This window comes from Nonomuraea sp. NPDC052116, from assembly GCF_040680035.1.
In the GTDB taxonomy this organism is placed as follows: domain Bacteria; phylum Actinomycetota; class Actinomycetes; order Streptosporangiales; family Streptosporangiaceae; genus Nonomuraea; species Nonomuraea angiospora_A.
Genome location: NZ_JBFAWA010000019.1, coordinates 163815 through 215472, shown reverse-complemented (window position 1 = coordinate 215472; position 51658 = coordinate 163815). Strand labels below are relative to the sequence as shown.

81 protein-coding genes and 1 pseudogene (2 of these 82 only partly in view) are annotated in these 51658 nt (G+C 66.4%); 42 read left to right on the top strand and 40 right to left on the bottom strand.

Annotated features, from left to right (window positions below; all coding sequences use genetic code 11):
• Positions 1-197, top strand: the 3' portion of a protein-coding gene (locus AB0L65_RS33465) for a hydroxyacid dehydrogenase (RefSeq protein ID WP_364253491.1). It extends 802 nt beyond the left edge of the window; only the last 197 of its 999 coding nucleotides appear in the window; its start codon lies beyond the left edge, outside the window; the stop codon is at positions 195-197.
• A 221-nt stretch (positions 198-418) separates the two neighbouring features.
• Here the strand turns inward: AB0L65_RS33465 and AB0L65_RS33460 are convergent, their stop codons facing one another.
• Both AB0L65_RS33460 and AB0L65_RS33455 read right to left on the bottom strand, forming a co-directional pair.
• Positions 419-709 (bottom strand): hypothetical protein, encoded by a 291-nt coding sequence (locus tag AB0L65_RS33460; RefSeq protein WP_364253488.1) that lies wholly within the window; start codon positions 707-709, stop codon positions 419-421.
• A 349-nt stretch (positions 710-1058) separates the two neighbouring features.
• Positions 1059-1439 (bottom strand): DUF5997 family protein, encoded by a 381-nt coding sequence (locus tag AB0L65_RS33455; RefSeq protein WP_364253485.1) that lies wholly within the window; start codon positions 1437-1439, stop codon positions 1059-1061.
• A gap of 55 nt (positions 1440-1494) precedes the next feature.
• Here AB0L65_RS33455 and AB0L65_RS33450 point away from each other — a divergent pair, with 55 nt between their 5' ends.
• The 3 genes from AB0L65_RS33450 (at position 1495) to AB0L65_RS33440 (ending at position 4076) form a co-directional block, all read left to right on the top strand.
• Positions 1495-2220, top strand: a complete 726-nt coding sequence (locus AB0L65_RS33450) for a LysR family substrate-binding domain-containing protein (RefSeq protein WP_364253478.1) — start codon at positions 1495-1497, stop codon at positions 2218-2220.
• 352 nt (positions 2221-2572) lie between these two features.
• Positions 2573-2890, top strand: a complete 318-nt coding sequence (locus AB0L65_RS33445; RefSeq protein ID WP_364253475.1) for a hypothetical protein — start codon at positions 2573-2575, stop codon at positions 2888-2890.
• A 631-nt stretch (positions 2891-3521) separates the two neighbouring features.
• Positions 3522-4076 (top strand): hypothetical protein, encoded by a 555-nt coding sequence (locus tag AB0L65_RS33440; protein ID WP_364253472.1) that lies wholly within the window; start codon positions 3522-3524, stop codon positions 4074-4076.
• A 1427-nt stretch (positions 4077-5503) separates the two neighbouring features.
• Here the strand turns inward: AB0L65_RS33440 and AB0L65_RS33435 are convergent.
• Positions 5504-6187: an NmrA family transcriptional regulator gene (locus AB0L65_RS33435; protein WP_364253469.1), complete on the bottom strand. Its 684-nt coding sequence runs from the start codon at positions 6185-6187 to the stop codon at positions 5504-5506.
• A gap of 206 nt (positions 6188-6393) precedes the next feature.
• Between AB0L65_RS33435 and AB0L65_RS33430 the strand changes: the two genes are divergently transcribed.
• Entirely contained in the window at positions 6394-7479 is a 1086-nt protein-coding gene (locus AB0L65_RS33430; protein WP_364253467.1) for an AraC family transcriptional regulator, read from the top strand.
• A gap of 354 nt (positions 7480-7833) precedes the next feature.
• Here AB0L65_RS33430 and AB0L65_RS33425 read toward each other — a convergent pair.
• A pseudogene (locus tag AB0L65_RS33425) lies at positions 7834-8278 on the bottom strand (transposase); the annotation flags it as partial.
• 156 nt (positions 8279-8434) lie between these two features.
• The gene (locus tag AB0L65_RS33420) at positions 8435-8860 is read right to left on the bottom strand and encodes a hypothetical protein (RefSeq protein ID WP_364253464.1); all 426 of its coding nucleotides are present in this window, start codon (positions 8858-8860) and stop codon (positions 8435-8437) included.
• A gap of 26 nt (positions 8861-8886) precedes the next feature.
• On the opposite strand from AB0L65_RS33420, the gene AB0L65_RS33415 reads away from it, so the two are divergent.
• On the top strand, positions 8887-9324 hold the full coding sequence (locus AB0L65_RS33415) for a MarR family transcriptional regulator (protein ID WP_364253572.1): 438 nt from the start codon (positions 8887-8889) through the stop codon (positions 9322-9324).
• Positions 9314-9502, top strand: a complete 189-nt coding sequence (locus tag AB0L65_RS33410; RefSeq protein WP_364253461.1) for a hypothetical protein — start codon at positions 9314-9316, stop codon at positions 9500-9502. Before AB0L65_RS33415 ends, AB0L65_RS33410 begins: the two co-directional genes overlap by 11 nt.
• A 292-nt stretch (positions 9503-9794) precedes the next feature.
• On the opposite strand, the gene AB0L65_RS33405 is transcribed toward AB0L65_RS33410, so the two are convergent.
• The gene (locus AB0L65_RS33405; protein ID WP_364253458.1) at positions 9795-10481 is read right to left on the bottom strand and encodes an SMI1/KNR4 family protein; all 687 of its coding nucleotides are present in this window, start codon (positions 10479-10481) and stop codon (positions 9795-9797) included.
• Positions 10482-11628: 1147 nt separating this feature from the next.
• Between AB0L65_RS33405 and AB0L65_RS33400 the strand changes: the two genes are divergently transcribed.
• A complete protein-coding gene (locus tag AB0L65_RS33400) occupies positions 11629-13071 on the top strand; it encodes an ATP-binding protein (protein WP_364253455.1) in 1443 nt (480 codons plus the stop codon).
• Between the two features lie 322 nt (positions 13072-13393).
• Here AB0L65_RS33400 and AB0L65_RS33395 read toward each other — a convergent pair whose 3' ends face one another.
• The 3 genes from AB0L65_RS33395 to AB0L65_RS33385 form a co-directional block, all read right to left on the bottom strand.
• Positions 13394-14170: a hypothetical protein gene (locus tag AB0L65_RS33395; protein WP_364253452.1), complete on the bottom strand. Its 777-nt coding sequence runs from the start codon at positions 14168-14170 to the stop codon at positions 13394-13396.
• Positions 14171-15554: 1384 nt separating this feature from the next.
• Positions 15555-15779 carry a hypothetical protein gene (locus AB0L65_RS33390; protein ID WP_364253449.1) on the bottom strand — a complete coding sequence of 75 codons (225 nt, stop codon included), beginning with the start codon at positions 15777-15779 and terminating at the stop codon, positions 15555-15557.
• 190 nt (positions 15780-15969) lie between these two features.
• Positions 15970-16218: a UTRA domain-containing protein gene (locus AB0L65_RS33385; RefSeq protein ID WP_364253446.1), complete on the bottom strand. Its 249-nt coding sequence runs from the start codon at positions 16216-16218 to the stop codon at positions 15970-15972.
• 399 nt (positions 16219-16617) lie between these two features.
• Between AB0L65_RS33385 and AB0L65_RS33380 the strand changes: the two genes are divergently transcribed.
• Positions 16618-17319: a replication initiator gene (locus tag AB0L65_RS33380; RefSeq protein ID WP_364253569.1), complete on the top strand. Its 702-nt coding sequence runs from the start codon at positions 16618-16620 to the stop codon at positions 17317-17319.
• A 367-nt stretch (positions 17320-17686) separates the two neighbouring features.
• On the opposite strand, the gene AB0L65_RS33375 is transcribed toward AB0L65_RS33380, so the two are convergent.
• Together AB0L65_RS33375 and AB0L65_RS33370 are read right to left on the bottom strand one after the other, a co-directional pair.
• Positions 17687-17956, bottom strand: a complete 270-nt coding sequence (locus AB0L65_RS33375; protein WP_364253443.1) for a GntR family transcriptional regulator — start codon at positions 17954-17956, stop codon at positions 17687-17689.
• 114 nt (positions 17957-18070) lie between these two features.
• Positions 18071-18331 carry a winged helix-turn-helix domain-containing protein gene (locus AB0L65_RS33370; protein ID WP_364253441.1) on the bottom strand — a complete coding sequence of 87 codons (261 nt, stop codon included), beginning with the start codon at positions 18329-18331 and terminating at the stop codon, positions 18071-18073.
• Positions 18332-18506: 175 nt separating this feature from the next.
• On the opposite strand from AB0L65_RS33370, the gene AB0L65_RS33365 reads away from it, so the two are divergent.
• The 3 genes from AB0L65_RS33365 (at position 18507) to AB0L65_RS33355 (ending at position 19434) form a co-directional block, all read left to right on the top strand.
• Positions 18507-18770, top strand: a complete 264-nt coding sequence (locus tag AB0L65_RS33365) for a hypothetical protein (RefSeq protein WP_364253438.1) — start codon at positions 18507-18509, stop codon at positions 18768-18770.
• The gene (locus tag AB0L65_RS33360) at positions 18767-19033 is read left to right on the top strand and encodes a hypothetical protein (protein WP_364253435.1); all 267 of its coding nucleotides are present in this window, start codon (positions 18767-18769) and stop codon (positions 19031-19033) included. The genes AB0L65_RS33365 and AB0L65_RS33360 overlap by 4 nt, the downstream gene beginning before the upstream one ends.
• Positions 19034-19182: 149 nt before the next feature.
• Positions 19183-19434: a hypothetical protein gene (locus AB0L65_RS33355; protein WP_364253432.1), complete on the top strand. Its 252-nt coding sequence runs from the start codon at positions 19183-19185 to the stop codon at positions 19432-19434.
• Between the two features lie 9 nt (positions 19435-19443).
• Here AB0L65_RS33355 and AB0L65_RS33350 read toward each other — a convergent pair whose 3' ends face one another.
• Entirely contained in the window at positions 19444-20226 is a 783-nt protein-coding gene (locus AB0L65_RS33350; RefSeq protein ID WP_364253429.1) for a GntR family transcriptional regulator, read from the bottom strand.
• A 214-nt stretch (positions 20227-20440) separates the two neighbouring features.
• On the opposite strand from AB0L65_RS33350, the gene AB0L65_RS33345 reads away from it, so the two are divergent.
• The 28 genes from AB0L65_RS33345 to AB0L65_RS33210 all read left to right on the top strand — a co-directional run bounded on the left by AB0L65_RS33345 (position 20441) and on the right by AB0L65_RS33210 (position 32927).
• Complete coding sequence (locus AB0L65_RS33345) at positions 20441-20620, top strand: helix-turn-helix domain-containing protein (protein ID WP_364253426.1); 180 nt, start codon at positions 20441-20443, stop codon at positions 20618-20620.
• Positions 20621-20727: 107 nt separating this feature from the next.
• Positions 20728-20937 (top strand): hypothetical protein, encoded by a 210-nt coding sequence (locus tag AB0L65_RS33340; protein ID WP_364253423.1) that lies wholly within the window; start codon positions 20728-20730, stop codon positions 20935-20937.
• Positions 20934-21260 (top strand): hypothetical protein, encoded by a 327-nt coding sequence (locus tag AB0L65_RS33335; RefSeq protein WP_364253420.1) that lies wholly within the window; start codon positions 20934-20936, stop codon positions 21258-21260. Before AB0L65_RS33340 ends, AB0L65_RS33335 begins: the two co-directional genes overlap by 4 nt.
• Positions 21257-21442: a hypothetical protein gene (locus AB0L65_RS33330; protein ID WP_364253417.1), complete on the top strand. Its 186-nt coding sequence runs from the start codon at positions 21257-21259 to the stop codon at positions 21440-21442. Before AB0L65_RS33335 ends, AB0L65_RS33330 begins: the two co-directional genes overlap by 4 nt.
• Positions 21439-21630, top strand: coding sequence for a hypothetical protein (locus tag AB0L65_RS33325; protein WP_364253414.1), 192 nt, complete (start codon positions 21439-21441; stop codon positions 21628-21630). Before AB0L65_RS33330 ends, AB0L65_RS33325 begins: the two co-directional genes overlap by 4 nt.
• On the top strand, positions 21627-21872 hold the full coding sequence (locus AB0L65_RS33320; protein ID WP_364253411.1) for a hypothetical protein: 246 nt from the start codon (positions 21627-21629) through the stop codon (positions 21870-21872). The genes AB0L65_RS33325 and AB0L65_RS33320 overlap by 4 nt, the downstream gene beginning before the upstream one ends.
• Positions 21869-22300, top strand: coding sequence for a hypothetical protein (locus tag AB0L65_RS33315; RefSeq protein ID WP_364253408.1), 432 nt, complete (start codon positions 21869-21871; stop codon positions 22298-22300). The genes AB0L65_RS33320 and AB0L65_RS33315 overlap by 4 nt, the downstream gene beginning before the upstream one ends.
• A gap of 114 nt (positions 22301-22414) precedes the next feature.
• Positions 22415-22603 carry a hypothetical protein gene (locus tag AB0L65_RS33310; RefSeq protein ID WP_364253405.1) on the top strand — a complete coding sequence of 63 codons (189 nt, stop codon included), beginning with the start codon at positions 22415-22417 and terminating at the stop codon, positions 22601-22603.
• 101 nt (positions 22604-22704) lie between these two features.
• A complete protein-coding gene (locus AB0L65_RS33305) occupies positions 22705-22962 on the top strand; it encodes a hypothetical protein (RefSeq protein WP_364253402.1) in 258 nt (85 codons plus the stop codon).
• Entirely contained in the window at positions 22959-24302 is a 1344-nt protein-coding gene (locus AB0L65_RS33300; protein ID WP_364253400.1) for a hypothetical protein, read from the top strand. Before AB0L65_RS33305 ends, AB0L65_RS33300 begins: the two co-directional genes overlap by 4 nt.
• A gap of 15 nt (positions 24303-24317) precedes the next feature.
• Positions 24318-24467 (top strand): hypothetical protein, encoded by a 150-nt coding sequence (locus AB0L65_RS33295; protein WP_364253397.1) that lies wholly within the window; start codon positions 24318-24320, stop codon positions 24465-24467.
• Positions 24464-24784: a hypothetical protein gene (locus tag AB0L65_RS33290; protein WP_364253394.1), complete on the top strand. Its 321-nt coding sequence runs from the start codon at positions 24464-24466 to the stop codon at positions 24782-24784. The genes AB0L65_RS33295 and AB0L65_RS33290 overlap by 4 nt, the downstream gene beginning before the upstream one ends.
• The gene (locus tag AB0L65_RS33285) at positions 24781-26925 is read left to right on the top strand and encodes a hypothetical protein (protein ID WP_364253391.1); all 2145 of its coding nucleotides are present in this window, start codon (positions 24781-24783) and stop codon (positions 26923-26925) included. The genes AB0L65_RS33290 and AB0L65_RS33285 overlap by 4 nt, the downstream gene beginning before the upstream one ends.
• A 226-nt stretch (positions 26926-27151) precedes the next feature.
• Positions 27152-27307, top strand: coding sequence for a hypothetical protein (locus tag AB0L65_RS33280; protein WP_364253389.1), 156 nt, complete (start codon positions 27152-27154; stop codon positions 27305-27307).
• Between the two features lie 18 nt (positions 27308-27325).
• The gene (locus AB0L65_RS33275; RefSeq protein ID WP_364253386.1) at positions 27326-27685 is read left to right on the top strand and encodes a hypothetical protein; all 360 of its coding nucleotides are present in this window, start codon (positions 27326-27328) and stop codon (positions 27683-27685) included.
• Entirely contained in the window at positions 27682-27882 is a 201-nt protein-coding gene (locus tag AB0L65_RS33270; protein ID WP_364253383.1) for a hypothetical protein, read from the top strand. The genes AB0L65_RS33275 and AB0L65_RS33270 overlap by 4 nt, the downstream gene beginning before the upstream one ends.
• A 19-nt stretch (positions 27883-27901) precedes the next feature.
• A complete protein-coding gene (locus tag AB0L65_RS33265) occupies positions 27902-28225 on the top strand; it encodes a hypothetical protein (protein WP_364253380.1) in 324 nt (107 codons plus the stop codon).
• A gap of 90 nt (positions 28226-28315) precedes the next feature.
• A complete protein-coding gene (locus AB0L65_RS33260) occupies positions 28316-28495 on the top strand; it encodes a hypothetical protein (RefSeq protein WP_364253377.1) in 180 nt (59 codons plus the stop codon).
• 294 nt (positions 28496-28789) lie between these two features.
• Positions 28790-29017, top strand: coding sequence for a hypothetical protein (locus tag AB0L65_RS33255; RefSeq protein WP_364253374.1), 228 nt, complete (start codon positions 28790-28792; stop codon positions 29015-29017).
• Positions 29018-29077: 60 nt separating this feature from the next.
• Positions 29078-29239, top strand: coding sequence for a hypothetical protein (locus tag AB0L65_RS33250; RefSeq protein WP_364253371.1), 162 nt, complete (start codon positions 29078-29080; stop codon positions 29237-29239).
• A 63-nt stretch (positions 29240-29302) separates the two neighbouring features.
• Positions 29303-29515, top strand: coding sequence for a hypothetical protein (locus tag AB0L65_RS33245; protein WP_364253368.1), 213 nt, complete (start codon positions 29303-29305; stop codon positions 29513-29515).
• 7 nt (positions 29516-29522) lie between these two features.
• Entirely contained in the window at positions 29523-29672 is a 150-nt protein-coding gene (locus AB0L65_RS33240) for a hypothetical protein (protein ID WP_364253365.1), read from the top strand.
• 1 nt (position 29673) lies between these two features.
• Positions 29674-29817 carry a hypothetical protein gene (locus AB0L65_RS33235; protein WP_364253362.1) on the top strand — a complete coding sequence of 48 codons (144 nt, stop codon included), beginning with the start codon at positions 29674-29676 and terminating at the stop codon, positions 29815-29817.
• A complete protein-coding gene (locus AB0L65_RS33230) occupies positions 29814-30053 on the top strand; it encodes a hypothetical protein (RefSeq protein WP_364253359.1) in 240 nt (79 codons plus the stop codon). Before AB0L65_RS33235 ends, AB0L65_RS33230 begins: the two co-directional genes overlap by 4 nt.
• Before the next feature lie 120 nt (positions 30054-30173).
• Positions 30174-31304 (top strand): adenosylhomocysteinase, encoded by a 1131-nt coding sequence (locus AB0L65_RS33225; RefSeq protein ID WP_364253356.1) that lies wholly within the window; start codon positions 30174-30176, stop codon positions 31302-31304.
• Positions 31301-31846 carry an NUDIX hydrolase gene (locus AB0L65_RS33220; RefSeq protein WP_364253353.1) on the top strand — a complete coding sequence of 182 codons (546 nt, stop codon included), beginning with the start codon at positions 31301-31303 and terminating at the stop codon, positions 31844-31846. Before AB0L65_RS33225 ends, AB0L65_RS33220 begins: the two co-directional genes overlap by 4 nt.
• A gap of 312 nt (positions 31847-32158) precedes the next feature.
• Positions 32159-32527, top strand: a complete 369-nt coding sequence (locus AB0L65_RS33215) for an NUDIX domain-containing protein (protein WP_364253350.1) — start codon at positions 32159-32161, stop codon at positions 32525-32527.
• Positions 32528-32723: 196 nt separating this feature from the next.
• Positions 32724-32927: a hypothetical protein gene (locus tag AB0L65_RS33210; RefSeq protein ID WP_364253347.1), complete on the top strand. Its 204-nt coding sequence runs from the start codon at positions 32724-32726 to the stop codon at positions 32925-32927.
• On the opposite strand, the gene AB0L65_RS33205 is transcribed toward AB0L65_RS33210, so the two are convergent.
• The gene (locus tag AB0L65_RS33205; RefSeq protein ID WP_364253344.1) at positions 32912-33214 is read right to left on the bottom strand and encodes a hypothetical protein; all 303 of its coding nucleotides are present in this window, start codon (positions 33212-33214) and stop codon (positions 32912-32914) included. The genes AB0L65_RS33210 and AB0L65_RS33205 overlap by 16 nt on opposite strands.
• A gap of 171 nt (positions 33215-33385) precedes the next feature.
• Between AB0L65_RS33205 and AB0L65_RS33200 the strand changes: the two genes are divergently transcribed.
• Positions 33386-33658, top strand: a complete 273-nt coding sequence (locus AB0L65_RS33200; protein WP_364253341.1) for a hypothetical protein — start codon at positions 33386-33388, stop codon at positions 33656-33658.
• A 73-nt stretch (positions 33659-33731) separates the two neighbouring features.
• On the opposite strand, the gene AB0L65_RS33195 is transcribed toward AB0L65_RS33200, so the two are convergent.
• The 14 genes from AB0L65_RS33195 to AB0L65_RS33130 form a co-directional block, all read right to left on the bottom strand.
• A complete protein-coding gene (locus tag AB0L65_RS33195) occupies positions 33732-33926 on the bottom strand; it encodes a hypothetical protein (RefSeq protein ID WP_364253338.1) in 195 nt (64 codons plus the stop codon).
• Between the two features lie 11 nt (positions 33927-33937).
• Positions 33938-34309 carry a hypothetical protein gene (locus AB0L65_RS33190; RefSeq protein WP_364253335.1) on the bottom strand — a complete coding sequence of 124 codons (372 nt, stop codon included), beginning with the start codon at positions 34307-34309 and terminating at the stop codon, positions 33938-33940.
• 107 nt (positions 34310-34416) lie between these two features.
• Entirely contained in the window at positions 34417-35154 is a 738-nt protein-coding gene (locus tag AB0L65_RS33185) for a CHAP domain-containing protein (RefSeq protein ID WP_364253332.1), read from the bottom strand.
• A complete protein-coding gene (locus tag AB0L65_RS33180; RefSeq protein WP_364253329.1) occupies positions 35138-35275 on the bottom strand; it encodes a hypothetical protein in 138 nt (45 codons plus the stop codon). The genes AB0L65_RS33185 and AB0L65_RS33180 overlap by 17 nt, the downstream gene beginning before the upstream one ends.
• 604 nt (positions 35276-35879) lie before the next feature.
• Positions 35880-36203, bottom strand: coding sequence for a hypothetical protein (locus AB0L65_RS33175; RefSeq protein ID WP_364253326.1), 324 nt, complete (start codon positions 36201-36203; stop codon positions 35880-35882).
• A 120-nt stretch (positions 36204-36323) separates the two neighbouring features.
• Positions 36324-36692 (bottom strand): hypothetical protein, encoded by a 369-nt coding sequence (locus tag AB0L65_RS33170; RefSeq protein ID WP_364253323.1) that lies wholly within the window; start codon positions 36690-36692, stop codon positions 36324-36326.
• Entirely contained in the window at positions 36685-38427 is a 1743-nt protein-coding gene (locus tag AB0L65_RS33165) for a hypothetical protein (RefSeq protein WP_364253320.1), read from the bottom strand. Before AB0L65_RS33165 ends, AB0L65_RS33170 begins: the two co-directional genes overlap by 8 nt.
• Positions 38428-38538: 111 nt before the next feature.
• Positions 38539-39618: a hypothetical protein gene (locus AB0L65_RS33160; RefSeq protein ID WP_364253317.1), complete on the bottom strand. Its 1080-nt coding sequence runs from the start codon at positions 39616-39618 to the stop codon at positions 38539-38541.
• A 12-nt stretch (positions 39619-39630) separates the two neighbouring features.
• Positions 39631-40329, bottom strand: a complete 699-nt coding sequence (locus AB0L65_RS33155) for a hypothetical protein (protein ID WP_364253314.1) — start codon at positions 40327-40329, stop codon at positions 39631-39633.
• Positions 40330-40824 carry a hypothetical protein gene (locus AB0L65_RS33150; RefSeq protein ID WP_364253312.1) on the bottom strand — a complete coding sequence of 165 codons (495 nt, stop codon included), beginning with the start codon at positions 40822-40824 and terminating at the stop codon, positions 40330-40332.
• 112 nt (positions 40825-40936) lie between these two features.
• A complete protein-coding gene (locus AB0L65_RS33145) occupies positions 40937-41122 on the bottom strand; it encodes an HNH endonuclease (protein WP_364253309.1) in 186 nt (61 codons plus the stop codon).
• Positions 41123-41145: 23 nt separating this feature from the next.
• Entirely contained in the window at positions 41146-41613 is a 468-nt protein-coding gene (locus AB0L65_RS33140) for a hypothetical protein (protein WP_364253307.1), read from the bottom strand.
• A 9-nt stretch (positions 41614-41622) separates the two neighbouring features.
• Positions 41623-41853: a hypothetical protein gene (locus AB0L65_RS33135; protein WP_364253304.1), complete on the bottom strand. Its 231-nt coding sequence runs from the start codon at positions 41851-41853 to the stop codon at positions 41623-41625.
• A 43-nt stretch (positions 41854-41896) separates the two neighbouring features.
• Complete coding sequence (locus tag AB0L65_RS33130) at positions 41897-45844, bottom strand: hypothetical protein (RefSeq protein ID WP_364253301.1); 3948 nt, start codon at positions 45842-45844, stop codon at positions 41897-41899.
• 56 nt (positions 45845-45900) lie between these two features.
• On the opposite strand from AB0L65_RS33130, the gene AB0L65_RS33125 reads away from it, so the two are divergent.
• A complete protein-coding gene (locus AB0L65_RS33125) occupies positions 45901-46128 on the top strand; it encodes a hypothetical protein (protein ID WP_364253298.1) in 228 nt (75 codons plus the stop codon).
• On the opposite strand, the gene AB0L65_RS33120 is transcribed toward AB0L65_RS33125, so the two are convergent.
• From AB0L65_RS33120 to AB0L65_RS33060, 13 genes are all read right to left on the bottom strand, one after another.
• Complete coding sequence (locus tag AB0L65_RS33120) at positions 46125-46478, bottom strand: hypothetical protein (RefSeq protein ID WP_364253295.1); 354 nt, start codon at positions 46476-46478, stop codon at positions 46125-46127. The two genes, AB0L65_RS33125 and AB0L65_RS33120, sit on opposite strands and share 4 nt — an antisense overlap.
• Positions 46479-46492: 14 nt before the next feature.
• The gene (locus AB0L65_RS33115; protein ID WP_364253293.1) at positions 46493-47038 is read right to left on the bottom strand and encodes a hypothetical protein; all 546 of its coding nucleotides are present in this window, start codon (positions 47036-47038) and stop codon (positions 46493-46495) included.
• The gene (locus AB0L65_RS33110) at positions 47038-47526 is read right to left on the bottom strand and encodes a hypothetical protein (protein WP_364253290.1); all 489 of its coding nucleotides are present in this window, start codon (positions 47524-47526) and stop codon (positions 47038-47040) included. Before AB0L65_RS33110 ends, AB0L65_RS33115 begins: the two co-directional genes overlap by 1 nt.
• Before the next feature lie 3 nt (positions 47527-47529).
• Complete coding sequence (locus AB0L65_RS33105) at positions 47530-47739, bottom strand: hypothetical protein (protein ID WP_364253287.1); 210 nt, start codon at positions 47737-47739, stop codon at positions 47530-47532.
• Positions 47736-48062, bottom strand: a complete 327-nt coding sequence (locus AB0L65_RS33100) for a hypothetical protein (RefSeq protein WP_364253284.1) — start codon at positions 48060-48062, stop codon at positions 47736-47738. Before AB0L65_RS33100 ends, AB0L65_RS33105 begins: the two co-directional genes overlap by 4 nt.
• Positions 48063-48129: 67 nt before the next feature.
• A complete protein-coding gene (locus AB0L65_RS33095) occupies positions 48130-48564 on the bottom strand; it encodes a hypothetical protein (RefSeq protein WP_364253281.1) in 435 nt (144 codons plus the stop codon).
• Positions 48561-48914, bottom strand: a complete 354-nt coding sequence (locus tag AB0L65_RS33090; RefSeq protein WP_364253278.1) for an HK97-gp10 family putative phage morphogenesis protein — start codon at positions 48912-48914, stop codon at positions 48561-48563. The genes AB0L65_RS33095 and AB0L65_RS33090 overlap by 4 nt, the downstream gene beginning before the upstream one ends.
• Entirely contained in the window at positions 48914-49348 is a 435-nt protein-coding gene (locus tag AB0L65_RS33085) for a DUF6093 family protein (protein ID WP_364253275.1), read from the bottom strand. Before AB0L65_RS33085 ends, AB0L65_RS33090 begins: the two co-directional genes overlap by 1 nt.
• An 11-nt stretch (positions 49349-49359) precedes the next feature.
• Complete coding sequence (locus tag AB0L65_RS33080) at positions 49360-49716, bottom strand: hypothetical protein (protein WP_364253272.1); 357 nt, start codon at positions 49714-49716, stop codon at positions 49360-49362.
• A 9-nt stretch (positions 49717-49725) separates the two neighbouring features.
• The gene (locus AB0L65_RS33075; protein WP_364253270.1) at positions 49726-49983 is read right to left on the bottom strand and encodes a hypothetical protein; all 258 of its coding nucleotides are present in this window, start codon (positions 49981-49983) and stop codon (positions 49726-49728) included.
• 2 nt (positions 49984-49985) lie between these two features.
• Positions 49986-51212, bottom strand: coding sequence for a Mu-like prophage major head subunit gpT family protein (locus AB0L65_RS33070; RefSeq protein ID WP_364253267.1), 1227 nt, complete (start codon positions 51210-51212; stop codon positions 49986-49988).
• A gap of 14 nt (positions 51213-51226) precedes the next feature.
• Positions 51227-51580 carry a DUF2190 family protein gene (locus tag AB0L65_RS33065; RefSeq protein WP_364253264.1) on the bottom strand — a complete coding sequence of 118 codons (354 nt, stop codon included), beginning with the start codon at positions 51578-51580 and terminating at the stop codon, positions 51227-51229.
• 4 nt (positions 51581-51584) lie between these two features.
• Positions 51585-51658, bottom strand: the 3' end of a protein-coding gene (locus AB0L65_RS33060) for a hypothetical protein (RefSeq protein WP_364253262.1). It continues 1390 nt past the right edge of the window; 74 of the gene's 1464 nt are visible here — the last part of the coding sequence; the start codon falls outside the window, past its right edge — the gene reads right to left on this strand; the stop codon is at positions 51585-51587.

The window sequence follows — 51658 nt, the reverse complement described above, 5'->3', positions numbered from 1 at the left end:
CCGAGCCCGAGATCCTCCCGGCGGACTCGCCGCTCTACGACCTGCCGAACGTCCTGCTCACCCCGCACGTCGCCGGCTCGGTGGGCGGCGAGCTGCGCCGCCTGGCCCACTCGGCGCTCGACGAGCTGGAACGGTACGCGCGGGGCCTGCCGTTCGCGCATGCCGTCCGCGCCGACACGATCGGCCGCTCGGCGTGACACCCCTCAGTCGATCGAGGCTTTGGGCCGCGCTTTCCGGGCGCCCGCCGCCGACTCCGTGCCTGACCACAGGCTCCCCGCTCCAGGTCCGGCTTTTCGCCCCGGAAGGACCGGCTCGACGTGGACCTGCCCCGGCGCGACTCATCCGGCCGTTTCGGGAGCGGGTCCCACGGGATCCTCCCGAGTACGGTCCACGCGGTCGCCGACGGCACCCCGTACCTTCACCGGCGAGGTGAAGATCCGCCCGTGACGTCCACCCCGCTCTTCTTGCGCTTCCGCAGCAGATCTCGAACATGCAGGTGAACGAGCAGGACCCAGCCGAAGATCACCACGAGCCGCCCCAGCCACGACCATGAACCCAGGTTCCACCCGAACAGGTCCCAGGGCCCGCCCGCGAGCAGCCCCAGGATCTGGGTCACGAGGACGAACAGGCCGAAGACGATGAAGAGCAGGTTGACCCAGATCGGCCATGTGGGGCGAAGTCTGCGCGTGCCCTCGGGTTGCTCAGCCACAGCAATACTCTGACACTTGCCGCATTCCACCGGAAGAGGCCCGCCGTTGAGTCCAAGGTACGGACCGGCACGGCGTCCATATCGGGATGCGCTGAACCACTCCGATCACCAGGCGATCGCGCGGCTCGCACCTCCGGGCAACGACGCATCCATCGACATACGACAACGGCTGCGGCGGCAGGAACATCCGGAGTGAGATCACCCCGAAGGCGGCCAAGGCCCATGCGGCGGGCGTAGGGACGGGTTGGGCACCTTGCCGCCACCGGCCCCGCAGGCCTCCGTTCTAGCGGCCGTCGCCAGTGGGCCGCGCCTGGCCCGGCGCGAACCGCATCACCCCAGTCCCAGGACCTCAGCTGTCCTGCCGTTGCTTGAGGCGAAGTGCTTCTTTGCGGGCCTCGGCCTGGACGGACCGCTCGTGCTCCAGCCACGCCGGGTTCTCCGCCTTCAGCGCATCGATCTCGGCGGTGGTGAGCGGTTCGGTGATCCCGGCCCTGATCAGGCCGGAATTGGAGATCCCGAGCTTCGCGGCGACGACCTGCCTGGGGTGCGGGCCGTTGCGGCGCAGATCAGTGAGCCAGGCGGGTGGCGTCGCCTGCAACTCGTTCAGCTCGTCCCTGGAGACGACGCCCGCCTGGAACTCGGCGGGAGTGGCCGAGAGGAGGACACCCAGCTTCTTGGCCGCGGTCTCGGGCTTCATCGTCTGGATGCTCTTCGATTTGGGCGAGGTCATGACGTCAAGAGTAGTCAGTCGGAACGGGTTTCCATGACATCGATACCCTGAGGAGGTGACTGATGGGGAGACCAAGGCGTTCCGGCTGGCGTACGTGCCCGGGGTGACACCCGCGAAATGGGTCAACATCTGGTCCGAGAGGTTGCCCGACGTGCCGCTCAACCTGGCCGCGGTTCCCGCGGCCGAGGTGGTGGGTCTCCTTCGGGACGGCGGCGCCGACGCCGGATTCGTCAGGCTGCCGGTCGACCGGGACGGGCTCAGCGTGATTCCGCTCTACGTGGAGACCACGGTGGTCGTGGTGCCCAAGGACCACGCGGTGGCCGCCGCCGACGAGGTGACCATCGCCGACCTGGCCGACGACGAGGTGCTTCATCCTCTGGACGACACCATCGAGTGGACGATCCGGCCCGGGCAGCCCGCGTTCACCCGCCCGGCCACAACCGCGGAAGCGATCGAGCTGGTGGCGGCCGGCGCCGGGCTTCTCCTGGTTCCGCAGTCGCTGGCACGCCTCTATCACCGCAGGGATCTCACTTACCGGCCGGTGCTGGAAGCGCCGCAGTCCCAGGTCGCGCTGGCCTGGCCGACGGACGCGACCACCGATCTGGTGGAAGACTTCATCGGCATCGTCCGCGGCCGGACAGTGAACAGCTCGCGGGGCCGTACCCCCGCCGCCCCTGCGGCGAAACCGGCACAGCGGCAGGCCCAGAAACCCGCGAAGAGCGGCTCCGGCCGCCGCGCCGTGCCGGCCTGCCGTAAAGGGAAGGGCCACCGGCCCCGGTGACCCGAACCTGCTGAGACGGTCTACCGACACCAGATTCGACATGCAGGTGGGCGGTACTGGTGACTCCTCGCTTGTAAGAGTAGCCATTCGATCACTGGAGCCGGCGTTTTCGCCGCTCGGGCCTACATTCGGTGTGCACCCATGCGCATGATCGCGCTGTGGCGGGCGTCGCTGATGTCGCTCAATCTCTCGATCCTGTCTGCCGTCGTCCTATCGGAAAGGGGAGCGGGGCACCCCGACCTCCGGCGCCAGGACCGTGATGGAGCGAAGGCGGCCCCTGCCGCCGGCTTGGAGCTGTAGGTCCCTCAGCTCTGCCAAGCTCCCGCGATAGGACGCCGGCACCAGGACGTCGATGGATATCAGTGCCGCCGAGTCGGACACCCGGAACCGGCTGACGATTGCACCGATCACCAACATGGCCGGCCCGATCGACTCGGCCACGCCGAGCAACGGCACCGCGAGCCCGGCGAGCAGCCCCACGCCACCGGCTGACTCGCACACGCTGCTGGAGTCCGAGATGATCGCGAATCGCCGGCGATTGCGGCAGACTCAGCACCTTGATCCCGCCGGTCCCGACGAACAGGAGGCCCAGCGGGATCGACAACACGACGACGACGGTGCTCATCGGTGGCGGCTCCAGAGATCCACACTGCAACCAACTGCCAGATAGCCTGCGCTATCGCGGCAACCAGATCACGATGAGTGTGCCAGCCGCGTCGGTTGCGTCCCCGATGGGATGGGAAAGAGCGGGGAGCCACCCCCCCAAGCTTTCACATTCTGTGGCTCCCGACCTGGCTCACCTTCGGACGCTTGGCCTATCACGCCTCTCGAACCGACGCCCAGGTGTAAGTCCACGACAAGTGGCCGTTGGTGGTGCGGAAGCTGACCATTGCTACGGCCCCACGATGATCCTCACCGAAGGACACCGGGCGAGGCTGGACGGCTGCTTCCCGAGTTGCCGGTCGGCTTTTGTCGTCCTGGCTGACCGAATGCGAATCGGTCGGAATGAGCGTCATGATATGTCTCGCAGTGTGGAAAAAACGCCAAGATTATTGTTCAAATCTACCTCCTTGGAGGAAGTCGGACTTGACCGATTGTTTTGGCTTATTGAGGTAAATGAGACAATCCTTGCGGGTATGTCTGCTTCTGTCCGAATGCCTGCCGGGGCGTGGGTCCCGGATTTCGCGTCGACTTACGCATGAATGGAACAGAGGCACGTGAATATCGAAATTCGCCAATCGCGGGCGCCGCGCCATGGGCGTATCGCAACGCTAGCTCTGGCCGCTGCGGCCACCGGTCTCGTGTTCGTTCCGCTAAGCCAGGGAGTGGCGAGCGCGAGCGTCGACTTCACCGCCCGCCAGGCGGGCGCTGGGTACGCCTCAACGGAGAAGCCTGCCGTGGACTGCCCGCGCCTCGTCTCGGGCACGTGCGGTCCCTTCTCGTGGACGGTCGTCCACAACAAGTTCGTCCACACCAAGTTCAACGACAGCAAGTTCGACGACAGCAAGTTCGACGACAGCAAGTTCAACGAGAACAAGTTCGATCGCAACAAGTTCGATGAGAACAAGTTCAACGAGAACAAGTTCAACGAGAACAAGTTCGACCGCAACAAGTTTAACGAGAACAAGTTCGACGACAGCAAGTTCGACCGCAACAAGTTCGATCGCAACAAGTTTAACGAGAACAAGTTCGACGACAGCAAGTTCAACGAGAACAAGTTCGACCGTAACAAGTTCGATGAGAACAAGTTCAACGAGAACAAGTTCAACGAGAACAAGTTCAACGAGAACAAGTTCAACGAGAACAAGTTCAACGAGAACAAGTTCGACCATGACAAGGTCCATGAGATCTATTAAAACGATATCGGCGATTTAGTCGAAGTCGTTCTCGCCCGCCTGAAAAGGTGGACGGCAAATGCCGTGATGAATAATTTTGTCACGGCATTTGCCTGGCGTGGCATTATTCAGTAAGCCGGCGTGAGCAGATCACACGGCATGGCCGGAAGCGAGCCGGGCCCGTGGTCCCGGTCGCGCATCCGGGCCCTCAGGGGCTTGGGATCAGGCCTACGTGGCCGGACCGGCACACCCGCCACCGCTCACAACGTACGGCGCGACTTCCGGAAGGTCGTAGAGGCGTCTGGGCTCACCGGACGAGAGCGGTCCCCGCGCGAGCTGCGGCACGGCTTCGTGTCCGTACCGTCAGACTCCGGCGTCCCCATCGAGGACATCTCCCGCCTGGTCGGACACTCCCACACGGTGGTCGCCGAGGCGGTCCACGGGTACCGGATCAGGCCCGTGATCATGCGGGGAGCTGCGGCGATGGACAAGATCTTCGGAAGTTGGGCACCCAGTCGCTGGTTCCAAGATCGAAGGCAGGGTGTTCATGCAGGTAGTCGCTACGTGGGTTCGAACCAGTGACCCCTCGCTGGTAAGGCGTATCAGGAGGGGGCGGGATCTTGGCCGACACCCGCCCCACCTGGGTTCGGTCGTCGTGGGACCCTGGTAGGCGTGCCCAACGGCACCCTGGGCTTGCTCGAACTCAACGGCCGGCCACATGAGCTGCCCGGAGGGGTGCAGCGCCGACCATTCCACTGGGACGACCTGCCCGTACACGATGATCCGGCAGGACCGGAGAAGCCGTCATGCGACTACCGGCTCCGCGTGTCCAACCACGAGGGGAACGCCGTACAGGCCAAGCAGAAGGTCAGCTTGTGCGGCGAGGCAGTGCGCCCGCCGCCGACCCTCGGCTGGTGCTTGCTCTCCCTGCCCACAGCTACGCGCGCCTGCCTCGCCTGCGTCCATCTAGCCGAACGGCCCGCGGAAGAGGGAGCCGGTGCGTTCCGCGGCCCCTCTTCTCCCGTCGCGATAGCCGCTCAACCCTGTTCGGGCCGAGGGCCAGGTTGGTACTCGCCCGGCTTCGCGTGTACATTCGCCGGTCGCCGGTCGCCGGTCGCCGGTCGCCGGTCGCCGGTCGCCGGTCGCCGGTCGCCGGTCGCCGGTCCTCGGTCATGTGTTGCCCTGCGGTCAGAGCCGGGCTTGACGCGGAGGAGTGTCAACGGCCAAGTCCCAGTGGCCGCCGACAGGCGGACCGGCCATGGGCAGTCTCCTGGTAGCACGGTCCGTCCGCAATGGCCGGGCTTGGGGGCCATGGACGGTCCGGCCGTGACAGTCGGTTCCGGTGCCGAGATGGTCAAGTTGTCGAGGGTCGGCCGCGGTAGAGCGTTTCGGTGGCCGCCGGTGGTCATACGGGCCTAGTCGAGCTTTGTCGCGACTTCCCGAGCACGTCAGGCTCCACCAGAGGACTTGGTGTGTGCATCCCAGATTCCGGTTGCGGCGGTTTTGCGGACATATTCCGTGAAGTCGCGGGGCGGCCGGCCGAGAATGCGCTCGACGGTGTCGGTGATGTTGGCCCTGCGGCCGTCGAAGACCTCGACCATGAGGCTGGTCAGTTGCTTCGCGTACTCGTCCGGCACGCCTCGTTGGGTCAGTGACGAGACGAACTGCTCGGGCGTGACCGGTAGATAACGAACCTCTCTGCGGGTCGCCCTCGCTACCTCACCGACGGCATCGGCGAAGGTGATCAGCCGTGGTCCGGTTACTTCGTGGATCTGGCCGGCATGGCTGTTTTCGGTCAGCGCCGCGACGGCGACCTCCGCGATGTCCTCTGCGTCGGTGAACGGCTCCGCGACATCGCCAGTCGGAAGCGCGACCACACCGGCCCGGACCGGTTCGACGAGGAACGCCTCGCTGAAGTTCTGCGTGATGAACCCCACCCGCACGATGGTCCACTCCGCGCCCGAGTCCCGCACTGCCTGTTCGCACAGCTCGGCCTCGGCAGCACCACGGTCAGCAAGCAGGACGAGATGCCGAACGCCGCAGGCCACGGCGAGTTCTGCGAAGGAACCCACGGCTCTGGCCGCGCCGGGGAACGCCGCATCAGGATAGAAGGCCACATAAGCGGAGTCCACGCCTCGCAGCGCAGGTTCCCACGTGGTGTCGTCTTGCCAATCGAAAGGCGGCTCAGCACTCCGTGAACCGACCCGTACCGGCATGTCACGCGCACGGAGCCCGGACACGACACGGCGTCCGGTCTTGCCTGTCCCCGCCAGGACCAACGTTGTCGGCGTAGTAGCTGTCATGCTCCACAGACCACCCGAACGCCAAGGTACGGGCCATGGTCGAGGCTCGCAGGCACACAATTGTGCGTCTTATCCTGTGCCGATGGACCCCCTTCTCTATCCTGCTCGACGGAGCCAGAGCAAGAGACACGTTCGTGCTACGAACCATCCTGAGCCCACCATGGTCGGTGCAGGTGCGGGACGGGGTACCCCTCAACCTGGTGGCCGTCCTGCGAGGGAAGCCCTGGGTCGTGCCCAGCGCCGGCGATGCCGTACGCCTGCACGCAGGCGACATCGCGATGATGCGTGGTCCGGACACGTTCACCTTCGCCGATGATCCCCGCACTCCCACCCAGGTGGTCGTTCAGCCCGGCCCTCGACGGACGACCGCAGCCGGCGCGGAACTGCCCGAGGTCGCGGACATGGGTGTGCACACCTGGGTCAACGACGAGCGGGCCCGCGACGACGGCGCAGACGGCTCGTCGGTGCTGCTGATCGGCAAGTACTCGGGACCGGGCGAGATCGCCACACGCCTGCTCCGCGCGTTGCCGCCGCTGCTGGTCATCCCCACGGCCGCCCACATCGAGTCCGCGCTGGTGTCGCTGCTCGACAAGGAGACCGTGCGAAACGAGCCTGGCCAAGATCTCGTGCTCGAACGGCTGTTGAACCTCCCGCTGGTCGGCATCCTCCGCGAATGGCTCACCCGGCCCGATGCCGATGCGCCCGCCTGGTACCGAGCCAACGGGGATCCCGTCGTCGGGTCCGTCCTACGACTCATCCACGGCGACCCGGGCCATCCCTGGACGGTGGACGCGCTCGCCCGGCAGGCCGGGGTGTCCCGAGCGACACTGGCGCGCCGCTTCACCGACCTCGTCGGCATGCCGCCAGTGGCATACCTCACCGGATGGCGAATCGACGTTGCCGCCGATCTGCTCGTGGAGTCGGACGCCACGATTGACACCGTCGCCCGTCAGGTCGGTTATGGCAGCGGGTACGCGCTCAGCGCCGCTTTCAAGCGAGCCCGTGGGATTAGTTCCGCGCCGCTACCGCGCCCACGCCCGCAATCGTCCATGACGTCGGAACGTGACACGCACGGCGCACGGGCATGTAGGTGCCCGCAGGTGACTTCGGGCAGCCCTTGACCTCGCGGCTCGGACCGTCAGCGCCCAAGGTAGTGGCGTCCTGGCCGGCTCGGGCGGCGGGGGAGGCGCCCTCGCACATGCACACGCATCCGCGCGAGCTCATGATCCTGCTGTTGACGGCACTGGTCCACGACCGGGAGCGGGAGATCAGAACATCCTGTTCAAGGTCGCCGACGCCGCGCTCGCAATCCCGATGATCTGGGCCGCGAGGTCATCTTCCCGGCCGTCGGTGGTGGCGAGTAGACGCTGCGGGATCTGGTGCACGAGTTCAGGACCACGGGGCCAGCTTATCGGACCACGGTGCAGACCACGCTGTGCGCCTCCTGCACCAACCACTACCGGCGCAGTTGGCCGGGCCAGTACGCGGCCAAGCGGGATGCGATAGCCGTCCACCAGTAGCGAACGTTTCGGTCCCTGCTTGCCCCAGTCGACCGGTGACCGTCCGGCCAGCTCGCCTTCGCTGGGCGCCGTGGTGATGCAGCCGTCTACCGTGATGTGCTCCAGTGGCAGACCGACGATCCGATCGTAGGCTTCCAGGGCGATCTGCTTGAGCTGTGCGCATACTCCAGCTTTGATCCACTCATCGCGGCGGTTACGGATCGTGGTCGCTGAGCAGGTTGAGGTGGCGATCGCCTCGTACGAGCAGCCGAACCGCGGCAACTGGACCAGCTTGTCGAACACGACCCGGTCGGCGACGCGCCGCCCGTGGCTGTAAGGGGGCCACACCGTGCGAGCTGGAAGAAGGGCCTCGAACTTGAGCCCACAACGGGTCCATGAGCAGAGCCGGACGCACAGGCACGCGCGATTCTCGTTTCTGGTCACGGGTATAGGCAGTTCGGTGATCTGCAGGCTCTGCGCCTGCCTGACATGCCCCACTTCAGCCTGCCGGCTGTCTGGTCGATCTCGCTTGGGCGGGCGAGGCCTCAGACGGATGGCATCGCTTCGGTGGCCGGTTTCACCGTGAGGTCGGCCGGATCCGTCCCGGAGTCGGATTGCGGCCGGTGAGCAGCCAGGCGGCTATCAGCAGGGCGGCAGCGAACACCAGGGGGCCGATCGTCTGAGGGACCTGACGGTGCGCAGCGCCGATCGCCGCATCGCCGATCTGGACCGCGCCGTTCAATGCGAGGAGCAGCCCGAGGGAACGCCACGCGTGTCGGGCCAGCAACCAGACCATTCCGCCGAGCAGCACCACGCTGCGGGCCGCCATGTAGGCGGCATAGGTCCTGGGGGCGGCCTGATCGCCTCCAGGCACCAGCCCGCCCGGGTCCGCCAGGCTGGACACTGCGAAGTAGCCGGATGTGACCACGGTGAGGAGCACGACAAGTGCGCCGAATCGACGGACATTTAATGAGGGAGCCATATCTTTCGGGTTCCGAATCATATGGTTAGGCTAGCATTGGTGGTGTGATGGTGGAAGGGTCGTTGATCAACACGGTGGGTTTCCTGCTGGGCAAGCTGGGCCAGGAGGCGAACGGGCAGTTCGCGAATCGCCTGGCCCCGCTTGGCCTGCGGCCGCGGCATTGTGCGGTCCTTGAGCTCCTGGCCGGCGGGCCCCTGGCGCAGCTGGAGCTGGCCAAGGCCGTCGGGGTGACCGCCAGTGTGGTCGTCGACATGCTCGACGAACTCGAGAAGCTCGATGCCGTACGACGAGTGCGGGACACCGCAGACCGTCGGCGTCAGCTCATCGAGCTGACACCGACCGGCCAGGATCTCCGGCACCAGACGCTCTCGCTGGCGCGGCAGAACGACGAGGAACTGCTGAGAGCCATCGACCCCGCCGAGGTGGCGGCCCTGCGCCGGACCCTGGGTCGGATCGCCGCTGCGACTGGCCTCGTTGGGAAGTGACGGGCACTACGCGTGGCAGGTCGGCGTCGGCAAACGGCTTGCCCGCTGCCATGAACGCCAAACGGCCATCGTCGACACGTTCTTCGACTCCGCCGACGCCATCATCGCGATCCGTACCCTGATCCGCCGGGCCTGGATCACCCACCGCTGGACCAAGCGCCCCGAACGACGCCGTTGACGATCACCTAACGGCGCGACCTCTTTGTCACCCAGACGCCGACTTACCGGCGTCGCGCTCGTCTTACCCGCCGGATGGGGATCCCGTCCCTTGGCTTTAACGAGGCGATCGCGCGGCTTGGCACCTGCGGACTTCAGCACCTCCTCCTCGGCATCGTCAAGAGCACCGAGTCCGCCTACCACTTTCAGCTCTTCCTGTCTCCCGACGCATCACGTGTGGTGGCATGCCTCGGCGTCAGCAACCAACGGGAGCGCTCGCGCGTTACGGGGCTTGCGTGATGATTCGGCACCGCTCAGGAGGTTCCTCCTGGTGGTGGTGACAGCTCGACATCGGCGCGTATGAGCCATGCCTCGTACCAAGCGTCGAAGGTGGGCGTAGGGCCGAGATACGTCGGTGCGGCCAGGTCATAGAGCTCGCTCTCCAAGCTGGCGGGGGCGGTCTTGGCCGGTCGCCAGGCGCTTTCGTCGAGCCAGACATCCCACACCGTGCCCGTCAGTTCTCCTGTGGTCACCAACGCGGTGACAGCGGAGCAGCCCTGCGTGCCGATGAAGATGCAGCCGGGTGTGGGGTGGGGGGCTTGGATGCTGGGGCCGCCACCAGAGTCGGGCTCCGGTTCCTGGACCCATGCGTACCAGGCGTTGTAGATCTCCTCGGCGTCGCAGCGGGTGAGCGGGAAGGGTTTGGCAGGATCGCCCTCGGTCTCCTTTACGATCTCCTGCGGTTCCCAGATGCCGTAGTAAGGGCCCGCGCCGGGGCCGATCTGGAGCAGGAACTCCCGGTATGCGGGTGGTAACTGGACACCGAGATCGTCTTCTAGGGCCAGGACCGAGGCCGGGTCGAGCGGGGTGTTGCGGTACTGGTGTTGTTCGGCGCCGAAGACGAGGAACCGCTTGTTGCGTCGGTAGAACTTATGCAGGTGTACGGGTCGGCCGGTTTCGATGGCTCGCAGTCGGTCGAGTCTTGCTGTCATGGTCGACATGGCGACAGTATGCGGCTTTTCGTGAAGCAGTCTGGCGGCGGCGTGGCGCTAGCTTGGATCGGCGGGTTCGTTTGGCTGCGGCGGGGTGCGGGGCGGCTACGGCGCGGGGCGGTGGAAGGCCGGGTACGGCCGCGCGCCGCGCCGCCACTTGACTTCGCGGCCCGGACTGTCAGCGTTCGGCAACGGCGTGTCGAGCTCGACATGGGCGAACTCCTCGTCGGTCCGCCCACGTCCCGCGCGGGAGCCCGTACAGTCGCAAGCCCGAAAAGGATCATCCCGCCACTCCGCGACAATCTCAACCAGAGACTCGATGCGCTGATCTTCACCGGCTCACAGGGCGGCATCCTCTGCCGGAGCAACTTACGGCGCGCGGCCAAGTGAGACACGAGCACGAGCAAGATCGGTTTCCGGGGCCTCCGCTTCCATGATCTCCGACATGCCGGCAACACGATCGCGGCGAGCACCGGCGCACGTCCTGAAGATCTCATGCTGCGCATGGGCATGACTTGGTTCGGGCCGCGCCGATCTATCAGCGCATCACGGCCGAGGCTGACCGGAGGACCGCCGGCGCGATGAACGCGAAGATCGCGAAGATCGCGAACAACTCCAATGGATCTTCGAATGACTCAGTCGCACCGGTTATGGGACAAAACCCCGTTTCCATGATTGGATACGGGGCTCTTGATGCAGGTGGGCGGTACTGGGTTCGAATCAGTGACCCCTCGCTCGTAAGGCATGCCAGGAGAAGGCGGGATCTTGGGTGACGCGGGTTCTCGCCTCGGCAAACGTTCCGCCCAAGTCCTCGGCCGTCCACGCTCGTCCCTGGCCGTTGTCACTCAGATAGTCACTCAGCGGGACGATGTGGCCGTGTTCCAGATGGGCCGTCCCCTGGCGAACGAGCGGTGGCGGCGGCCTTGAGAGGACTGGCAAGGCGCTCGATCAGGAGGCTGGTGACGTCGGCGGCGCCGGATGGAGCGCCTCGGCATCACGTCGATCGGGAACTCGCCAGGCCGCGCGGTGCTTGGACGGTCGGCTCCGGAATGCCGGGCTCTCTGGACAGCTACGCGTCTGGGGGCGCCGGATCGGAACAGAATGAAATATAACCAGAACTCGAGTAAATGTAACCAGCCCATGGTTACATTTACCTATGAGCCAGCACGTGCACGAGTTGGTCGCACGTCTCCGCACGACCGGGGGCGACTACGACGATGTCGAGGTCAAGTCGGCGGCAGGAGGGCTGCCGCAGTCGCTCGCCTCAACTCTGAGCGCGCTCGCAAACCATCCAGGCGGCGGGACGATCATCCTCGGCCTCGACGAGGCCACCGGCTTTCGTCCGGTGCAGCTTTCAGATCCTCAAGCTCTCAAGCAGGGCCTCGCTCACAAGGCTCGCTCGTTCTCACCGCCGGTTCAGCTCACGATCAGCGACGCAGAAGTGGATGGGGCGCCGGTCATCGTCGCCAGAGTGCATGAATGCGATCCGTCGGCCAAGCCGTGTCGGATCACGGCGTCGGGCACGGCATACATGCGGGGGTATGACGGGGACTTCCCACTGTCGGATTTGGAAGAGCAGGCATTCCTTCCCGCCCGTAAGCCACCGCTCTTCGATCGGCAACCCGTGACAGGCGCCACCCGTGAGGACCTGGACGGCGACCTTGTCACAGCATTCCTACGTTCGGTGCGCGAACGGGATCCCCACGGCCTCGGCCGTTTCCTTGACGATGCCGAGTTGCTCCGGCGTGCTGGAGTGACTCTGCCCGACAGCACTCCGACCGTTGCAGGTCTGTTGGCTTTGGGGGTCCATCCACAGGAGTGGTTTCCGCGCTTCGTCATCCAGGCTTCGGCGGAGCCATTGCCGACCGATCCCGTAGGATCGCGGGCTCGGAATCAGACGACGATTACTGGGGCCATTCCACGGATGTTGGAAGAGGTCCTGCGCTGGGCACGGCGAACCTTTGACATCAGCGTCGTGTCGGCTCCGGACGGGACCGTTCGCGATCAGCCCGCCTATCCTTACATCGCCTTCCGCGAGATCATCGCGAACGCTCTTATCCATCGCGACCTCGATCATTGGTCGGCTGGCATGGCCGTAGAGGTTCGGCTCCGCCGCGACCGGTTGATCGTCTCCAACCCGGGCGGCCTGTACGGCATCACGGTCGATCGGCTCGGCCGGGATGCCGTCACCTCCGCACGCAATGCGCGACTAGTTGCGATCTGCCAACACGCTCGCGCGCCAGAAACGGGCGCGCGAGTGATCGAGGCGCTGGCAACCGGCATTCCGATCGTGGCCAACGCCCTGGCAGAGGCCGAGCTCCCACCTGCGCATTACATCGACGCCGCCATCCGATTCACTGTCGTCCTACGGCGGCAGGCAGTTCCCGTCATCCGCCCGGGCGACGACCTGAACGAGACGGAGCTACGCGTCTACGACGCCTTGGCGGCCGGCCCACGCAGTGTCGCTGACCTCAAGCAGGAACTGAACCTGTCCGCACCCAACATCCGCAAGGCACTCCGCGAACTGAGATCGAGAGGACTCGTTGAGCAGTTGGGGGGCCAAGGGCGGTCAACAACCTACCGGAGACTCTCGGAATAGGGGTGCTGATGTTCTTGCACCCCGGTTCGCCCAGCCGGACAAGACAGGCCCTGATGCCCAAGAGTTGCCCAGTTGGGCGACGACTGATCAGGCCAATCTCGCCGAAACCCGCTTGCGCAAGCCAATGACCCGACAGCCCCAAAGGGTGATCGCCACGGGGTTTCTGATGCAGGTGGGCGGTACTGGGTTCGAACCAGTGACCCCTCGCTTGTAAGGCACATCAGGTGGGGGCGGGATCTTGGCCGATATCCGCCTCCACCTGGGGTTATGGTCCCGTGCGATCCTCTGGAGTCCAGGGTCGTCCGGGGCGATTGTCACTCAGTTAGTCACCCAGCATCTGGCCCGTGGGCTGCGGCTGCTGCCATACGTCACGGCCGTTGCTCCACAGCTCGGAGGCGTGGTAGGCGAATCGGTCGAACAGGCCGTCGTCCTGGTACCGCCGCAGGTGCAGCATCGGCGAATCGTGTCCCACCAGCTTGGCCAGGTGAGGGGTGACGAGCATCTCCGAGTCGAACCGGAACACGCTCATGGCGATGTGCTCGTCACCGTACCGGGCTTCGATGCCGGGGGCGTCACGTAGTTGCTCGATCTCCGACAGCGTGATCCGGATGCGCGTGGACACGGTCAGCGGGACGTTCTCCACCTCCTCGCGGCGTTGGGTGACCTCGCTGTCCGGGTCGCCGACGAGAAACCGGATCTTGCAGCCCTGCTGTGCTTTCCGCTTGAGGGCCTTCGCCAAGTTCGGGTGTTCCAGCCACAGGAAGTAGTTCGTGTAACCGGCGAACACGATCTCGTTGCGCGCCGCGTTGATGAGGTTGCGCCAAATTGATTTCGGGCACGCAGAGCGATATGGATAAACGGTCAAGACTTCCTTGTCCGGCCCCGTTTTCACCGTATTGCGAATTGCGTCTGGCCATAGCACGGCTGTCTCAACTCCTAGTGCCTCTGCGGCGGCCCACTGGTGCCGCAGGTGCGGGACACGAGCCTCGTCCTGCAGCCAGCGTTCCACCGTCTTGACGTCCACGCCGCACCGGTCGGCCAGGTTCTGGCTCGTGACCTTGGCGTTCAGCATGGCGCTGCGCAGGGCGACGTTGGCCACGGTACACCTCGGGACAGAGGACGTCGGGGACGTTTTTGAGCGTAACGCCATAACGTCCTGGACGTCTCTATAACGCGGTGGGTTCGTCACGCAAAGGTAAGCACGCTGATCCCATGTCAACCCCGGTAATTCTCGGAGATCTCCAAGCGGCTTTTCCTGGTTGGTGTATTTGGCGTAGTTCTGTGGGGCGTCTCTGGGCAACTCGAAACGGCCGACGTCTATGCCAGTACGAGGTAGACCACGGTCTCTGCCAGACGATCGACGCGGATGACGTCGCTCAACTGGCCGAGCGGTTGAAGGAGCAGGAAGCAGCGGAGCAGGCGCTGTGAGCAGCCCTTCGTCGCGAATCGGCTGTCATGCCGAGATCGTGGACCTGCTCCACAGCCCAGCGCAGACACGAGCGTGGGCCTCAGTGCTGCTCGGTCGTCGCGGGACCGTGGTAGCCGTGCTGCGTAACGGCACCCTGGGCTTGCTCAAACTCGACGGACAGCCGTACGAACTGCCCGGAGGGGTGCAGCGCTGGCCATTCCACTGGGATGACCTGCTCGTACACGATGATTCGGCAGGACCGGAGAAGCCAGCATGCGACTACCGGCTCGGCCTGTCCAACCACGAGAGGAACGCCGTACAGCATGCCGTACGGGCCAAGCAGAAGGTCAGCTTGTGCGGCGAGGCAGTGCGCCCGCTGCCGACCCTCGGTTGGTGCTTGCCTTTCCTGCCCACAGCTACGCGTGCCTGCCCGGCCTGCGTCCATCTGATCGAACCGCCCGCGCGGAAGAGGGGGCGGTGCGTCCCGCGTCCCCCCTTCCCTCGTCGCGATAGCCGTTCAACCGTGTTCCGGTCGGGGGCAGCTTCGTACTCACCTCGTACGCCGTCGACTCATCGCGTAGCGGCAGCGGGCCGGGGACGGAGTGTCAAGCCCAGCTTCGCGTGTACGTTCGCCGGTCGCCGTTCCTCGATCATGCGTTGTCCTGCGATCAGGGCCGGGCTTGATGCGGAGGAGTCGGGCTGCTGGGCTTGCCTGAGTCGATGGTGTACGAGGTGATCACCTCGGTGCCGGAGCGCTCCCGCCGGAGGCATAAGGCTTGAAGAGTCGTCCTGTCTTAGGTGAGCGGAGCGGCCGGTGCCCATGCGAAGCACCCGAAGGGCCGCGAAGCGGTGGGGGCCGGCGGCGGAGACGGTGCGGAGGTCGGCCACGGAGGGTGTACGGCGGTGCGGCGGCCGTGCGGTGGTACGGCTCGAGCCGCTGCCGCCCGGGACCGGCCTCCAGGCCGCACGCCCGGGACGGCAGGCGGGCGCGGGGCCGTGCGCACGGCGCGGAGCGCCGTCGCCTTGAACCAGTAAAGAAACTCTGAGCCACCGGCTTATGGACGACGCCGGGCAGTCACTCGTGCGGGGAGGCGGCGCCTCGGTCGGTGAGGCTGGAAGGCTCCTCCTCGCCGAAGGCGATCACGATGTCCCTGCCGTTGGCATAGCTGACCACAGGCCGCTGGAGCATGTCACCCGCCTTGCGGGCCGCCCCCTGGAAGAGCTCCACCTTATCTGGGGTGTCGGCGGTCACCCTGAACCGTCCGTTGGCGAGGAGTTCCTGGGCGACGTAGGGGGCCATGTTCGCTTGGCCGCGTACCTGTTCCTCCGCAGTGAGAGGGGCGCGGCGGTGCGCAGGTTGCGTTCCAGGAGTATGAGTCACAGCTGATCTCCTCATGATCGACGTCTTTGTAGCATGCCATCCGCGACTCCCCTCAACCCGCGATCCCAGCGAACTGACGGTTCCTGGCAAGGGTCTCTAGTCAGGAGCACTAGATCACGAGGTCTATACCGTTGTCGGTGAGTTCTTGCGGTGTGAGGTCGGCTTCGGGGTCGTCGGCGAGTTCGCGGTGGTGGCCGATCTCGTAGCGGTTGGCGGGGGCTTTTACTTCGGTGACTTCGATGGGGTGGCCGTTGGGGTGGGCCATGGTGCGGCGGATGATGAGGACGGCTTCGGCGTAGTCCATGCCGAGTGCGGTGCGTTCGTCTTCGTAGGCGATGCGGGCGGTGGTGAGGGTCATCCAGCGGACGGGGCCGTGTTCGCGGATGAGCGACTGGTAGAAGAGGCCGGGGCGCTTGCGGTACTGGGTGTGGCGCTTGGGGTCGTCCCAGTCGGGGAGCAGGTCGGCGTTGGTGTAGGAGTTGATCTCCAGGCGGGCCGATGCGCCGTGGATGGCGGCGGTGTGGCCTCGGTCGGTGCCACATGCTGCGGCGGTGGATGACCGAGTGGCCGGGGCGGACGCTGAGCATGATCGCGATGTCGCGGTTGGCGGTGGTCTTCTCGCCGGTGAAGAGCGGGGCCTCGTGGTCGCGTTGGGCGAGGTCCCAGCCGAATGCTTGGACGTCGGGGTGGTTGCCGGGGGCGGCGAGGTCGGGTCGGTCGCGGTCGGTGATGAGGATGGTGCGGAGTTCGGGCCGGCCTGGTCAATGGGCTGGGCTATGGGCGGTGGCGCTCCATGGTCGCGGCGATCGGCGGGTGCGCCCATCCGGTGCACCTGGCCGGACAGTCGATGATCGTGGATGCGGGCACGGGCGAGATCCTGCCCGCGTACACGACTGATGGTGAGCCCTCGGGACGTCTCCGGGTGGCCTGCGGCAACCGGCGGGCCTCGGTGTGCCTGGCCTGTTCGCAGACCTACCAGGCCGACACCTTCCACCTCATCCGGGCGGGCCTGTCCGGCGGCAAGGGCGTACCCGAGACAGTCAGCGCGCACCCCCGGGCGTTCGTCACCCTGACCCCGCCCTCCTTCGGCCCCGTCCACTCGCACCGCGACGGCCGTCCCTGCCGTCCCCGCAACCGCGACAGGCTGTGCAAGCACGGGCGGCCAGTCGGGTGCCACCTTCGGCACGAATCACAGGACGAACGGCTCGGCCAGCCGATCTGCTCCGACTGCTACGACTACACGGGCGCGGTGCTGTGGCAGGCACACGCGGGCGCGCTGTGGCATCGCTTCACCCTGGCAATCCGCCAGGAGTTGGCCAACCAGACCGGGAGGACCCGCCGTGCCTTCGCCCAGCACGCCAAGGTGTCCTTCGCCAAGGTATGCGGTAGGAGCAAAGGGCGGGTACACGCCCGCCGAGCAGCGATGACGAAGCGAGCAGGCGCGGATGCGGGCGGCTGACCGCTTCGCTGAGGCCGCCGGCTACGCGGGAACGCCGGCCTCGTCTAGATCGTTTCTCCTTGAGATCGGTGACTGCGGCCAAGGGGGCGTACATGGGGCTCACGCCACGGAGTCATTCATGGCAATGGGGCAAGGCACGCGCCGAGATGCAGGTCACCGCGGTCACAGCGGCGGCCCCGCTCCTCGTTCTTGGCGTCGTGGCCGCGATCATCAGAGATCAAATGTTTATGCAGGTGGGCGGTACTGGGTTCGAACCAGTGACCCCTCGCTTGTAAGGACCGCCCGGATGTTTTGACCACCAGGGTTATCTCGTATCGCCGCAGGTCAATCGCGGGATCGGTGTGCATTCGGGAGCGTTCGCGGGTGCTCAGTGGGGGAGATCGTCTCCCAGTCCTCTCCCGCGCTCCTGGCGCGGCACCACGAACGTCCCTTTGCCGGGAATCGCCCGCAGATAGCCGTCATCCTTCAATTTTCCAAGAACCTTACGGACCGTCCCTCTTGCAACACCAAACTCCTGTTCTAGGTGAGTGATGCTCGGAAGAGGCATTCGAGGCTTGTAAGCGCCGTTTTCGATGCGTTCGCGCAGAATGTCGTACATCTGCTGCCACACGGTCTCATCTGGCGCCCACTCGATCATGAGGCAGACCGTAGAAGGGCAGGACAGTACCTGGTCCGCCGAGACAGGGCATGGCAGGGCATGACCTAGCGTGCCCTGGTTGGAATGCGGAACAGGTCTAACAAGATCGGCAACTCAGCCGGCGCCCTCGCTGGACGCTTGGAGCTTCTCGGCGGCGCCCTCAAGCACGTAACTGCCGGTTCCGGACTCTGTCTCAACCAGGCCCGCTTCGCGTAGTGCTCTGTGCACCTTCTGCGCGACGGTGTTGGACATGCTGAATTCCTGCATCAGTTCATGCACTGTCGGCACCCGGTCGCCAGGCTGCAGTTCGCCCGTGCGAATCCGTTCGCAGATGACGCTAAAGGCGTGCCGCCACTTTGATCGACTCGGATGCACACGATCACCATGGCGGGATGTACCTGGGCAAACATAGGTACACCTAGACGCCCTGTACTACACGTGGGGATGGTTTAAGACACCTTGACGTGGCAGACTGTGGCCAGAAATTGAACGGGCCCACCAGCGCGGGAACGCTGACGGGCCCATTGATCGCACGTCGGAGGTGCGACCCTTGGAACAGCCTACGGATGGCGACCAGCCTGCCCAACCCCGCGAACTGCTGCACTACGACACCTGGGCGGACGAGGAGGGCTACCACGCCCGCCTCTTCCAGGAGCTACCTCGGGATGCGCTCGACTACGGGTGCGTGCAAGAGATCTGGGCAACTACGGAGACCGAGTTGATCCAGGAGGCCGCCCGCAACAGGGTCAAGGTGTGGACGTGGGAGTCATCCGGCCTCGGCGAGCTGCCGTTCCGGACGGGAGACCTGTCGTGAGCGACGATCACACCGCCGCGGAGTCGCTCGACCAGGACACGGTCACCCCGGACGACATCATGCGTGCCCATCAGGAAGCAATCGACGCCGGAGGGGACCGCATCACGCTCGAAAGCAAGCTGAAGGCGGCGATCGAGGACGCGGGCGGCACCATCGATGACCTGGCGCGCGTCTGGACGCTGCACAACCAGCGCAAAGCCAGATGGGCCGCATACCGTGAGCAGCTCAACCGCCCCGCCCAGTGGCAACGCCGGGTGACGTGAACCCATGAACGTCCGGCTCCCGTGGCCTTCAGAACGAGCGGGAGCCGGGCATACAAGCCGCCCTCGTCCGGGGACTGGAGGGGGACCCGGGCGGGGGTGCTTCAATCCCCTCCGAAGCGTTGCGACCGTCCATCCCCCCAGGAGAACCAATGGCCGACGCCCTCATCTCCCTCATCGGCAGCATTCTTGGCAACCCAGCGGTTTTGGCGCTCATCGTCGGCTACATCGTTGTCTACATGGCGACGTGCATCGTCAAGCCGTACCGCATATGCAAGGCGTGTAACCGATCTAAGGAGACGCACTCCAAGCTCTTCCCGGGCGCGTTCGGAGCGTGCAGGGCGTGCAAGGGCGTCGGCTACCACCTGCGGGTCGGCGCCAGGATCCTCGGCCGGAAGCTCTGACGCCTGTTGTCAGTCTGGGATGTTGTACGGGAAGGACCAAACGAACCGCGACGCCGCGTGAACGCCCTCTGCGTACTCGACCACCCTGCCACCGGCCGTAAGCGCAACGCGATGCACCTCTACGACTGGCTCACCGGGCGGAAGCTTCAAGCGCGCGGCTTCCTCAACGGTCGGCATGCGCGCGAATAGGTCCTCTACCATCCGGCGAGGTTCGAGGCCCCTCTCCGTGAGAATCGTGTATCCGCCCCCTCTGCCGGCAATCCCAGGACGCGGGTCGGCAATAGGCGTGCCCTCGACATCCTCGGGCCGGTAGTAGCTGGTCATGGTGTGCGTGGGCTGGCCATCGCTGGTCATCAGGCGGTCACGCTTAACCACCTCGGAACCCAGTTCGACGCCAAGCCCTGCCGCAACCCGTTCATCGGCAGGCACGCGCTCGACTGTCTGCGTCTGGCCGCCCTGGCGAGTGATCGTATCGCCGCCGTCGTTCTCATCCTGATGGGCCTCGGTCGTCGTAACGGCCCAGCGGGACCGCGCGTAGCGGTGTGGCCCAACGCGCCGCACTTGGTGCGCTTCTCGGACGTACGCACCAGAACCGTAACGGGTTCTTATAAGCCCCTCGGTGCTGAGCTGAGCGACAGCCTTCGATGCGGTGTTGCGGCTCACGCCGTACTGCTCCATGAGATCTCGCACAGTGGGCAATTTCGCGCCAGGGCCGAACCGCCCGTCGGCGATGGCTGCGCGGAGGTCTGCGGCGATACGACTGGCAGACCCAGTCTGCGGCTCGGGACTCATGACCCTACGTTAACAAATTGTCGTAGGCCAATTTCAAGATTTTTCAAGCATCCTAGGCCGATCTCCTTGACAGCCCACAAGCATCATATGATGCTTCATCATAGGATGCTTTCCCTGGGATTCCCGAGGATCCCGCATCGACTCACGTATGTCCGCTTTGGGGAGGTTTGCTTTGACGGCCAGTCACACCGACGGGACGCCTGGTGAGCCCTGGATGCCAACTCGTGCCGTCGCGCGCCGCTGTGGCGTCACCGACGAAACAGTCCGCGACTGGAGGAAGTCGGGCAAGCTCCGCGCCAAGAGGACCCCTGGTGGCCACTACCGCTTCGACCCTGCCGAAGTAGACGCACTGCTGAAGGACGACACCGCTCCCGATGTCGAGGTGACGGTCTGATGGTCCAGAACTCCCCAGACATGCGAGAAGCGGCCCCTCACCGACAAGATCCGGGCCGCCGCTCGCGTGTCCTCCCTGACCAGTCAAAGTTCGGAAGGAACGACCTCATGATGACACATGCCGCCCCGGGGCACATCGTCGTGTCCTCGGAACAACTGCGCGGCCTCGCTGACGAGGTGGCCCTACTGTCCGCCCGCGTCTGCATGCTCCTGGACGCCGCCGGCGTGGACATCGCCCCGCCCACGGTGCTGCCGTCCAACGTCGCCCGACTCTCTGACTACCGGCCTCGCTCTCGCCGTCAGGCGGTGACCCGGTGAAGACCCGCACGGAGACCAACGCCGAGTGGCCTGAGGGCGTCATCGCCCGCTACCTCACAGTGGGCGGCGCGACTGTCGACGTCACCGAAGAGTCCCTCTACTACAACCAGACCGATCCGAACGCCAGTATCGCCACCTGCACCGGCTGCGGCGGCAAGGAAGTGGTCGAGTGGACCCAGCAGGCCTGGAGCTACTCCTCGAACCAGTACGTCGAGGAGACCGACGAGGGCGGCCAGTACTCCACGCCGAAGGTCCGCAAGTGGGCTCAGGCGCACGCCGAGAAGTGCCGGGCCATGCCTCGGCCGGAAGGCGGCGAGCGATGACGACCCGCACCTCTGACGAGATCAAGGCCGCGACCGACGAGGTCTACAACCTCATGAGCCGCCAGCCCAAGCGGCGCGGCTGGATACCCGCCCCGCCGAAATTTTCCATCGACATACTCGCCTGCACCAGCCCGTCCTGCTCGAACCGCCGCTGCTCCTGCTCTCGGGGGAGCCAGCGATGACCGACGTCGAGACGGAACTCCTCAACATCGAGCGGGACACCCTCGCCACGGCAAGAGCCACGCTCGCAGCGGCGGAGGACGTGCTCGCCGTCATGAACGCCGAATTGACCGAGCACCTGGCGACGTGGAACCGCTTCTGCGACTGGGTGGACGAGCTGGCCGGCGCCCGGAAGGCAGGCGCGCGATGAACGCCTACCGGCTCGAACTCATGCACAAGTCCCGCCCGACACTCCCCCTGGGCGTGAAACGCTTCCAAGCCCGCAGCCTGAACGACGACCTGCTGGGCTCCTGCACCGCATGGCTCGGCGACCTGGCCGAGCAGCACGCCGCGCCCATCCAGGACGCCTGCTACGGCCGGGTGTGGCGCGACGACAGCCCCGGCCTGGCCGTACTCGTCTGTTCTCTCGCCATCCCGGCAGGTGCGCGATGATCCGCATCGTCAAGGCGAGCACCCTGACCGCCCTGCAGCAGGCCGCCGGGGAGAGCGCGCAGCTCCGCGAAGACCTCACCGCCACCAAGCGCATGGTGGCCGCCTACAAACAGGAACTCGGGATCGCCCTCGAGGACATAGAGCGTTGCCAAGCCGTTCACGAGGACGTCAGGCAGCAGGCGCGCGACTGGGAGGCCCAGTACCACGCCGTAGCCGACGGCATCGGCAAGTGGGTCGGCCAGGTCCGGGCGAAGGTCGAGGACCCAGTCGCACGCACCGAGTTCCAGGGCGACCTGGCGCTCGGGCTCTGGCGGGCCTACCTCGACAAGGCGGAGGCCGAAGGGGAAGACGCCTTCACGGTGCGGCTGCTGAGGACGCTACTCGGACTCGGCGCCCCCGCAGAAGACGCGGAAGGCAGCACCCGATGACCCGCCCGGCTGCCGGAGAGAACCCGCCGCTGCGGCAGCCGGGCACCCCAAGACTCCCCGTCCGCGGCGTCGCGCGGACGGGGCTCACAACGACACCCCCTGAGGAAGGCCAACGTGACCACCAGAAGCACCTCCACCGCAAACGGCTCTTCTGTGGCGTGGGAGCAGACCGGCGAGGAACCAAACCTCGTCCTGCCCGGCTCTGTCCCGGTCGGCAACCTCTACTGCTTCGGCTGCCACCACAGCGCCCAGAACGCCAGATGGTCGGCTGCGACCACCCACGCCTCCAACTGCACCAAGTAGCCGACCAAGCCCGTCCGGCACCCACGCCGGCATCTCAGGGAGCAGGCCCTGAGCGGGCACGACACACCAGCCCTACAACCCCCTGTTGAACGGACCCCGACATGAAACCGCCTGTCACCGTCTCCCCGGAGGAGGCGGTCCCCAGCCCGACCGTCCCACCTGAGGTCCGCAAGTCGCTGCTGAGCCTCGCCAGCGACGGCGTCACCACCGTAGACGCCGCCGAAGAGCTCGGCCTGACCGCCCGCGACGCGATGCGGTATCTCCAGCTGCTGCGCGTCTCCGGACACGTCACCCTCCGGCCGACCGAGGACGGGCGAGGCGCGGAGTGGTGCCGGACCAGAACCAGGAGTACGAAGTGAACGCCGACACCGAGCGGACCACCCCCGCTACAGACGAGACAGCCGAACGCCGGCGCCCGTTCGCCGTGTTCCGGTCCGCGCAGGAGCGCGCTCGCGACAAAGCCGCGGCCCTCGCCGAGCGCGAGCAGGCCATGATTGAGGTCCAGCGTGCCCGCGATCAGCGCGAGTTCGAGGCTCTCGAAGCCGAGCGCGAGAAGGCGCGTCTTCGTCGCGAACTCGCCACCCAGGCCAAGCTGCAGCAGAACCAGGCCGCCGCGGAGCGCCGCTCTTTCCGGCAGCGGATCAGCCGCGCCGTCGTCCTCGCCTCCGCGAACGGCGGCGTGAACGCCGTAGCAGTGCTCGGCCAGGTCCTCGGGCTCACGCTCGGCATGGGCTGGCCCTGGTGGGTTGCAGTCCCTGTAGCGCTCGTGGCCGAATCGATCGCCGTCAACGTCGGCTACATCAGCCACGACAAGCTCATCAACGGCTACAGCGCCGGCTGGCTCCGCACTCTCTCCTACGCGATCGGCGTCGCCGTTGGCTGGTTCAACTACACCGAGAACGCCAACGTTCCGCTCACGAAGGAGTACGCGCTGGTCTTCGGTGCGTGCTCGCTCCTCAGTCCGGTGCTGTGGCAGATCTACTCGCAGTGGCGGCACTGGGAGGAACTCCGGCTGCAGGGCATGTTGGAGGCGCGGGCGCCGAAGTTCGCCAAGCTCCGCTGGATCATCCCGTCCCTGCGCGGTGAGACGTGGCAGGCGTTCAAACTTGCCGTTGCTGAGGGCATCCAGTCGCCCGAGGTGGCCATCGGTGAGGTCCGTTCGAGAATCGTCACGAGAACCGCCCGGGACACGCTCTATGCCGCCCGGGAGGAACTCGTCCGCGCACAGTCCGACGCTCTTCGGCTGGCTCTCGTCCAGTTGGCGGCGCTCGCCCACGACCTCGACGGCGAGGACCCGAGAGGAACCGAAGCCCGCCAGAACATCGCCGTCTTCCTGGCCCGCTTCCGGCCGTTCATCCCGGCTGTCGATCTCTCGGAACCTGACGCCGACTCGGCCGACGAGCCGGAACCCGTTGAGGAACCGACCGAGGAACGGAAGATGCCCACTGATCAGGACAATCAGCGGGCCAAGCGGTACGTGATCAACGCGGTTAAGCGCAGCAAGACCGTTCCCACCAAAGGCGCCGTCGCCTCCAAGTTCGGGTTCTCCGAGAGCTGGGGCTATGACCGCGTCGTAGAGGCCAAGCGAGAACTCGAAGACCTCGGCTGGACCTTCGATCCCAAGGGCAACCCGGTCGAACCTGGCGGGACCTTGGTCGGTTCCTCAAACGGTTCCCGCCCCAACCCCTCACACCCGTGATTTGGAGAACCTGTCATGACCCGCTACCAGGACCCGATCTGTGGCCACATCCACCTCCTGGAGGACCTGCCGAAGTGCCCCCGCCACGGCGTCAACCACAGCCGCGGATGCGAGGGCTGCCAGGCCGTGGCCGGCAAGACGCCGTGCGGAGGTGGCCAGTCATGAACGGCGTACTGGTTGCCTGTCTTGCTGTTCTGGCCGTGATCCTGTGCAGCACCCGTGAGACAGCCGACAACGCCCGCACCTGGAGCGAACTGTGGGCGCCTGCCAGAGCGAACGGTTGGAAGCGAGGGACCCTGCTGGCCATCGGCGGAGTCGGAAAATTGCTCCTGCTGATCGCCGGATGCCTGATCACCCTGGCGTTCGCCGTTGTCGCACACGCTGGACACGGGCTGTGGATCGTGTCCGCGGCCATCGCCGCTCACCTGAGTGACCTGCTGGCGCCTGCGCCCCTTGCTTTGCCGAGGTCGGAGACGAGATGACCCGCCCACTGCGTGCTGTCCCCAACCCGCTCGAAGAGCCGGAAGACGATGTGATGCTGGACTCCGAGGCCGACCAGGTCGCACAGGGCGAGCTCGTCGAGGTCGAGCAGCGGCTCCCTGCCGTGCTCGAACGGCGCGAGCCTGCACGAGCCGTCAACGGCGTTGAGGTCAACACGCCCTGGTCGTACGCCTTCCAAGGCAGGGCAATCTTCCCAGCGTGGTTGGTGCAACGGGAACAGCGGCGCGCAGCGATCAAGTGGGCTCGCGACCTGGTCATTCACGAGGCGGCATTCCATGCCGTCCGGCTCCCCCTTTACGGGCTGCGCCTGTGCATGTACACGCCCCGCGGCGTGGGCCGCAGCGTGGCCGCGTGGGGCCGGTGGGTGTCGGATTCGGAAGGCCGGCCGATGCGCCGCGCCAGCATCGTCGATGGCGACACCGGCCGCTACTCCGAACTCGTCGCCCAGCGCAACGCCCGCGTCCGGACCCGCAGCATCGTCACCGTAGGATCGCTCGGCTTGTCCGGGATTCTGCTGCTCATCGTCGCCATCGTGTGGCCGTGGCTGATGCCGTGGCTGGCTGCCGGCGCTATCGCCACGTTCGGGCGGGTCGGCCGACGCAAGGACAAGCCCATCGTCGAGCACGCCCGCATCGCCAACCCGAAGGCTCGGCGTCTCACTGAGGACGTGCTCACCAGGGCGTTCATCGCCGCTGGCCTGTGCACGCAGGAGGACCCGATCGGGCTGCTGCAGCCGATCCAGCGGGACGGCGCCGGCTGGCTCGCCTTCGTCGAGCTGCCGTACGGGAAGAACGCCGAAGCAGCGGTGAAGAAGAAGCTCGACATCGCCGGCGGCCTCGGCGTGCACGAGGTCCAGGTGTTCATGGACCGACTGCCCGGCATGAGCCCCCGCCACCTGCGCGTCTGGGTCGCCGACGTGGACCCGTACGCGAGCATGCCGCCAGTGACGCCGCTCCTCGCGATGGAAAGACTCGACTTCTGGAAGGGCTTCCCGTTCGGGGTGGACGCCCGCGGCCAGGTCATCTACCTGTCGCTGATCTGGTCGTCGCTGCTCGTGGGTGCCATCCCGCGGATGGGCAAGACGTTCGCCGCCCGCCTGCCCGCGCTCGCCGCAGCGCTGGACCCGTTCGTCACGCTCATCGTGTTCGACGGCAAGGGCGGCAAGGACTGGAAGGCATTCGAGCAGGTCGCCTACCGGTACGGGTCTGGCGTCCGCACGGTCATCGTTGAGCTACTGCTGGAGACATTGCGCGAACTGAAGGCGGAGATGGACCGCCGCTACGAGGTGCTGCAGGACCTGCCGGACGACATCTGCCCCGAAGGGAAGATCACCCCGGCGTTGTCGCGGAACCCGACGATGAACATGCAGCCGATCCTGGTGTGCATCGACGAGTTCCAGCGCTACCTGGAGAACGGCACGTTCGGCGAGGCCATCAAGGAAGTCATCGACGACATCGTCAAGACCGGTCCCGCGGTCGGCATCATGTTCGATGTCGCGACACAGAAACCGGACGGCAAGACCATCCCGACGAAGATCCGAGACAACATCGGCACCCGCTTCGCGCTCAAGGTGATGACCTTCCAGTCGTCCGAGGTGATCCTCGGAGCCGGGACGAGAGACGCCGGCCTGGACGCGAGCAAGTTCCAGCGCTCCCACAAGGGCGTCGGGATCCTGCTCGGCGCCGACGACGGTGAACTCGCCGACGCTGGCGGGCAGACGGTACGCACCCATCTGGCCGACTTGCGCACGGTCTCGACCATCTGCGAGCGGGGCCGTGACCTGCGCATCGCCGCCGGGACGCTGGCCGGGCACGCAGCTGGCGAGCAGATCGAGGAGCGGGTCACCATCAGCGTCCTAAACGACGTGGCCGGCGTGTTCGCCCGCGGCGAGGACCGGCTGTGGTCGGAAGAGATCTGCGAACGACTCGCAGAGGTGAACCCAGACGCCTACTCCGGGTGGGACGCCACCACGCTGGCCAAGATGCTCAAGCCGTACGGGCTGAAGACCGCCGACGTGTGGATCAAGGATCCGGAAGACGGAGGCTCCCCCACACGCAAGGGCCTCAAGTACGAGTGGGTCCTCGCGGCCCAGGGCGGACGTACCGGAAAGGGGGGCCGGTGACGCCTCGCTGCTGGGTCCGCTAGTGGGCTAGGTGGCAGGTCAGAAGCCATTGCGTTGCCGCTAGGCCTAGCGGCAATAGCGCTAGATCTAGCGGAGTTCTAGCACCCCTCAGGCCCTCGCAGAGCGGTGGTTGCGGAGACTCTCCCGGTCCTCTTCCCCGGCCGGGAGTGTGTCCGCGGCACCCCGCTCAACCAAGATCCCGTTACTTCCGATCGGAGAAACAGACATGAGACTCCCCTTCACCAAACGCCCGAAGGTGGGCTGCCCCAAGTGCGTCGACGGCCAGGTCGTCGTGACCGACTTCGCGATGACCAAGGGCAAGGTGCTCAAGGCCCGCGACTGCCCGTCCTGCAGCGGCAGAGGCACCCTCAAGCGCCGCTAACCCCGAGAGGAGATCGTGATGAGTCACGTGATACGGGTGTGCGCCGTCATCGTCTGGGCCGAACTCTGCGCCGCAGGGATATTGGCGGTGCCATGGCTGGCGCTCGCCGGCCGCCCCGCCCTGGCCTGGGTGGTGCTGGTCGCGCTGGCGGTGTGGATGGTCGGCGGCATCGTCGTCGTCGCCCTCGACCGCCGGCGGGACCCGTGGACGGCGCTGGCCCAGGAGCGTAAGAAGTTCGCGCTCAAGCGGGCTTCGGAAACCTCGGGCATCCGGCTGAAGCATCTTCTGTACGTCGAGGACGAGCAGGCCCAGAGCGGCCACGTCATCGACAAGCGCACAGGGCAACCGGTCCTCGCCGGCAGAGGTGCCGCGTCATGACCGGCAAGTGGACAGACCGCTGGCGGACGATCGTGAACGGCCACAGCGCCAAGAGCACCTTCACCAAGCGGACCGCCGAGAGGTACGCGCAGTACGCCAGCGACGAAGGCATGGCCGCCCACGCCGAGAGAACCAACCTGTGCCCCACCTGCGGCCTGCACGGCTGCCCAGGCGGCCAGGACTGCCCCGACGCATAACCCGAGAGGAGAAGCAATCGTGAAAGGTCAAGGCAAGAACCTGCTGGCGACGATCGGCTACGCGACCGTGGCGGTCGTCGCCGGGATCGGGCTCGCCGCGAGCGGAGGCATGGACGGCAAGTCGGCAACCTCCGACTCCAGGACGCTCTTCAAGGTCACCGAGACCAAGGACCAGCCCAAGAAGACGAAGAAGCCCCGCCTGGTCGGGGTGGTGTCCGGCCACACCGACACCGGCCTGCTGATCGCGCCTTTCAGCGACGCCCCCGTGGCCCCGGTCAAGGCCACAGCAGTGCAGCGCGAGAAGTGCCCGCTGGATGCCCGCTACCCGGACTGCCTCCGTTGATGCGGAGCGGCTGTTGGGGGTGCTCGCCACGACTAGGGGGCGTGGCGGGTGCCCGGAGCAGCCAGCTCCCATGACGAGAGGAGAACGATCGTGCCGGTGCAGACCGTCGAATACACCACCATCGGCGGCAAGACCGCGACCTGGACCCGCACACCCTTTGCCCGGGGCGTCTACGACGACCAGGAATGGTCCTGCGACGGCTGCGGCGACGACGGCGTCGGCAGTCGAGAAGACGCCAACCGTCACGCGACCATCTGTCGGGCGCGTTGACCTTTGCCCGCCCAGCCACTTCCCCGCTGGGCGGGCGTCCGGAGCAGTCAGCTTCACCATCCGAGAGGAGATCGACATGGCAGTCAAGCGGTGCCCTACCTGCGACGGCAGCGGAAAGGAGGAGAAGTGGGTGCACTCGGATCACAGCCCCTCCGAGCTGGTCGAGCAGACATGCGGCGGCGGGTGCCGAGGAGACGGCTGGATCGTCGTTGCTGATGCCAGTCACTGACGTTGCGGACACCCGCGCGGCGCTTCCCCGCTGGGCGGGTGCCCTGCCTGAGAAAGGAGCCCGTTATGGGCTGGTTCAGCAGCAAGAAGACGAGCAGCCCCGGCCCGCCGCCGATTCGGCGGGACCTGGTGCGCGAAGCGCTCAAGCTCGGCATGGAGTGGTACGGGGGCGACCCTGACGGCGACGATTTCGAGGCGAACCGGGACCGGTATTACCAGGCGCTGGCGAAGAGCACTCAAGCGGAGATCGACTACGTGGAGGCCGCTCTTGAACGGCACGGCTACCCGCCATGAAGCCGGTGGGCAGCTCGTACGCCGACCCGACAGTCCCGAAGTGGTGAAGAAAGGAGATCGATGCCTCAGGTCAAGTACTTCGTCCACATCTACGACGACAGCCCGTTCGCGGGCACCCCGCACGCCGTGTACAGCGACGCCGATCTCAAGCGGCTGACGCAGGCCGCCGCGGAGGCGGGCGTGCGGATCAGCGTCCGCGAAGCAACGGAAGACGACGAATAGAGCCGCCGTCCCCGGCCGCGGGCGCGGCTGGGGCTCCCGCTTCCGACCCGAAGGGAAGAGCACATGAGCACACACACCAGTACATACCGCACCGAGGCACACCAGATCGTCACCTGGACGTACGACTCGGGCACGTCGCAGACCAACCGCGTGTCACTGGACACCATCGGCACGTGGGCATGCGGCGGCTGCGGAACGCGCGGCACCGCAAAGCCATACCAGGCGCAGCTGCATGCCACTCAATGCCGAAAGACCAACGCCGAAGGCGACAGGTAGGGGAGCGATGTTCGACGACGACCCGAAGTACCGGGAGCTGCGGCGGATCCGCGAGGAGGAGGGCTACGACGGGCCTCTCGACGAGGATCTCCGCAGGGTGGATCCGGTCGACCCGCGCGCCCAGGTCTTGGACGCGCTGCGCAGGACGGGAGCGTGACGTGGACACAAACAGCCTGAGAGGCGCCGCCCTCGCGCTCGCCGGCGTGGCCGCGCACATCGCGGCCGAGACGACCGGCTCCAAGACGGCCACCCGCGTGGCGGAGTGGGTGGACGGCAAGTTCAGCGAAGGGGGAGAGAAGTGAGCACCGGCCTCACATACGAGAAAGCCCTCGCGGCGGCCCGGAAGGTCGGCAACGCAAACGCCGACGACGCAGGCTCGATGGCGCTGTACTGCGCCGACATCCTCCAACTCATGGTGGGAGCCGCGTCTCCCAAACTCGTATGGGAGGGCGCTCAGAAGGCCGGGATGACCCACCTGGAGCTAGCCCTCCTGGCACAGAAGAACCCGGCCAAGGTCCATGACCTGATGTGGGACTAGCCCAAAAGCGAGAGCCCCGGTCCCGCTTCCCCGCGGGCCGGGGTCTCACATCCGGCGCCCCGGTCTCTGGAGAGGCCGGGGCGCACAACCCCCAACCCCCGTCAACTGTAGGAGAGTCCCTTGCTAGAGGACTTCGAGCGCGGCCGTGTCACCGCGTTCTTCCGCAGGGTCGCCGACGCCATCCCCGTCGCCGACCGACCAGCCAGCCTGGTCATCACCCATCTGCTGGCCGAACGTCCCCGCTTCTTGGAAGGCGTCGCCCGCATCTCCGACGTCGCAGCCGTCCTGCCCAAGCCCCGCAGCATCAACGAAGCGGCGCTGCGGCATGTGCGCGCCGGCATGCAGGTCGACGACCTCAACAGGTCCCGGTTCGCTGACCCTGAGCAGGCTCTGGCCTACGTTGAGTCTCGTGCCGCCGGCCGGAACCTGGTGCTGCTCGACGTCGGCGGCTACTGGGCGCCCGCCCTGGAGCATCTGCACACGCACTTCTCCGGCCGGATCGTCGGCGTCGTCGAGGACACCGAGAACGGCCACCAGCGCTATCTGGAGTTGGGCAAGCTGCCCTGCCCGGTCTTCAGTGTCGCCCGCTCCCCGCTGAAGGAACCGGAGGACTACCTGGTCGGCCAGTCTGTTGTCTTCTCCACAGAGGCGCTCGTCCGCTCCCGCGACGACATCCTGAACGGCCGCCCTGCCTGCGTCATCGGCTACGGCAAGCTGGGCCAATCCATCGCGGCCATGCTGCACGCCAAGCACGTGGCCGTCACCGTGTTCGACATCGACCACGTGCGCCGCGTCCAGGCCCTCTCCCAGGGCTACCGCACCGCTTCGACCCTGTCCGAGGCGCTCTCTTCTGCCGGGATCGTCGTGTGCGCCACCGGCAACCTCGCGCTGAAAGAGGACGACTTCTCGCACGTCGTCAACGGCGCCTACATCGCGTCTGTCACCAGTTCCGAGGACGAACTGGAGTTGGCTGCGCTCAGTCACTTGTACGCGCGCAGCCTTGTCGAGCCGCACGTGACCCGCTACTCGCGCACCGGCCACTACTTCTACCTGCTGGCGGACGGCAACGCGGTCAACTTCTTGCACGGTGCCAGCGTCGGCCCGTTCATCCTGCTCGTGCAGGCAGAGATACTCGCCGCGCTCGCCCTTCTCGCCTCCGACGAGTACGCGCCGGGCATGTGGGAAGTTCCCGCCGAAGTCCGGCAGTCGATTGCGGCGACCTGGCTACGCCACTTCGATGGTGTGTCATGACTGTCACTCTCGACGAGATCCGCGGCGTCCTGGCTCGCTATCTCGACACCCACCCGGACCGAGCGCCGGACGTGTCCCGGCTGACGCACGCCCTGCAGCCGGGGCGTGATCTCACCTCGCGCAAGACGTTCCCGCTGCATGTGACGTGCAGCGCCGCCTGCATCGACGACACCGGACGCGTGCTGATGATCCACCACCGGGCGCTGGACCGGTGGCTGCTGCCCGGCGGCCACGTCGAGCCCGGCGACATCAGCCTGTACGGCGCTGCCCTGCGCGAGTTGGAAGAGGAGACCGGCATCCCTTGGCAGCACGCCGTCTCCCCGCCGGCGCACGACATTATCCCCGTGGACATCGACGTTCACGAGATCCCAGCCAACCCGGCCAAGGGCGAGCGCGCTCACTCGCATGCGGACCTCCGGTTCGCTTTCTGGGCGAAGGACACGGAGATCGTCATCCAGCCAGAGGAGGTCACAGCTTTTGCTTGGCGGCCCGCTGCCGAACTGCCCACACCTCGCCTTGCTGCGAGTGTCAGCAGGATCTGAGGATCTTCCGCCCTGGTCTCGTCTTCAGCACGAGGCCGGGGCGTTCTTGTGCGGTCAGCAGCCAGGGGCTTCCCTGGCCAGCCCTCTTCAGAAGCACGAGTTGAGAGACACGCACAGGGATTCGGCCACCAGCCCTCCCATCCAGCGACGACATGGCAGTGTGCGACACGGCAGCTCCGCGGCGCTCTACTTCAAGAAGCAGGCTGCGGATGGCCCGAAGGGAGCATAATGAAGAACCTCGTCGCTCGCCTGTGGCGACTCATCCGCGGGCCACTCCAGTGGCGGCTCCTGTGGCTGTGGCACGCAAAATTCATGGTCGGCGTCACCGGGATCGTCCGCGACAGCGAAGGACGCGTGCTCCTCCTGCGGCACCGCATGTGGCCCCCCGACCGGCAATGGGGATGCCCGACCGGCTACGCCAACAAGTCCGAGACATTCGAGGACACCGTCGTCCGCGAGGTACGCGAAGAGACCGGCCTAACCGTCAAGGTCAACCAGCTCGTTCACGTCAAAAGCGGATACAAGCTGCGGGTGGAGGTGGCCTACGAAGCCCAGTTCACCGGCGGCACACTCACCATCGACTCAGTCGAGATCCTGGAGGCGAAATGGTTCTCACCGCACAACCTCCCCGATGGGATCCAGGAGTCACACCGGATCCTGATCGAGCGCACCACCACCTGAGCCTGAGGCAAGGCCGCTCATCCTGCGTGGCCCCAAACGAGCACCTCGCCGGCAGCGTCGAGACAACGTGACGCCCCGGCCGCCTTCAGCGCGGTCGGGGCGTTTTGGTGGGGTGTCGGCATCCAGCGTCCCCGTGGCCGACTACCCCCACATGTCCAGACTATGACTTTTTGTCCGTTTTGCGTATTCTGCGGCCATGCAGTGCTGGCGCGGACCCGAAGGCATCATCGTCGAGGTCATCGTGCTCGACACCGCCCCGCTCTACCGCGTCTCCAAGGTCGTCAACGACACCAAATACTTCGTCGCCTACTGCGCCAACACCGAGCGGCTCGCCGAGCACGTAGACCTCGCCGACCTGTGCGAGGTCATCGACTTCCCCGCACCCTACGCCGCGCCCTGAGGACCGTCGCCACTGGCCGTGACAGCGTCCAGCGCCTTGCGGACGGCCTTGCGATCTTCCACCTGCTCCCAATCCGGATGCTCCTGGATCGCCACCGCCAGACGCCGGCACTCCGCTTGCAGCCTCATCCACTCTTGCTGCTGCTCCTCGCTCGCAGGCTCCGCCTCCCCGGCGGCCACGGTCGCGTGCGCTGGCAGGGTCCGGCTGACTGCGCTCAGCCGCTCCTGTGCGGCCAGGAAAGCGTGGCGTGCCTGTAGCAGCCCGTCAGGTATTTCAACGTCGGCCATGGTCGTCTCCCCGTTCGTGGTTCGGGAGGCATCGTAGACCGAACACGTGAGCGACCCGGGAATCGCCCCCGCGGGGTTGGCCGGATGCGGACGCAAGCAGACGTCAACCCTGCTGCAATCCCCGCCGTCACACTGATGGCACGTTCCATCCCCTAGCCCCAGGAGTTCGCAGTGCTCAAGCACTTCCTCGTCTCCACCGCTCTGGTCGGCGCCGCCTTGGTCGCCCCGGCAGCCCTCTCACTGCCCGCGTCCGCCGCCGTCCAGGTGAACGCCAGCTCCTCCGCGTGCACCTACGGGCGATCTGGGAACCACTGGAACTGCGTCACCCCGGGGGCCTACTGCCCGGCCGCCGCCCATGGCAAGTACGGGTACGCCAAGACGACGGGCAGGCGGTACAAGTGCACCCAGTACGACAAGGGCACGTGGAGGTGGAAGCGCGCCTGAGCTTCCCGCACAACGCAAAGAAGCCCGCCCCCCGAGGGGGGCGGGCTTCACGCTCCAGGGCGGTGACTGCACTCTACCGCTGGCGCTGCTCCGACTGGGCTGCGTTGGGGACGACGTACGTGATGCCCAGCGCGCCCAGCACGGCGAGACCGATGGTCACCCACTCGCCCGTCTCGATCACGCTGTCGCCCATTGCGACTGCCAGCGAGGCGGTACCAGCGGCGAACGCGCTGACGATGGCCTTGGCGGCACTTCCTACCTTGATCATGGCGTTCTCCCTCAGGATGCGGGGGTGGGAGTCGGGGACGGTACGACCGTCTTGCAGTCGTACGTCAGCGTCACGTCCGTGGTCTTGGTGCACGTCTCGACCGCGGCACCGCGCTTGTACACGACCGTCGCGGGCGCAGGCGGGATCACCGGGATGGCGTGCTTCGTCGGCAGGAACACGCGCCGCTCGCCGGCCTTGCACTTGCCGAACTGCGACCGGCGCAGGTTCAGCGGCTCCAGCAGCCGCATGGCACCGGTCTTGGCGTTGACGCAGACGCCGTACTGCTTGGGCTTGGCCGGCGCGGCGGAGCTCGCGGACGCGGCGCCGGTGGCGCCCAGGCCGACGACGAGTGCGGACAGGATGGCAGCGCTCTTGTAGCGCATGAGGATGCTCCTCGGGGATGGGGACACACGAAGAGCGCGCCGCATCTGGCGGCGCGCTCAGAGGAACCATCAACTGAGAGTTGGTGGTTCACGGTTCTCAGTTGCGGCTACAGGACCCGGAGCAGGGCCTGCCAGGTCTGCGGCCCGCAGATCCCGTCGACCTTGATGCCGGCGGCGTCCTGAATACCTCGGATGCCCTGCTCGTGGTAGGTCGTGAACGTGGTGTCGTCGATACCCTCGCTGATCGCGTAGTCGCGGGCGGCCAGCAGGTAGTGCATGGTCTTGACGTGCCAGCCCTTATCGCCGCGCTTGAGCGTGGGCAGCTTCTTCACGGCGACCTCCGTTGGGTTCGCAGGCTTAGGAGCCGGCTCAGGCTTGGCCGGCGGAACGTCCGGGTAGGCGGGACGCCCGAACCCAGCGATCGTTGAGCGAGAGCGGACGCGGCGCATGCACGCGTCCGCGGTGTTGAACTCGATCGTCACCACGCGCCCGTCCTTGAGGACGGACTCGACGATGCCCACGTGGTCGATGGCAGGGATGTTGCGCGTCCCCTGCCAGTCGAAGAAGACGAGGTCCCCGGCTTTCGGGGTCTGGTACCAGCGGCCGTTGTCGCGGAACCAGTCGGCCCACGATGGCGTGTAGGCGAACTCGCCCACCACCTTGCCGAGATCGAGCCCCGCAGCCACGTACGAAAGCGACATGGCGCACCAGGGGGCGCGGGCGAACGCCTGGTTGCCGTGCCGGTCGGCGTACCATTGCCCGAACTTCGTCCACCCGTCCGCGCGCTCCTGATACCCGATGTGCTTACGGCAGGCGGCGACCATCCGGTCACGAGTCGAGGGCATCGTCATCCTCCTGGACCTCGCTCACGTACACCGCGGACGGGTCCTGAGAGACGCGCTGCGGGCCATCGTCTTCGGTGAGGGCCGCATCCCCGTAGGGCTCGGGCGGGAGCGGTTCGGTCACGGTCAATCCTCCGGCTTGCATGAGTAGGTGGTGGATCCGGGCTCGGTGGGTGTGCACCGGTAGGCGATGAGGCCGACGGTGAACGTCCACGAGGACGGTGGCGGCCCGGTCTCCCCGCGGGGTCCTTGCTCGCCCCGAGGCCCTGGGCTGCCTTCAGGGCCTGGCTTGCCGTCTGAGCCGTCCTTGCCGACCTCGCCCTTGGGCCCCGGTGGGCCCGTAACGGTCGCTCCTGGCTCGCCTCGAGGCCCCGGGCCCCCTGCTACTCCTGGAGGCCCAGACGGGCCCACAGCACCGTCTTTGCCATCCCGGCCAGGTCTTCCGGGAGGCCCGCTCGGGCCGGCCGACCCGCGCGGGCCAACGATCGTCTGCCCGGGCGGACCAGTCTCGCCGCGCTCTCCCCGCGGGCCCGCGGATGGCGTGACGAGCGGCACCCCGCCGAGATTCTTCACCTGGTCGGACAGCACCTGCTGGTTCTGCTCAGACTCCCTGAGTTGCGCGCCCAGAGCGTTGATCTGGACCGACGCCCACACCCCGAGCATGGCCACGACAGCCGCGATCGCGATGATGAGCCAGTTGCGGCGAACCCTGCGCACATGCTCGCCCATCACGACCCGCCCTTCGCGGCGAGCCAGATCTGCACCACGATGGACACCATCATGAAAAGCGCCGGTAAGAGCCCCGCGTAGACAGCTTGTCTGGCGTTCGATCCGCGCTTCTCCGTCGCCGTGTCGATGCTCTGTTTGAGGGCTTTCAACTCTTCAGTGACTTGACGGCGCAGCTCTGCGACATCAGATTCCAGTTCAGCAAATCGTCTGTCGTCGTACCGCCGGTCTGCGGTGTACTCGGCGCGCTGCACCAGCTGGGCGAGCGTCATCGTGACGTGATCAATCCGGCGGGCGAGCTCACCCAGGGAAGGCTCATCGGCCACGTCACTCCTCGCTGAGGTAGGTGAGGTGCCGCCTGGGAGCACCCTCAAGGCCAGGCGGCACCGATCAGGGGGGCCGCCCGCGCCCGTAGGCGCGCATCTCGCCAACGCGGGCGGCCACGATCAGGTGATGTGTCCGGCGCCAGACAGGCCACTGACCAGCGAGTTGAATTTGCTGATCACGTCGTTGATGGCGTCTCGTGTGAAGGTTGTGTACGTGTCTCCAACCGAGCTGGACACGGTCCCCGGGTTCGGCGCCTTCGCCAGCATGTATTTCGTGCCGTTGATCGTTGAGCCGAAGATCTCGTTGTTGTTGGCGCCGATGTGCGCCTGCCCGGAGCTGACGGTCGGGATGGTCATGTTGGACAACCGCCAGCCCTTGGACGCCGCAGTGAGCGGCTCCCGGCTGCCGAGGAGCGCTTTCAGCTCCTCGATGTCCTTTTCCATCTGCCGTAGCCGCGCGGTCAGGTCGTTCGGATAGACGTCAGGCACCAGGAACCTCCGTTCCCTCCAACACGAGGCGTGCTTCCTCTTTGCCGTCCGCACGGGAGGTGGGCGTGACACCGATGCCGATGATCCGCCTGGTTTTCCACACGCTCCTGTGCCATTCGTTGTCGAAGTAGAACCGTCCGCTGTCGCCCAGCAGGTTCGGGTTGAGCGACGGGTTCTTGCCGAAGGTGACCGTCACCTGATCGACCCGCAAGGCGCCCGCCGCTCTTCCCGCCCAGAACGCGGCGTAGTCCTCCAGCGTGCCGACCTGGTTGACCGTGCTGTAGGACAACGTCCTGTCCAGGCGTGGCCAGCCCGCCGCCAGGTGGGCGGTCGCCTCGTGCACGGTGGACGTGAGTGGGGTGGAGGTGGTGGAGGCGTCGCCGCCCACGAGAGCGCCGCGAGCCCGCCACCGGGTGCCGCCGCGGAGGGCGTCAATCTCTTCGCTCCACTCCAGGATGTCGCCGCCGCTTCTCCCGTCGGCGAAGATGTGGGGCGGCGGGTCGAGAACACCTAACTGCGGGTAGCCCCACACCCACTTGCGGGTCAGGCTGCCCGACACCGTCTCAAGGTTGATCAACCATTCAAAGCCGCCATCGACTTGCGCGAGCTCCAGAAGGCGCTGCCCGTAGGTGGCGCCTTCACTTTCCAGGTAGGTCCTGTCTCTGAGTACCCCAGAGGTGCCTGTCTGGAGTGAGAGGGAAAGGTTCGCGTGCGACTGGCCGGCCAAGTGGGCGAGCAGGTTGCGGGCGATCTGGATCTGGTCCGTGCCCGTGTAGAAGAGGTCGTCCTGCAACTCGACCTTGGCGAGGTAAGCATCCAGGGTGGAGCCCCGCAACGCGATGGCTGGCGTGCCTCTGCGGCTGCGGGCGGGCTGGGCGGAGGTGATCCAGTACTCGCCCCAGCAGACGCCCTCTCGAAACACCTGCACGGTGATGACGCCCGGTCCGATACCGAGTTGGGTTTCGTCGCGGGGGATGATCTCGGCTACCAGGTCGCCCACCTTGCGATTGGGGATCGGGATCGTGGCGGAGAAGGCCCCAGGCTGCAAGATTCTCTTGTCGAAGGACACGTTGACCAGGTCCAGGTCGCCCAGGTAAGTGCGGTCCAGCAGGCGGGTGAACACGAACCTGTAGAGCGACGAGCCGGCGCCGGGCGCGAACGGCTGCACCACCGGCGGTTCGGGCGGGGCTGCCTCCGCCGACTCCACCAGCACCGTCAGCCCGGCGCCGAACTGGAACAGGGCAGAAGCGACATGTGTCTGGGAGGGGAGGGCCCCGTCGGAGGCGTAGACGCGCCACACCAGCGAGCCGCCCACCTCGTCCTCAGACTGCAGGTCGGCGGCTTCGGTGAATCCGGGCGGGGTGTTCCACGTGATGTGGACGCCCTCGGGCGGGATCGCCGCCACCCACCGCAGCTCTACCCCGGATGGCGTGGTGGGGGTAGCTGACGGCGTGAACACTGTGTCGTCCGCGTCGTACACGACGCCGGTGGCGACAGTCGGCTGCGACGTTTTCGCGCCCGCCACGGCGGCGATGACGGCCACGCCGTCCGCCGAGCCAGCCATCGTCACCTCGTACGAGGCCGGTTCGGCGGCTCTAGCGATCTTCCAGTACACGTCCACCGCAGACAGGTGTGTGGTCGGGCCACGCACCCCGCCGAGGAAGGACCAGCCGCCGGAGATGCTGATGGAGCCGACGCCGCCAGAGTCGATCGCGATGAACGCCAGCAGCATCATGCCCTGGCTCACACCCGTTGGGGCGGCCACGACGAAGGACGTGCCGTTGGGGCCGGTCGCGGACGACACGGAACGCAGGAAAGCGGTCAACGATTCACCGCCTCTCAAACGTCAGACGGTGGCGTGCCGCCACAGGATGTCGGCGCCCTCGGTGCCGCCCGAGGACACGGCGTAGGTGATGGTGTTGGACCCGGCCTGCAAGACGAAGTCGCTTACCGGCACGCTGTTCCCGGTAAGGGTGGACATTTTGTTGACGCCGCCCACCGTGACCGTGCCGAACTTCGTGTCGATCTCCATGAGCTGCCCAGACGTGAGCGTGATCGCGAACTGCAAGACGCGACCCATGGTCTGGTTGGTCAGCACCGGGTTCGTGGCCGGGCCCTCGATCCGAATGAGCGGATGTGTCGCCGCGTTGCCGGTGTTCGCCACAGTGACCGGCGTCCCAGTCGGGACCGTCACGCCCTCCTGGTTCAGTGAGTACAGGCGCGGATCCCCGCACGCGATCACCACGCCCACCGTCGGCAGGCCCGCGTTGTAGTCACCGTCCAAGGTCAGCGGCCTGTCCACAACCTGCCCATAAGCCAACTTGGGCGGCCCGTACGCTTTAATCACCAGCGGCAGCGGGCTGTCATCCTCGGGGATGCCGGTCGCGGCGAGGATCTGATCGATCAGCGTCTGAACCTGCGTGGGGTCGGCCGCCGAATCAGGCTGCAGCCTGAATGACACGATCCGCTGCTTGGCCAGCTTCCGAGCGTCCCACGCCCCGTGGCTGCCGGGCTTGTCCACGTTGAGGTTGTCGATGCTCGGGCTCGCATACCAGCCCTCAACCGGCAGCAACACCCCAACACTCGTCGATGGTCCCCAAAGGACGCCGTTCCACTCGACCTGCCCATCCGCCCCGGTAAGACTGTCTCCCGGTTTGACCGGAATCGACACGGCCAGCGCCGGCCATTCGCTGAGGCTCTCGAACGGCGGCAGGACGAAGTTCTGGTCCCGCGTGAACGTGAACCCCGGCCACTCGGAGATTGACTCGAAGTGCGGCAGGTTGACGTTGGCGTTCGGGGTGGTGACCGCGATTGGCGGCCACTCCGAGACCGACTCGAATGGGCCGAGCGTCAGGTTCCGCAGGCTGTACCGCAGCGGGTTCTTGATGGTGGCCGGGATCGGCTGGCCACGGCCGAGACGAGCCACGCGCCCTCCTCGCTAGTAGAAGGCCGCGCGCTGCATGGCCTGGCCGAGAATCAACGGCCTGGCGGCGCGGAAAGCCAGCCCGGCGACAGCGACCGTGATCCCCATGTGTCCGCCGGTATTGTTGCTGATCGTGAAGTTCTGTATCCCGGACGCTGCGTTGCTGGTCAGCTGCTTGGTCGCCATCGACCCAGACGTGAACGTGTTCGACTGCAGGTCGACCTGCTCGGTGTAGGTGGCCGGGGGTGTCCATGTGAACGTCACCCCGCCGAATCCCTTGCTGGCCGCCCACCGCAACTCCAGATCGTCGCTCCCGGTCGGCGTGACAGACGGGGTGGGGATGCTGGTCGTGGTCACCGACGACGCGCTGGAAGCGAACACCGGCGTCGTGGTCGCGGTCCCAAAGACGGCGGCGATAGCCACCACGCCGTCGGCGCCGGAGGCTTGGGCGAATCCGTACGAGGCCGGCTCCGAACCGCCGGCGAACTTCCACCAGACGTTCGTGCCGGGCTCACCGGCACTCCACTGCTGCTGGGTGAGGAGTGCCCACGTCGCCCCGCCCGTGGGCGTCGTCATGTTCGCGAACGTGCCCGAATCGGCCGACTGGAAAGCGATCAGCAGGTCGCCGACGCTGGTGCCGGCGGGTTTGTTGCAGGTGATGCTTGCGCCGGACGCGGACGCTGAAGCGACCGCCCGCAGCGTGGCGGTGGGCACTCATTCCTCCCACACGATGTACGTGTAGGCGTTCACTGCCGCGGCGGCCTTCACCCGTACCCGCAACCACTTGGACGCCCCAACCCCGAACTCGCGGCCGAGCGGCCACATTTTGACGTACTGGCCAGTCGGCGCCACCTGCTGGACGTCACCGGTCCGGGTCGCGGCGACCGTCCCTTCGGCGCTCGCGGTGTAGCCGGTCGCGGACGTGCCGAGCGTCACGAGCGAGGCGGGCGCGTTCGGGTCGGTGTACGGCTGCACGCCAGCGCTGACGTGTGCCGTCACCGTCGCCGCCACGTCTGTGACGATCAGCTCGCAGCGGACCGGCGTCGCCGCCGTCGACCCGTCGAAGCTGATGCCCCACTCCACGACTCTCAGGCCGCGGGTAGAAGGGGTAGCGATCTGCAACAGCGTCTTCAACGATGTCGTCGTGGCGACCGGCTGCAATTCCGCCGTCGTGGGCATGGCGCCGTTGGCGGCGATGTAGAGAGGCATCCTGGCCCCTTTCATGCGAAAAGCCCCGCACAAGGCGAGGCAAGGTCGAATGGATGCCAGGCATGGCAAAGGCCCGAGACGATAGGTCCCGGGCCTTACATGCGGCTATTTATCAGGCGAAGTGCGGGTCAGAGCTGTAGCGCTCGATGATCTCGCGCGCCCATGCCAGCTTGTCCGTGATGCGCTGACCTTTCGGCTGCTTCCGGCTCCAGAGTTCGAGGTTCTCGATCCGGTTGTCCGCTCTGTCGCCGTTCTTGTGGTGCACGTTCTCGTGCCCTACGACTGGTGGACTCAGCACCAGCCTAATCAGGACGACTCCGACTAGGCCGCAGACCGCAAGACTGTCCTCCACACGCCCGTGGCATCTGGGGTAACCGTGTAGGTACCGTCACTGGAGTCGTAGCTCTGGGTGAACCAGCGCACCACGAAGATCCGGTTGCTCAGGCCCGGCGCGTACACCACCAGCGCTTCGGCAGCGATCGTCGCGCTCGACCAGGAGGTGGCCGCGAACCGCCACCCGACCTTGTTGGCCGCACCCGCCAGCTCGGCGAAGCTGGTCACCGTGAGGTCGTTGCCACCGGCCGTATATCCCGGCCCAACTGTCTGCCCGCTGTTCCACGGCGCCACGTTGTAGGCCGGATTGGCCTGTGAGAAGTCGGGCGTGACCGATCCCGTCCACAGGGCGGCCTTGAAGATCCCGGACGTTGTGCTGCCGACGTCGATGGTGATCTGCTGACGCATCAGCTTGACATACGTGTCGTTCATCCAGCCGTCTTGCGTGATCGCCACGGCCGCCTCCTATCCGAGGTTGATCGTGACGTGCTTGCGCTGGCGGCCGGACGCGGTGGTCTCCTCGGTGACGATGTGGCCCGCCGTATCCCGGGTGGCCTTGAATCGGCCGCCGTCATCAGTGCTGCCCTCGACCGTCTCGTCCCGGGTGGCGTGCGACCAGCCGGACGGCCTGGTCTGGACGCCCTTCCTGCGCAGTCGTTCCGCGTACGACAGGTCCTCTTCAGGGGTTTCAGGCATGGCGAAGCCCGCCCTCCTATCTCCGTTGATGTGAAAGGCGGGCTCAGCCGCGCGAGTCCAAAACCATGCCGATCTTGGCGGTCACCACGTCGGCATCCACCGACTCCCGGATGGTTGTGCCGTAGAAGTTCACCGAGCTACCCGACCCGGATCCGCCGCTCGACCCGCCAGAACCAGCGGCGGACGAGCCGCCACCCGAGTAGGCCGAGATACGGGACGGAGACATCTGCTGCGGGGCCGAGACTCGCGAGCTGTTCACCGGCCCCGATCGGAACGCGATATCAGGGTTGGACAGGAAACCGGAGGCGCCACCCAGCCCATAGTCGCCTGCGATCATGTTGTCCGAAACCGTCTGCGCCGAACTCTTCTTGCTGGACGACTTCGACGACTTCTTGGACGAGCCCGACCCGGCGGACTCCTGCGCCTGCTGGATCACCACGCTCAGCGCATCCACCGTGGACGCGAGATCGCCGATCGCTGACGACACCGTCTCCCCGACCAGCGACACCGAGTCTTGGAGCACCTGTGACCCAGACAGCCAGGACGCGTCGAGTTGCTCTGCCGCAGAGCCGACCTGGCCAATCGACGTCGTCAGGCTGCCCGCCTGTCCCATCGTCGCCTGCAGCGAAGACATCACCGAGGTCAGACCGTCAGCGATCTGCAGGCCAGAATCGTCGATCGTGACCGACAGGTCAGCGAGTCCCTCCGCGGCCTTCTGGTTCGACAGAGACAATCCGAAATCGTTCGCAGCCTGCGACAACAAGCCGATCGCCCTGTCTCGATACTTCAACTCGGTCGGGATGAAGTACTCGTCGGCGGCGCCCTCCCCGTAGAGGATCGTCGGGTTCGACGCGACGTTCGGCGGGGTCGATCTGACCCCGCCTGCCGCGTACCGCTCGACACCGCCAGCGCGCTTCTTCTTCGGCTTAGGCGGGGTCGACGGCGCCCGAATCGAGACCGGGATCTCGACCGGCTTGATGTACATCTGCAGCAGGTTGTGCAGGGCCTCCTGCGCCGCCTTCGTGTCGGCCGTGATCTTGAGCTCTTTGCTCTTGAGCTGCGCCAAGACGTCGCGAAGACCCTTCGCGCTCCCCATGGCTTTCTCAGCGTCCGCCCTGCTGATGCCGTACGCCTCGGCGAGCTTGATGATCTGCTCACGGGCCTCGCCGCTCTTGCCCGCCAGATCGGACAGCTTGGGAAGCTGCTCGATCACTGCCCGGGTCGCGTCCGTCGTCTTACCGCTCAACGCGCCAGCACCGTCCGCCGCGCTCTTCACCGCGGTGATGTAGGCCGAGAACTTCTCCCTCGCCTGGATGACCGCGTCACGCTGTTTGTCGGTCATCCCAGCATTGATTTCCAGTTTGCCGTTGGCGGCGTGGATCGCGTCTGCGGCCTCGCGGTAGGCGGTCTTCAGGTTCTGCATCGCCTGAAGGGCGTCCGTTCGCCCAGCAAAGGTGGACAGAGACGTGTTGAAACCGTCCATCTTCAACTTGGCCTGGTCCACACCGGCAGCCGCTTCTGCTGAGGCGTTGCCAGCGACGCGAACCGCCTGACTGTAGGTAGGCAGCAACTGGCTGAGCTTCTCCACGGGGATGCCCTGCGCCCGCGCCTGGTTGGCCAACTGCTCGAAAGCTGCCTGTGCGCCCGACAAGTTGCCGCTCGTCACCATCCCGGCCAAGGCAGCGTCAAGATCGGAGAAGCGCTGCTCCAGCCGATCCACCGACGAATCGATCCCGGGCAGCAAAGCGCCCAGTTCGGTGAATGGGTGGTCGAACACCATCTCGTACAGGCTTGGGTCCTGAAGCTCGCGCAGACCGTCACGGAACTGGGCCGCGGCCTCATCCGCCGAGTGGAAGCCACCCGTCCACTGGGACGACAGGTCACCCGCCCACTTGCCGGTCTGTGACAGCTCGGTCAACGCCAGGGTGAGCTTGTCGACTCCCTGCGACTGGCCCTCGATCTTGTTGATGGCGTCGCCCACGACCTCGAGACCGATCACGGTTCCGGACACTGCGATGGCAGCCTTGCCGAGGGCAGCCATTTTGCCGCTGGCCTTGCCCGCCGCTGCTCCGGTGGCGGTGATCCCGCCCGCGAGGTTCTGCCACGCGGAGACGGCGCCCATGCCCATGGTGGCGAGCTTGATCGCGCCGATGGCGATGGCGATGGTCTGGATACGATCCGGGTCCATCCCTGCGACGATCTCGGCCAGTAGATTCAGCCCGGAGAAAGCTCCAACACCGAGAGGCGCGAGGGCCTCGCCGATGTTGCCAAGGGCCTTCGCAACGTTCTTGATCAGTTCCCAGACCTGGGGGGCATTGTCCTTGACCCACTGGATGAACTGCTTGAACTCGGTGGAGTTTTCGAGTCCCTGGCCCCACTCCGCGAACGCCTTGGTCGCCTTCTCGACCCCGCCCACGATGGTGGGGGCGAACGGCAAGAACGCCTCAAGCACGCCGGCGATACCGGTCACGATGTTGCCGAAGCTGCGGCCGAGCCCGACGATCGCGCCCGGGACCTGAGTGTTGAGTTTGAACAGGAACTCCTGCCAGAACGGCCCGTTGAGCGCAGTCTCGGCGTCCTTTCCCAAGGTCAGGAATGCCGAGCTGGCCGATTTGGCGAGCGGTCCTGCTTCCCGGAGTCCGAGCCTCATGAGGTCCAGGCCCTGGTTGATCACGGGGAAGACGTCGGGCTGCAGGCTTCGCTGCCAGGCGAGGTATTCGTCAGCGAACGCCTTGATGTCCTTGGCGAGTTCCTTCTCCCGCTTCGACAGCCCAGCGAACGCGTCCGACAGCTTCGAGGCCGCACTGCCGCCCCCGGACATGGCGGCCTGCTGCTGCAACTGCATCTGCTTCAGCGCGGCCGCCGCTTCGGTGACCTTGACCTGCGCCTGTGCCAGCCGCTCCTGGGCGCGCTGGTACTCCTGCGTGCCCTTGACTCCGGCAGCGTTGGCTTTGGCCGTGTCCTCCTTGGCGCGCTGGGTCTTGACCTCCTGCTCGCGTTCCCGCTGGTGGGCCATCTCGACGTTGAGCATGGCCCGCTCGATGTCGAGTTCGGAGGCGTTGCCGCTGGCCTGGAGTTCGGCCAGCCGAGCCTCCGCCTCACGGACGGCCAGCGCCGCGTCCTTCTGCGACAAGACCGACCGTTCGAGGCTGAAATTCATGTCCTCAAGGGCCCTGCGGCCGGCCTCGACGGCACGCGTCAAGTCCTCTTGCGCCTGCTTGCGCTCGTTCTGGGCGTCCTTCAGCCGCCGCTCGGCCTGCTCCAGTTGCATCGCCTGGATGGCCGCCTGAGCAGCGCTCTGCCCGGCCCCGCCCGTGGCTGACCCTGCGGACTTGGCGGCGCTCTCCTGCGCCTTCAAGGCTTCGTTGATCCGCGCCAGGCTGGGTACGGCAACCGCGCCGAACGCTGCTGCGCCGGCACCCGCCGCGGCGAACGCCGAACCGAGAGCGGTCACGCCTACGGCGATCGTCGTCACCGCAGGCAGGGATGCGAGAGCAGCACCAACCATGGCGATGCTCGCGAGCGCGCCAGACACGTTGGCGTCGACGCGTACGTTCGCGTCGCGGCCGTTGACGCGGGAGATCTCCGAATCGACGGCCCGCAGCTCGGCCAGCGCGGATCCGATGTCCGCTTTGACGTCGATGGTTGCCGACTGCCCCTGCAGCTTCTCCAGCTCGCGCTCAATTTCTTGGAGTTGCGCCTGAGCTGTGGCGGCGTCGATGTCGATGCCGATCTTCTTGTCGGCGAGCTTCTCCATCTCGGCGCGAAGCTGCGCGAACTTGATCTCGGCGGGCGAACTGTCCGCGTCGATCTCGATCTTCGGGAGCGCCTTCGTCGCCGCCTCCAGACGCCGCCGGAACTGGTCGGCGTAGGCGCCGGTCTGCACCATCTGGCGTGACAGGTCCTCGGTGGACTTCTTGGCCTGCCCCATCCCCGAGACCCATTGCGCGACCCGGGCCCGAAGGTTGACACTTACGGTTCTCTCGGCCATTGAGACCACCCCCGCCCGCCAGGTCACGAATTGAGCCGTTTAGGAGGGCTGCGGAGGTGGGGCGTGCCATCATCGCGAACGGATCGGGGGCACACGAGAAAGGGCTGACGATGAGCGGACCGCACGATCCCGGCGACCCGATGGTTCACCGCAAGCGGACAGGGTGGCAGCGCCTGAAGGGCTGGCCACTTGCAGTGATCATCATCGTGGGATGCCTGATCCTGTTCGTTCTCTTCGCAGGGGTCGTGACTGCGCTCATGCAGGCGTTGGGCCTGTCCGCCTAAGACGTCTGCTCGATCTGCCACAACAGCGCACCCGGCCGTTTGGGCTTCTTCTTGGCGTGCTCTTCTTGCTCCAGCAAACGGGCATCGCAGGCGTGACAGCGGCGCGGCGGCGGCACCCGGTACGTGTGGACAGGGTCTCCGTCATGCATGGCCGTCGTGTCGACCAGATCAAGCTCGCAGCCTGGGCATTTGCCTGCCTGCCAACGCAGGTAGGCGGCGGCCCACGCGTAGTCCTCTTCCAGCCATTCCGGGTCCCAGACGGTTTCGATCTCAACGATCTGCCCGTCTGGGTCCCGGTGGATGGTGGTGACGGCTCGTTGCTGCCGCCCCAGCAGTTTCGACCTGGGCACACCCCAGGCGTGCGCTACTTCGAGCTCTTCTTGGAAGCTCGCAGCACTGCGGAGGCGGTGAACGAGTTTGGGACATCAAGCCCCACCACATTCACGGCCTGGGCAGCGGTAAAGAGAGCGCCGTACTGTGCGGCGGTGAGCTCGTCGACGAGCTCACCCATCTCTGCCTCGGCCATCTCGTGTGAGATGCAGCAGGCGGTGATGAGCGCCACCCCGAAGGTGTCCCAGTTGACGTCCACCTCGGAGTTCTTCTCCACCTGCTCCTCGGTGGGCGGGTGGGCCGCAACCAGGTCCGAGTACTGGCGCCGCGTCAACCCGCGGAAGGTGAAGATCTCCGTGTGCTCGCGCATCTCCTCCTGGAGCGCCTGGATGCGACGGGCAATCTCGGTGGCCTCCGCATTGGCGCCGCCGGCCAGCGTGCCGGAACGGGCCTTCTCACGCGCGCGGGTGAGGTCCCGTTCGAGTTGCTCGTATTGCGCCTGCAGATCCCCAGCCAGGCATAGGGGGACGGTTCTCTCGGGGCGGCGAAGCTTCGCCTTGATCTCGGCAACGGTCGCCATCAGGCCGCCACCGTCACCTCTCGCAGATACCGGCCAGACGGGAACAGCTTGACCATGGCCCGGTCGTACGTCTCCGCCTCCGGTGCCAGCTCGGACGGCTCGCCGCAGGTGACGGTGTAGATGGCGATCTTCTGCCCCGCCGCGTACGCCACGTCGTAAGCGAGTCCGCGCCGGACGACCCAGAAGCCGTTGGTACCGTTCGTCATCACGGACCACATGCGATCATTCGCGGTCACATTGTCGCGGAAGAACGTCAGTTCGATCTGCGCCTGGGTACGGCCAGGACCCTGGAACGTCTGCGTACTCGCCAGGGTGTCGCCCTCAACGGCGCCCTGGTCGATCGAGATGTTCAGCCCGTCCGCGGTGATGTACTCCTCGCAGGCGACGATGCCCACCGCGGTGAGTTCCGCCACGGTCGGCGCGGAAAGGACAGCCACAGCCGGGACGAAGGTGGCCTTCGTGTTGCCGTCGCTCAGTCTCTTGCTCACGGCCTACTCCTCCGTGTTCTGGGCAGGCCGCGAGCCCGCCTTGCTCTTGGTCTTGGGGGTGCTGGACTCCTCCGGCGCAGGCTCGGTGCCCTCCTCGGGCTCGCCAGGCAGGATCGTGTAGCCCTCGTTGGCGCGGGTCTCCCAGAACGGTCGCGCTGTCTGGTCGACCTCGAACGTGTTGCCGTACGGGTCGCGGATGGTGAGGCCGCTCACGCGCGCATCACCGCAATCGAGATGGTCGTGGTCGGCGCACAGGCGATAGCCACGCGGCCATCTGCGGGATCCACGTACTCAGGCAGGAGCGGGATCGGCAGGTCAGCTCCAGCGGCCACCGCCTTGGTCTTGACCGGATTCGCCGCGCCCCATTTGGTGTTGCCGGGCACGGTGATGGTCGCGGTCGTCGAGACACCGGAGCCGTTCCGGATGATCACGAACATGCCGGGCTCGTACTTGACCCGGTCACCCGAGCCGCCCACGCTGGCGTAGGTGATCGCGGCCTCGCTGGAGATGGCCTGCGATGTGTCGAGGTTGGCCATGCGGACTCTCCTCTGGGCATGCCAAAGAGCCCGCACACAAGTCGTGCCGGGCTGGGTTAGGAAAGGATCAGGTCGGGTCGGACCTGAAGTGGAACTGGGCGACGCCGTAGTGAACGGGCGGTGCGACGGCGTCATCCCGGGTGACCGGGCGATCCAGCGGGACCCTGTAGATCGGGAACGCCGTGCGGCCCGTCACGGCCGGCGTGACGCCGATGAGTGCCGCCCTCGCCACGTCCATGATCGTCTCGACCTGGTCTTGTACGGCGCCCACGCATGTGAGCTGGAACACGAAGTCGAGAGCCTCGTGGAACCGTGCCAGCGACGCAGCCTCGTCCTGACCGGGGAACGGGTAGATGACCGCGTACGGCTTGAACGCGGACGTTCCGGGATTGCCTTGCCAGCCTCCGCTAGACGGCGGCTTCCCTCGTCCCACGAGGACGCTCGCAGCGGTCAGCAGGGTAACGACGGCGTCGGTGTGCGGCTTGGCCGCGGCGACGGTCATTCGAGCACCCGGCCACCGATGGACTCGATCGCCTTCACGAACTCCTCAGAGGTGCGCTCGAACGCAGGCCCCAGGTACGGCTGTGGAGCCATCTTGCTGGTACCCCACTCGATAAAACCGCCGTAGTTCGCCGTCGCGCCGGCCTCGAACCCGTAACCATCAGAGTCGAAGTCGACACCGATCGAGTTCTTCAGGTTTCCGGTGTCCACCGGCACGAGAGCCTGCGCCCCGGCCACCGTGTCGAACCCGGTCTTCTTCACCGCAGCCTTCACCATCGCCTGCGTCTTGGCTGTGGCGTTGTCGATGGCCACCTCAAGGCGGGCGACCTCGGAGAAGTCGAAGTCCGCCATCACTCCTCCAAGTCGGTCAGGTCCTGCTCGGCGATGAGGACGCGTTCCCACTGCTCGGACGCCATACGGACGTCGGTGATCCGCAGGTCCACACCGGGCAGGCGCGGATCCTTCGCGGCGTCGATGTGGCAGTCGTCGCCCTCTCGGATCTCTGCCGCATCCCACTCGATCGCGATCTCGTAGCCGCGGATGGTGACCCGGCGCTCACCGGAGACGACGTACCGGGAGTCCGCGGTTTGCGGGGTGATCCGGCAGGTTCCGGTGTAGATGGTGGTGGGCGCGGGCGGATGCCACGTCCCATCCGGGTCGGTGGCGCCCTCTCCAGTCCCCGGCCGGGTGATGGTGCATGTCCCCGTCTGCGTGCCGGTGGCGGTCGGGCGATGGTGCTCCGACCACCTGGGATGGAACGGCGTGTGGCCTGCCAGGGGAGACACGATGCCTCCCCTCAGCAGGGCTCGTATCCGAGGTAGCCGAGATGCGGGTCGAAGTCCACGACGTCGAAACCCACGCTGTCGTCGCCGACACCCTCGTCCACCTGGCGCCGCAGTTCCGCTGCCCGCGCTCGGAGCTCGGCCGCGACCTTGGCGCCGTCGGTGCTGACGTCTTGGGTTCGGATGACCTTGGACACCATCGCCTCAGAAGACGCGATGGTGTCCAACGCTTGGGCCGCGGCCAGCTTGACCGAGCCCTCCAACGCCAGGAATGCCGTCACCTGCTCGTCGGTAAGCAGCAGGTTGGCCTCGTCCGTGTCCGGGATGAGGAGCCTGACCTTGCCGACGTCGGTGCTGTAGTCGATCGCCACGACGACCCCCTACTTGGACGGGGTGCGAGGCTTGCGGGTGCGCTTCGCTGGGGCAGGGGAAGGCTCGGCTATCTCGGCGCCCGCTGCCTTGGGCTGCTCCGGTTCCCGCAGTTCGACCGTCCCAGCCTGCTCCGGCTGTGGAGCGGGTTCAGGGAGACGCTCGAGGATTCGCCCCAGCAGCTCGTTCTGCTCGCCGAGCCGGTCATGGATCGCGGCCAGGAACTCGCCGCCCTCGGTGACCGGCCGCGGCAGGTGACGATCCGCCACGGTCAGGCGCCGCTGCCGTTGGAGGCGACCCCAGACTTCGGGTCCATCAGAGTGCCGCCGAACACGTGGCGCAGCTTCCACTCCACCGAGTCGGTGTCGAAGTCGCCCTCGGACGGGTCGATCAGGCCGCCCCCGACCCGGGTGGCGTTCGGCGACTTCTGGAACAGCTCCGGAGCCTCGTGCCCGGTCAGGAAGCCCACCTCCATGGCGGGCCGGCCGACGGACGGGTTGGCGAACAGGTACCACGACGTGTTGCCGTTCGTGGTCGAGATGATCGGCAGCCACGGGTTGACGACGACCTGGACGCGGCGCGACATCCAGTTCGCGACCTGCAGCATGTCCGGGCGGCCGGCGTCGGAGTTGGCTCCGCCCGAACCGGCAGCGGTCATGATCTGCGTGGCGTTGATGATGTTGTTCGCGGGGACCTCCAGCGCGGGAGGCACCACCAGAACCACGCCGTCGATGTAGATGGGGGCGCCGTCCGTGTCGACCTGCTGGGCGAGCACCTGGAACGCGTACTGGAGGTTCGTCACGCTCAGCGCCGGGTTGGTGGGGGCGCCCGTACCGGCGGTGGTGGTGTTGATGACGTTCTTGTTCGCGGTGGAGAAGAACGTGCCGTTCGGACCCGTGCTGGAGGCGTACAGCGAGGTGACGAACTTCTCCTCCGACCGACGGGCGGCGTTACCCAGCCTCTCCGGGATGGACGCGAACGCGTCCAGGTCGTCGTTGACCAGGTCTTCCCAGCTGAGCCCGATCCGGCGACCATACTTCTTCACCGAGTAGGAGTAGGCGCCGTCCGTCAGGCTGGCAGCCGGGTACTCGGTGAGCTGCTTCACCTCGGTCAGGACGGACTCGCCGCCGTCCAGGGTGAACCTCTTCACTGTGCGGAAGTCGCGGACCATGCCGCGCTTAGCGATCGCCGTCCACTGGACCGGCTGCGACACGTAGCGGGCGAGAACCTGACGGTCGAGGATGTCGCCGAACAGGTTGGAGAAGTCCGACGTGGACATGTTCTCCTGGAAGTCCAGCGCCGCCCTGCGGTCGCCGCGCAGGACTCGGGCGTACAGGTTCGCCGTCTCCAGCAGAGCCCGCTGGTAGGCGGGCGTGTCCCGGCGAGACCGGCGCTTGGCCGACAGGTTGGTGCCCTCACCGGAGTACAGGCTCTTCTCGGACGCCTCGGAGGCGTTCCACGTGCCCAGCTCGGGGAGCGCGTCGAAAGTGCTGGTCATGACTCGATGGCTCCTCAGTAGCCGATCCGGACATTGATGGTGGCGGTGGCTCCAGTGCCGACCGCGCCCATGGCGTAGCCGAAGCGGACGCCGGTGGCCTTCTTGGATAGCTTCGGCGTGTCCGCGGCGACGTAGTAGATGATGTCGCCCTCCGCCACGGCCGAGTTGCCGCCGCCGTCGACGCCCTTGACGGACAGGCTGGCGACGCCGCAGAACTGCACGGAGGTCAGGCCATCGGCGCCTTCCGCGGTCAGCGCGACGCCAGGCATCTGCCCGTACACGACGGGGTCGCCGGAGGCTGGGGTAGTCGGGTCGCTGCAGGCGACCTGCAGCCGCTCCGCGTTGTTGAAAACGATGTTCTTGGCCATCGGGTTACCGCCCCTTCACGGCGAGGTCGGCCACGTCGTCGGGGAGGCCGAGAGTGGTGAACACGTCCTTCAGGCCGG

Coding starts and splice junctions, on each gene's coding strand:
- AB0L65_RS33280 (WP_364253389.1), top strand. CDS start 27,152: ATGAGACTCCCCTTCACCAAACGCCCGAAGGTGGGCTGCCCCAAGTGC.
- AB0L65_RS33255 (WP_364253374.1), top strand. CDS start 28,790: ATGGGCTGGTTCAGCAGCAAGAAGACGAGCAGCCCCGGCCCGCCGCCG.
- AB0L65_RS33415 (WP_364253572.1), top strand. CDS start 8,887: ATGGTGGAAGGGTCGTTGATCAACACGGTGGGTTTCCTGCTGGGCAAG.
- AB0L65_RS33275 (WP_364253386.1), top strand. CDS start 27,326: ATGAGTCACGTGATACGGGTGTGCGCCGTCATCGTCTGGGCCGAACTC.
- AB0L65_RS33375 (WP_364253443.1), bottom strand. CDS start 17,956: ATGATCGAGTGGGCGCCAGATGAGACCGTGTGGCAGCAGATGTACGAC.
- AB0L65_RS33245 (WP_364253368.1), top strand. CDS start 29,303: ATGAGCACACACACCAGTACATACCGCACCGAGGCACACCAGATCGTC.
- AB0L65_RS33340 (WP_364253423.1), top strand. CDS start 20,728: ATGATGACACATGCCGCCCCGGGGCACATCGTCGTGTCCTCGGAACAA.
- AB0L65_RS33385 (WP_364253446.1), bottom strand. CDS start 16,218: ATGACCCTCACCACCGCCCGCATCGCCTACGAAGACGAACGCACCGCA.
- AB0L65_RS33270 (WP_364253383.1), top strand. CDS start 27,682: ATGACCGGCAAGTGGACAGACCGCTGGCGGACGATCGTGAACGGCCAC.
- AB0L65_RS33445 (WP_364253475.1), top strand. CDS start 2,573: ATGGATATCAGTGCCGCCGAGTCGGACACCCGGAACCGGCTGACGATT.
- AB0L65_RS33115 (WP_364253293.1), bottom strand. CDS start 47,038: ATGGCGACCGTTGCCGAGATCAAGGCGAAGCTTCGCCGCCCCGAGAGA.
- AB0L65_RS33195 (WP_364253338.1), bottom strand. CDS start 33,926: ATGATCAAGGTAGGAAGTGCCGCCAAGGCCATCGTCAGCGCGTTCGCC.
- AB0L65_RS33455 (WP_364253485.1), bottom strand. CDS start 1,439: ATGACCTCGCCCAAATCGAAGAGCATCCAGACGATGAAGCCCGAGACC.
- AB0L65_RS33090 (WP_364253278.1), bottom strand. CDS start 48,914: ATGGCGGACTTCGACTTCTCCGAGGTCGCCCGCCTTGAGGTGGCCATC.
- AB0L65_RS33070 (WP_364253267.1), bottom strand. CDS start 51,212: ATGACCAGCACTTTCGACGCGCTCCCCGAGCTGGGCACGTGGAACGCC.
- AB0L65_RS33295 (WP_364253397.1), top strand. CDS start 24,318: ATGACCCGCTACCAGGACCCGATCTGTGGCCACATCCACCTCCTGGAG.
- AB0L65_RS33320 (WP_364253411.1), top strand. CDS start 21,627: ATGAACGCCTACCGGCTCGAACTCATGCACAAGTCCCGCCCGACACTC.
- AB0L65_RS33405 (WP_364253458.1), bottom strand. CDS start 10,481: ATGTCGACCATGACAGCAAGACTCGACCGACTGCGAGCCATCGAAACC.
- AB0L65_RS33250 (WP_364253371.1), top strand. CDS start 29,078: ATGCCTCAGGTCAAGTACTTCGTCCACATCTACGACGACAGCCCGTTC.
- AB0L65_RS33290 (WP_364253394.1), top strand. CDS start 24,464: ATGAACGGCGTACTGGTTGCCTGTCTTGCTGTTCTGGCCGTGATCCTG.
- AB0L65_RS33345 (WP_364253426.1), top strand. CDS start 20,441: ATGCCAACTCGTGCCGTCGCGCGCCGCTGTGGCGTCACCGACGAAACA.
- AB0L65_RS33100 (WP_364253284.1), bottom strand. CDS start 48,062: ATGGCCAACCTCGACACATCGCAGGCCATCTCCAGCGAGGCCGCGATC.
- AB0L65_RS33135 (WP_364253304.1), bottom strand. CDS start 41,853: ATGCCTGAAACCCCTGAAGAGGACCTGTCGTACGCGGAACGACTGCGC.
- AB0L65_RS33165 (WP_364253320.1), bottom strand. CDS start 38,427: ATGATGCTGCTGGCGTTCATCGCGATCGACTCTGGCGGCGTCGGCTCC.
- AB0L65_RS33220 (WP_364253353.1), top strand. CDS start 31,301: ATGACTGTCACTCTCGACGAGATCCGCGGCGTCCTGGCTCGCTATCTC.
- AB0L65_RS33150 (WP_364253312.1), bottom strand. CDS start 40,824: ATGCCTCTCTACATCGCCGCCAACGGCGCCATGCCCACGACGGCGGAA.
- AB0L65_RS33350 (WP_364253429.1), bottom strand. CDS start 20,226: ATGAGTCCCGAGCCGCAGACTGGGTCTGCCAGTCGTATCGCCGCAGAC.
- AB0L65_RS33210 (WP_364253347.1), top strand. CDS start 32,724: ATGCAGTGCTGGCGCGGACCCGAAGGCATCATCGTCGAGGTCATCGTG.
- AB0L65_RS33065 (WP_364253264.1), bottom strand. CDS start 51,580: ATGGCCAAGAACATCGTTTTCAACAACGCGGAGCGGCTGCAGGTCGCC.
- AB0L65_RS33240 (WP_364253365.1), top strand. CDS start 29,523: ATGTTCGACGACGACCCGAAGTACCGGGAGCTGCGGCGGATCCGCGAG.
- AB0L65_RS33185 (WP_364253332.1), bottom strand. CDS start 35,154: ATGCCCTCGACTCGTGACCGGATGGTCGCCGCCTGCCGTAAGCACATC.
- AB0L65_RS33400 (WP_364253455.1), top strand. CDS start 11,629: ATGAGCCAGCACGTGCACGAGTTGGTCGCACGTCTCCGCACGACCGGG.
- AB0L65_RS33285 (WP_364253391.1), top strand. CDS start 24,781: ATGACCCGCCCACTGCGTGCTGTCCCCAACCCGCTCGAAGAGCCGGAA.
- AB0L65_RS33190 (WP_364253335.1), bottom strand. CDS start 34,309: ATGCGCTACAAGAGCGCTGCCATCCTGTCCGCACTCGTCGTCGGCCTG.
- AB0L65_RS33355 (WP_364253432.1), top strand. CDS start 19,183: ATGGCCGACGCCCTCATCTCCCTCATCGGCAGCATTCTTGGCAACCCA.
- AB0L65_RS33330 (WP_364253417.1), top strand. CDS start 21,257: ATGACGACCCGCACCTCTGACGAGATCAAGGCCGCGACCGACGAGGTC.
- AB0L65_RS33305 (WP_364253402.1), top strand. CDS start 22,705: ATGAAACCGCCTGTCACCGTCTCCCCGGAGGAGGCGGTCCCCAGCCCG.
- AB0L65_RS33325 (WP_364253414.1), top strand. CDS start 21,439: ATGACCGACGTCGAGACGGAACTCCTCAACATCGAGCGGGACACCCTC.
- AB0L65_RS33215 (WP_364253350.1), top strand. CDS start 32,159: ATGGTCGGCGTCACCGGGATCGTCCGCGACAGCGAAGGACGCGTGCTC.
- AB0L65_RS33130 (WP_364253301.1), bottom strand. CDS start 45,844: ATGGCCGAGAGAACCGTAAGTGTCAACCTTCGGGCCCGGGTCGCGCAA.
- AB0L65_RS33390 (WP_364253449.1), bottom strand. CDS start 15,779: ATGGCCCCCTACGTCGCCCAGGAACTCCTCGCCAACGGACGGTTCAGG.
- AB0L65_RS33095 (WP_364253281.1), bottom strand. CDS start 48,564: ATGACCGTCGCCGCGGCCAAGCCGCACACCGACGCCGTCGTTACCCTG.
- AB0L65_RS33315 (WP_364253408.1), top strand. CDS start 21,869: ATGATCCGCATCGTCAAGGCGAGCACCCTGACCGCCCTGCAGCAGGCC.
- AB0L65_RS33205 (WP_364253344.1), bottom strand. CDS start 33,214: ATGGCCGACGTTGAAATACCTGACGGGCTGCTACAGGCACGCCACGCT.
- AB0L65_RS33430 (WP_364253467.1), top strand. CDS start 6,394: ATGGTCGAGGCTCGCAGGCACACAATTGTGCGTCTTATCCTGTGCCGA.
- AB0L65_RS33420 (WP_364253464.1), bottom strand. CDS start 8,860: ATGATTCGGAACCCGAAAGATATGGCTCCCTCATTAAATGTCCGTCGA.